We start from the raw sequence: 57,671 nt of genomic DNA on the forward strand, positions 1-57,671 counted from the left end.
AGAACTTGTAGGAAGTCATCACAGGGTTGCTTGGAATTCCATTGTTCAAAGTTTTCAGAATTCCTGCTTCTGTTGGACCATTTTTCCATTCGTTAGCAGGTGCTTTGTAATTTCTTGGTTTTGGATTTAAGCTAGCTGCAGCTGCTCCGTCTCCAGCGCCTGTATCTCCGTGGCATGCGTTACATCCGTTTTCAAGAAAAAGTTTTTTACCTTCTTCTACTTCAGGACTTAAAGTTGCTGCGCTTGCTACAGGTGCAGCTTCTTCTTTCGGCTTTTCTTTATCTCCGCAGTTCAATAGGAAGATGAGGGAGAGAATGGAAACAAAAAGGGAAATCAGGATTGCCCGAGTCTTCATGGATTACTCCTTTATATTGGTTCCAAGTTTCTTTTTCAGAAAGAGAAAGCAAAGAACTTTTTGTCACGGTATTGTCGGCGCGATATTCGCAAAGGATTTCGAGTAAAGAGTAGAAGGGCCCGAAAATTGACTTTTGTCAAAATATCCGGAGATGATTCTTAATATCGATTTCTAAGAATGGAAAAGAATCGGACTTATTGGTTTTTTGTAAAACAAAAGCGGGGTAAGTCCCACCCCGCTTTCTTTTTTAGATCAAGCGGGTTTAAAAATAAATCCCGTAGAAGTTTCTGTTCTATCGAAAAGAACAGGCATGTCGATCGCAACAGATTCAGTGACAGGTTTACCTTGGTATTCTCCTTCGATAATACTCATGGTTTTTGCGCCTTCTTCTAATTCGATGACTGCAAGAACGTAAGGCGCTCTTGGTGCCAAATGTCCGAAACCGACATGAACTACTGTGTAAGTATAAACCTTTCCTTTACCTGAAAAAGTTTTAGCTTCCACATCTTCAGATCCGCAGCTCGTGCAAGAAACAACAGGATCAGTAGCTTCGAATCCACAAGACTTACATTTTTTTCCGGTTAAAGAATGAGCTTCCATAACTTCAGCCATTATTCCCCCCTTTGCAGGATATGCACTATACTAACTGCGCCCGGGCCGCCTAAAACGTGAGTTAGAGCAGTGCGAGCATTTGCAACTTGTCGTTTTTCAGATTGATCTCTAAGTTGAAAAGTCATCTCTACAACTTGCCCAACACCAGTAGCACCAACTGGATGGCCTTTTGCTTTTAAACCACCTGAAGTGTTTACAGGAAGTTTTCCGCCTAATCGAGTATGGCCATCTTTAGTGAACTGACCACCTTTTCCTTTTTCAACAAAGCCAAGATCTTCTATATTAATGATCTCGGTGATGGTGAAACAGTCATGGCATTCCAGAACATCGATGTCCTTTCTTTCCACACCGGCCATTTTAAATGCCTCAGTAGCAGCTTGAACTGATGCGGGGAAGCTTACGGAATCTTTTTTAAGAGCCACATTGAAGTAATCCCCGCCGATCCCGGAGCCTTTTACTACAACATAGTCCTTACGAACCGACTTTGCTTTTTCTTTGGTAGTGATCACAACTGCAGCAGAAGCATCCGTAACCAGGGAAACATCATGAAAACCGAATGGAGTAGTTACCATTCTTGCTCTCATGATATTATTGAAAGAAATCTCTTTTTGTTTATGAGCAAATGGATTTAAGCTACCGTGGAAATAGTTTTTTTCCGCAACAGTTGCCAACATTTCCTTAGTGGTGCCGAACTCATGCATATGGCGGATAGCATTCAATGCAAAACCGGAAGGACCGGAAATACAATATCCACCTTCTACATCTTGGTCTTGTCCTCTTGCTACGATTTCCATCGTAGTTTCCGGATCTAGGCCGTTCATTTTTTCTACACCCAGAACTAAAACCGTATCGTATAGACCGGATGCAACTGCAAGAACGCCCTGTCTCATTGCGATCCCACCGGAAGCACAAGCTCCTTCGGTGCGGATTGCGGGACGATCACCTAATCCAAGTAAGTTGGCTGCATAAGAACCCATTGTGTTTTGAGCGTTAAATTCATTGCCAGCGTAGTTTCCAACATAAACAGCTTGGATTTCCTTTCTGTCTATGCCTGAATCTTTGATGGCTCCGTTACCTGCTTCTGTGACTAAATCGCGAAGAGTTCTGTCTTTATGATTACCGTGAACCGTTTCGTAGGCCCCGATGATTGCTACTTCTCTCATGATTAACTCCTTACATTCCGATACCGGCGCCGCCGTCTACACGAAGGAAAACACCAGTGATATAAGATGCTTTATCTGAAAGGAAAAATTCCACTGCGTTAGCAATCTCTTGTTGAGTTCCCGGTCTTTTCAAAGGAATGAACATAGGATCGGTAAGTTTTTTCTGAACTTCTTCAGGAAGAGAAGCAGTCATATCCGTTTGCACATAACCAGGGCAAACCGCATTTACTAAAACGTTTCTACCTGAAAATTCTCTTGCTGCAACTTTAGTAAGGGCTATCACAGCAGCTTTTGAAGAAGAGTAGTTTGCTTGGCCAGGTTGACCAGAAAGACCTGAAAGAGAAGAGATATTCACAATTCTACCGGAAGGAGCTTTTAAAAGAAGTTTAGAAGCGTATTTGGTCATCAAGAACACACCTTTCGCGTTCACATCCATCACGAAATCATACTCTTGCTCGCTCATTCTGATAAAAAGATTATCTTTTAGAACTCCAGCGTTGTTTACTAAGAAATCCAGTTTACCGAATTTCTCTTTAACAGCATTAATAGCAGCGTCACAATCTTCAGGTTTAGTAACATTTACTGGAATACCTAATGTTTTAACGCCGAATTCTTTAGCGATATCAGCGGCCGCCTGCTCGATATGCTCTTTATTTAAGTCTACTACGACTACATCCCCACCATCTCTTGCGATAGTATTGGCGATAGCGCGGCCTAAACCTCTGGGAGATGCAGCTCCAGTTACTAATGCAACTTTACCTTCGAATTGTTTTGCCATTTGGATCCCTCTTATGTCCTCGGATAACGAAATTTTGAACTTGCGGATCGTACAGATAGAATTCGATCCGTTTGAAGTAGAACGATTGTTCTGGTAAAAGATGGATTGTACCTGGATTCCCGACAAGAAAAATTCATCGGATTATCAGTCCCTAAAACAGTGTTCGTTTTTGTTGAACATTTGTTCGCAAGATGTAGGGGGAGTGGGGGTTTTAGAGTTTAGGTTGGATATGTCTCATTTTTTTTTGGGAGATTATTATGTTGGGAAGTTTTTAGGGGGAGTAAATATTATGAATATATAATATATACTTGTTGGAAGTTTTGAGTTAAGTTGGCGCATATTCGCCCATGCGCATTGAGGACCAGGAAAACTTATTTTGCTGCTTGTAAGCTCCAAAAAAAGTAATAGACCCGAACCTTTCTCCGCCCATTCTTTCCCTAAGTATTTTCCTTCGGATTATTGAATGTTCTCCTCCTTCCACTTCGTTTATCTCGCTTTATTCATCCTTCTCGCCTTCCTCGTTTATTATTTTATAGAAGTAGTAGAAAAACCTGTTCTCCAGTTCAGTGAAGGAGAGTTTGTAAGGAGGGTAATTGCAGATTCTCCCCGCTTAACTAGAAAATATTTTCCTACGATCTGGTGTTTTAATAATCATCTAATGCTGGCTCTCTTACTTTTTAGAGAACATCGTTCCAAATTTTTTCATTACGATAAGATCGAACAGCTTAAAATGAAGGACGGTGGTGTCACTGGACTTGCCTGGTCCAATATTAAAGGAAAGAAAAAGACGGATTCCGATCCAATTGCGATCGTCTTTCATACAATCAGTGGGGACGAACAAGATGTTAAATCTATTGTGAAAACGATTCGAGCTCAGCTGAATTGGGCTTCCGTGGTTTGTATTAGAAGAGGACATGGGAATCTTCCACTTTCTAAGCCGCAAATAAACACGATGGGGTCTAGTTCGGATTTAAAAGAGCAACTCTCTTACATTAAGAAAAAATTTCCGAATAGTCCTTTGTTTGGAGTGGGGATCTCTGCGGGTTCCGGATTGCTTGCTCGATACCTAGGTGAATCCGGTACTAAAAGTTTATTGGATGCTGCAGTTGCGATTTCACCCGCATATGATATCGAAAAAGCATTTCATAGGGTTCATCCGGTTTATAGTAAGATCATGGGCCAAAGACTGATTAATTATTTTTTGAAACGTCATTATGAAACCTTATCTTCCCTAGGAGGATTTCAAGAAGTGTTGGAATCAAAAACCTTAGGTGAATTCCAGGATCGTTTGCACAGCCTTTCTGGTTTTGACGATAAGGAAGAATATTACCGGCATTCGAACCCTGCATTGGTAATGAAAAATATCCGAACTCCAATCATGATCTTGAATGCAAAGGATGATCCTATCTGTGTAAACCAGAATGTTTTAGAGAATTTGCATTGGCTGGAAAATCTTCCTAATTCGATCCATGTTTATACAAAAAGAGGAAGCCATATTGCATATTTTGAAGGATGGAAAGCGATATCTTGGTCGGATCATCTTGTCTGCGAATATTTTAAAGCGGTTGAAGACCAATTGCCTAAAAATAAAAAGAAATTAAAAACTAAGACTGCGAAAAAGCGTTAACTGCTTTGCGCAACTTCGACCTTGCGCTCTTCTCTACCTTTCCAACGTCACGATTTCCACCTTCTCAAGTCTTTGCTTGGAAACTTCTTTCCAACCATTTTGTTTGAATTCCTGTTCTAATCGATAGTCTGAACCAGGTACGTAATCTTCTTCCTCAGGAGGGGCTCCATAGGATTCGAGTAAAGCAGTTGTAGATGGTTCATAACGAACTAGGTCGATAATGGAAACTTTTGGGGTTATAAATTGCACAAATTTTTTTGGATCTTCTCTTCTATCTGGAAATAAAACTTTTCTGTGCAAAATTTCTTGGCCGTATAAAATTTCAATGTTTGGCTGTTGAACAACGGTAATCTCGGTTTTTTGATTCTTGAGCCAAGTATTGTATTTTATGAATGCTTTTGAATACTGGATCTGAACAGTCATGTATATTAAGGAAACTGCTATACTTAAACAAAGTAGTGTTATTGCGCTGATTTTAATTTTTCGTCCAAACTCAAGTAAAAGTTTCTTAGAGTTTTCTGAAAAAGTAAGTAAGACGATCGGTACACTGATCCAAGAAAGATAACGTGTTCCCCAGTCAAGATTAGCATCATTTGGCGCGAACAATACAATTGCAACGAGAGAAAAAAAAGAGGCCATTAAAAGGAATTTGAACTTCTTTTCCATAGTCCGAAATTTTAAGACGAAAAGGAAGAAGGCGAGGATGATCCAAGGAGAGAATAATAGAAAACCGATTCTTCCATTGGCAAAAAGTAAGAGGGATAGAGTCTTATTTCTTTCTTGGGTCAAAAGTTTTTGCGAATTTCCAGCGATACGTGTACCTAATACAGAATCATATAAAGAATAATTGACGATCACGAATGTAATAACCGCTAGTCCGGAGCATATGAGTATAACGAGACGGCTTTTATCGAAATCTTCCTTATCATTGGAATTACGATTTAAAAAGAAATCTATCAGTTGAAAAGCACCTAAGAAAAAGGGTAAAAAAATGTTTTCAGGGCGGAAGAAGATAGCTAAACCGCATAAAAATCCGACCAAACCATTTACTAGAAAGGAAGAAGCTGGCTTGTCGTAAAAAGAAACTAATATAGTAGTTAGTAAAAAAGTGATCGCATAATCTGGAAATGCCATGGAATGGAAAAAGCAGGGCCCAAGCGTTAAAGCTAATATTCCAATCCAACTGACACCGGATCGAAATTTCAAGATCGATATACTTATCAGAAAAAGTATAAGAGACATGTAATACAAAAGGCTATAATTTCCAAGCAGCCCAAAGATCGAGGCAACCAAAGAAAAGGCGACGGGAAAGACCCCAACAACTCGGGTAGGTAAATCTCCTCTCCCTCTATGAAAATAAGAGCATTGGCCTAGATCTTTTAAGGCAGGACAAGTAGAGGATTCAGATTGGAAGTTCGAATCAATGAGGGCTTGCGCTTGTATCATTTTACGTTGGTTATCTGATACCAAAATTGACTCTGGATGGATTTTAAAAATAAATATTAGAATGAAAAGAATACTAGCACCGATAGCTAAAAGATTATAATCAAATTTTTTTAAGGAAAACGACATTTTATCCTCTATAATATAGCATTTTTTTTTATAAAGTGGATATGAATAGAAATATTTTAGGCATATAGATTTTGAAACGGTCGATTGTAACTTCTGCGTAATCGCTTCCAAACTTTGAATTATTATAAACTCGAAACTGGAAAAACCGCTCTATTATAAATCCTCACATCGTCGATACTTCCTTCAAAAAGTTGAGAAGATATGTTGGATAGACCCAATTGGAAAAAGTTGTTCGTAGCCCACGGACGATTTACTCCGAAAGTTCCGGAGTTCACTAAGACGTTATTCACATATAAAGAAGCGGTTAATCTTTGGATATCCCAAGTGAAGACCATATGATACCAAACATCTTCAGGATATTCTCCGCAATCAGTGCCGACATCCACATCTCCTGAACCTCCGTTATTCGTGAAAGCTCTAAGTCTTCCGCTACAAGAACCTGCGGTCAGCGCATATAATTGAAGACCTAATCCCGAACCTTGGCTTAAAAACATGAATTCGTTCCCGTTGTTTCCGGGAGGATATTTCCCCTTTACCCAAGCGCTGACCGTGAATGAGGAAACTGTCCCGTCGAAAAAGAGAGGCCCTTGCGCAGAGGATTGGTGATAGCCTCCTAAGCCATCATAATAATATGCTTTTCCAGGAAATCCGAATCGATCCGCAGTTAATGTAGGGGTTCCACTTACGGTTGTTAGGTCTAAACCGCCTACTATATCTCGAGTATCTCCGTCTAACGGCCAATAATGGACTAGTCCGATGGAAGAATCCAATAAAGTGAGTTGGACTAAATCTAAAAACGCATGTTTGTCTTTTTGTTCTTGGTTTGTTAAGAGAAGATAAGTTCCGCAGTTTATAAAGTAGAAGGGGAGTAGAATTGCAAAAATCAGGATTCGCATGGAATTTTCGTATTTATTATAACCAGCCAATCCTGGACCTTTTTCATTTTAACTCAATGAAGCATAATGAAATTATAGGGAAAACGTTTTTTGGTCCTTCTACATTATAAATTCGGAATCAAACTTTGAGGAAAAACTGCTTCCGAGTTAGGTTATGTCGAAATTATAACATTGCCAATTTCCTTGGGTTCTCTTACAAGGAAACCATGTATGATATCCCACTTGTCCAATTAGGTCCCGTTAAAGCAGCACGCATTCCTGGTGATCCGCAAGGTCCCTATGTCATCTTTATGCATGGTTACGGTGCAAACGCGTTCGACCTTCTTCCTTTGTATTCATATATGGACGTTCCTGAGGGCACGAATTTTATTTTTCCGGATGGGATCTTAGAAGTCCCGATCGCACCGGGTTATAATGGTAAGGCTTGGTTCCCTATCGATATGGAAGCATTACAAAGGGCAATGGTTGCGGGAGGTTCTAGGGAACTTTTCGAACGTTATCCGGCCGGTCTGGCAGAGGCCAAACAAAAGGTAGAAGAGATGATCCAGGCCTTGGATGTCCCAATGGATCGTATTATCTTGGGTGGTTTTTCGCAAGGATCCATGCTTGCGACTGAGATTACCCTTAAGGCAGAGAAAAAGCCCAAAGGTCTTGTCATTCTGTCGGGAACTTTATTGGATGAAACTCATTGGTCCCAATATGCAAAACAAACTCCGGGCTATAAATTTTTTCAAAGTCATGGTAGAATGGACCCTGTGCTTGGTTATCCCGCCGCAAAAAGATTAGAAACAGTGTTAAAAGATGCAGGCTGGGTAGGTGAGCTACTGGCATTTCCGGGTGGACATGAAATCCCGGAGATAGTATTACACGGTATGAACCGCTATTTGCGAGAACTGTTCGAATGACCCATCTGATAGAAAAATACGTAGCCCTCAAAAACAAATACCGCAACTACGATACCAAAGAAGCTTTGAGGAGAATGCAGGCTTGCCGCATCGCTTTAAAGGAATTAGAAGACAAAGGTTTTCGTACCGGTGTGGAAATTTTGGGTTCGATCAATTTTGGGATCGTAGAACCTTCTTCGGATATTGATTGTATTCTATTACATTATTGTGATTTACATAAGGACCAAGAATGTCCTGAATATTGTCCTAATTTTTTATATGAGTCCGAAGAGATCAAAGCCAGCCTCCGTAGAAGATTGAGAAATGAAAATCTTAAAATAGAATTTTTAGATTGTATCAATCTTAGAATGGTGGAGAGAGCACTTGACGCGGGTAATTGGAAAGATCACGAAGTTCTCCGAAGGCTTTTATTTTATAGAACTATTGGTCGTCCCGTAAATAGACCTCTCTTTATTCCTTACGCGGAGAAGTTAGAAGAGAATGAAGAATATATCAGAGATATTTTGGAATGGGGCTCGGAAGCTTTAAGTGTGTATCTTGGAACTTCAAGACATAGATTTTCTTTTAGTAAGTATAATGAAAGGATAGAAAGTTCAGGCCTTCAACTTCCTCACGGTCTAAAAGAAGAATTAGAAAGTTATTTGGAGCAGGGAGAAGGTTTCGAATCCAAAAACGGCGCAGAATCTTCCCATTTTAAGGATCCGGTTTAAGTTTATGCGTACCAAGCAGGTTTTTTTACTATTTACGATCTGCTTTTCGGCCTTTCTGGTTTCTTGTGCGATCAAATCCGAAAATTCCGGAGATCCAAACACACAAGCATATTATGAAAATGCGATTATTAATTGTTTTATCAGTGGATGCGATAAAGAGCTTATTATTACCGGAGGGAATTCTCTGCCAGAGGGAGGTTCTTTAGTTCTATCTATTTCTTTAGTTCATAAGCCTGATACTTCTGCGACATATAATTTTTCCAGTAGTAACCCTGCAATAGCTTCTGTTTCTCCATCAAGTCTGATATTCACTCCTTCCAATTATAATATTCCTCAAACCTTGACTATAACAGGAACTTCGGATGATTCGGATTCTACTGATAATTCCATTGTGATCTCTATCCTTACTCCAAACTCGGAGACAATTCCATATTCAATATTACAAAAGGATAATGATAAATTCTTATTTGCTACAAATGCGACCTATGCTGGAAATTTTGGATCCGGTGGTTTTGCGGATTTTGTTTGTCAAAATGAAGCGAACAATTTGTTCGGCAGCGGACTTCCTTCCGGAACTTACAAAACTTTTGCAGTCGCAGGGACTTGGAGAAGGGCGATGCCTTCCAAGATTGATTGGGTTTTACTTCCGAATAAAGATTATATAGATTTTGCCGGCGGTACTTTTGTGAAAGCATTTGCAACGGATGCAAATGCATTATTTTCATTCGGCACTGGAAGCGGGATAAGTGCCACTGCCGCAGGATATTGGACCGGTTTACAAACCGATTGGACTACTGCAAATACATGTCAAGGTTGGACTTCTAATAACTCTATTGACCAAGGAAATTTTGCCAGTTCTGGCGATCCAAACGTGGGTGGAATATCCGCTGGAACTCCGGACTTCTGTAATTTGGCGAAATCAGTAGTATGCGTTCAGCAATAATTCGTTTCTTAATATAGATTAAGAAACTTTCGTTTTTTCGGTGACCTGGACCGGATCGGAAAGATGACGAATGTCCATACCTGTATTCAATCGAACCAGCTCTTCTGCGATGTTTACCGCATAGTCTCCGGCTCTTTCTATCCCTAAGATCATCCTGTATAAGTCCGCGAATTGATTTTTATCCAATCTCGGATCCAATACGAATTTTAAGAATGCTGCATGACATAGATTATTCAGTTCTTCCTCTACGGTATGAACCGAACCATAAAATCTGTTTTTCTCTTCTACTAAGGATTCTACTGCCATTCCCACAAGTGTAACTACTCTGGAGAGCATCTTGTCTAAAATTTCTTCCTGTCTGAAAAACCCTTTAGGAAGAAGTCCTCTTCTATAGCAGGTGGCACAGTTTACGATCTGGTCCCCCATTCTTTCTAAACTTCTGTTGATACGAATGGAAGAAAGTGCAAATCTAAGCGGATCTTTTTTGAGTATAACTTCTCCATCGATTTGGTCCATCCCGAGTAAGTTACGGTTTGCGATCGCTTCTAAGATCGCATTTTGAGAGAGGTTATCGTTTTGTTTTTCCAAACTATCGATCAGATCGTCTCTTTCGATTACTTGTTTAGCAAGATCGGGATTTTCCTGTTCGATTGCGTCGTCCAAGATCAGGACTTGTTCCAAACATAGCTCCGCCATTGCGTATAGATTTTTACGGAGGTAGTCGAACTTGGAAGCCATGTATCTCCGAAGGTTAACCTCAAATATACACGGCGGTCAAGATGTTTTTAAAATTAAAGAATGGAACGTACTAATATCACTAACATTGCAGCGAAACAAAGATATTGGATTATAAATCCGGTAAATCTTACGTTCACATTCCAAACCCCGCCTCCGCTTAAATGAGCGCTTGTTTGTAGGATCCGTGCTCCGAATACGATCCACGCGAGAAGATCGAAAGTATCGTTTTGGTATCCTGAAAGTATAAAGGTTAAAACTAAAACTGCAAAAACCGGAAGACCTTCTACACAGTTTAAATGAGCTCGGTGGATCCTCCAGTACAGATCGGAACCGTGTTGTATCCAAGCAGGGAACTCATTTGATTTTTTGGTGCCTGCCAATACCTGTGCTGTTCTAAAAGATACTACTATGAGTACAAGTAGAATGGTCCAGGCAGTAAAAGCGATTAATGGAAATAGAGAACTAAACATAGTCCGATAGAGAAAAGTCTAACGGAACAATTGGCAAGACAAATTTGATGAGTTAGAATGGAATACTAATATATATCGTTTTTGTTTCAAACAACATATATTAGCATTTTATAAAAGGATTAGTCTCCGTCTGCTGCCGGAGGAAGACTTGGAACGCCTAATGCGGAAAACGCGTCCACGTTAAAAAGGACTTTTAGTGTGGTAGCTAGGTTGTATATCGGTTTTACATTCGTATTGATACTTGTCCCTACCGAAGCTCCGTCAGTATCTATTTGAGCGTACAAATCATTAGAAGTATTGATCGCCGATTTTAAAGCGGCAATTGCGGCTTTGATATCCGTATCCAATTGAGAATTTTGAGCTTGGATCATCGTAGAAAGAGTAACGGCATCCGTATCCGCCGGATTTCCCTGGTATCCTAGTTCTAAACCTAAAAGATTTTCGTATAGATCTTGATAGGCATTCCTTGAGAAGGTGGCCTCTGTGGATTTAGGATTCGGATTTGTAGAACATCCAGGTGTTAAACAAGCCGGCCCTCCTAATTTCCCGTCCCAGATTTGGTACACTATATTTCCCAAGGATTGAACGTACGTATCGAACGCGACTCCTTGGTTGGGAAAATAAGATCCGTTTCCTGCGATAAAATTTCCTAAGAAATTCTCCCCAGAAGGATCCCAAGAATTATACAAACTATTCGCATCCTGATTGATCAATTGAGCGAGTGATTTAAGATATTCTAATCTTCTAGAACCTGCAGTGTTGACTGAATTAATCGAAGTTGCATCGTCGATCGTGCTTGCAAGACCGTCGGAAGAGAAGATAAGCATTTCCAAGGATTCGAATCCCTTATATATCACGGAACATGAAGCTAAATCCGTACTAGTCATAGGATTTGTAGTCGCACAAGCTGCGGTATTCGTGATCATTTTATTTACGTAAGTCCATAAAGGTCTCGCGGAAATAGTCTCGAAAGCATCCATTTTAACGTAATAGTTCTTAGTAGAAGGATAGGTTCCCGGACCGAAATAGAAAACTTCTACTCTTTTCAAGGAAACATGAGCCGCTTTCCAGGCGTTTTGCAATTCCCCCAAGGTTGTGGGGTTCTGAGAGGTATAATAAGCTAAAGCCTTGGTTTCTAAGGTAGCGGTGTCATTCTTAAGAGCGAGCAAGCTCGGTAGAACCACATTCGTTCCGGAATATTTTAACACTTTAGTATAATCCGCACCTGAGGAGAATAAAAAGGCCAGCGCTCCCGTATTAGAGCCTGATCCTCCTTCGCAACCGACTAAGGAAAAACAGGAGATTAATGATAAGATAATTATACTTTTATAATGTTTTTTCGCAGATTTGAGATTCATATTTTCCTCTCTTATAGGGATTCTAAGAATGTGATTAGTTGTTGTCTCTGAGCCGCAGTCAGGCTTTGGAAATTCCCGCGAGCCGTGTCTGCTTCTCCTCCATGCCATAGGATTGCTTCTTCAATCCCGTTTGCTCTTCCATCATGTAGAAGTCTTAAATGTCCGTTTACAGTTTGGATCAGGCCCAACCCCCAAAGAGGAGGAGTTCTCCATTCCTGGCCACTAGCATCGAAATCTGGTCTCCCGTCGGCTAACCCAGGGCCCATATCGTGAAGTAATAGATCAGTATACGGTTTGATATGCTGGTAGGAAATTTCCGGAAATCCGGAAACAAATCCCGTTTGAACATAAGGCTTATGACAACCTGCACAACCCACACTTGTAAAAAGAGCTTTTCCTGCGACTACATCAGTATCCGTAATATTTCTTCTGGAAGGAACTCCAACTAACATGCTATAGAATACGACTGCATCCACAAGATTTGCGGAAATTTCGATGCCATCGGTTCCTGCAGAATTCGTAATGCATGCAGTTTGAGTAGAAGGACAATTATCCGTAGGGAATAAAGGACTAGTGATTCCCATATCACCTAAAAATGCTCCTTGATTCTGTTGGAACAAACTAGGTTCGTTTGCTTTCCAGCCGAATCTTCCCAGGACTTTGGAACTGGTGAAAGTATCCCAAACCATATTCACTTTTCCTGATATACCATCTCCATCCGAATCGCTTGGATCCGCCCAGCCTAATATAGTGCTTTCAGGGATCGCTTGTAAAAGACCTAAGCCTGGGATCATAGGAGCGGTTCTTGGAGAGAAGTTAAAGCCGTTTACGGAAGAAGTAGGATCTCCGAACAGAGGGTTCCAAGTAAAAGTGTAAGTGGGTTGACTTAGGGTTACGTTAGTTCCTTCCGGATAGGTCGTGCTTCCGCTCGGATAATTGGGAGCAGCGATGGAACCATAAGATACCGAGGCAGCTCCTTCCGGAGGAGTGAAATTAGAGCCTGTGATACTTCCACTTCCTGTATCACAATTGAAATTGGAATCATAAACCGCCGGATTACAGCCCAAACCTTTATGGTTCAATTGAAGACCATAATTGTCCAGACCTATGGGGCCGCCCGTAGTGGAATTGGAACCGTTTTGAGAAAGACGGACTAAAATTCCAGGGAAATTATTCAAAGAACCCGAAGAAGGAGGAGCTCCTCTACCGTCGCCTTGATGGCAATTTTGGCAAGAGTTGGTATTAAAAGTAGGCCCGAGTCCTGCAGGTGAGCTACTTCCTTCTGAAACCCAAGGGATATTGAAGAAGGAGTTTCCTTTATTGAACTTGGTAGCTCCTCCTGATCTTAAATTTGCGGCACGAATATCGAATGAAAACGCATTTGAAACGAAGTTCGTAGTATAACCGCCGGAATATTCTTCACCTGGATCCACTGAACCATTAGCAGAATTTAAAGCGGCTAACAAAGCCATCGTGTTATTTCCGTTAGAAGGATCACATCCAAGTGAGAGTAACGCGATTATAAGAAATAAGATCGATCCTTTTGGATCGATTTGGTGTTTTTTATGGTCCCCGTTTTTGCGGGGACCTTTGTTTTTATCACAGTTCATTTTTATATATATGCCGGAAAATAAGAGTCCGACTCCCATACGTTCTAATCGCTTAGAGTCCTAAAACATTCTTCGCTCTGACTACGTTTTGAGCCAATGTAGTATTGATCAGTAAGCCTACATTTTCTAAAACGCTATGCTGGCTATCTGCAGGATGCATAATCACTTGATCGTAACGGTGAGATAAACTTCCGCCTGGACAAGAAGTGGTATAGTTGGGATCAGTAGTCTCATTATCAAGATTGATGCAGAACGTATCTCTTGCACTTTCAATTTGGGAAGTGACCGAGCCTTGGTTTTTGCTGCTTAGAAGATTAACTAGTCCGGCACCTGTGCTGATATTTACACCTTTCTTGATGCTGTAATTTCCGGTCCAGATATTATAGACACCTTGTGCATCATAATAGAAGTCCGCTTTAGTTGTATCACTGAAACAGGAATGTTCATCTTCTTGAAGTTCGCTATCTACGCCTGATAAACGATCTCCTCCCCATTCCTGAACCATGAATGAAGTAAGACCAGTGAATACTAACCCTAAAGAAGTGTCAGTATTTCCGGAAGTTAAGAAAGTATCTGTTCTATAAGTGCCCGAAGTGACTGCAGGATCCCATTGGTCTCTAACTTGTTGTAAATGACCGATCAAACCTTGGGTAACCGCCAAAATATAAGCTCTTCTATAACTAGGGATTCCACTTCCTGAAAAATCGGTTGCTGGTCTTTGCCCTGGAACAGTGTTGTCTCCACTGCTTGTATTGTCTTGTCCCCAAAGAAGATATTCGATTGCATGATAACCTGTCATGACCACTTTCTCAGTGTCGCCTTCGCTACCGGAAGCTAAGGTAGAATCTCCGTTTTTGGCATAGATATTTGCAAAAGTAGGGGTGGAAGATAAGCTACTAATATAATTGTCTATAACTACCTCGTCCAATGGCCATGCGTTAATCGCACCTTCACAGTCGTCAGTTCCGGAATAATCGGAACCGCCGGGAGCTCCACAATGACCTGTAGTTCCGTCGATTGGACCATCGCTGAAACGGAAAGCTTCCGTAACTAAGTAACTGGATCTTGCTACGACCCATGCGTTTCTGGCTGCAGTCAGATTCGTTTCGTTGGGAGTAGTAGTAAAAGTTGTAAGAGCGGTAAGTAAGCTTGCTGCATCCGTTGCTGCTTGGTTATAAGATTCATAAGCAAGATCAGCATAACGTGTAAGTGCTTCTGTTTTAGTTGCGCTGGCTGGAATATCCAAACCTAAAAGCGCCGCGGCTGAATTATCACTGCCTGGACCCCCGCAAGAAATCAGGGAACCGAACAGAATAACACTGAACAGAATTGAAAAAATTTTTGTGTGGATGTTCCGCATGGAAATCTCCTTAAAATTTGGGAAAAATCCCCGGTCCGGATAAAATCCGGCCGGGGCCAGAGATGAACTGTGGGGATGACTCCCTCCGGCTCCTGGGACAGGGACCGGCTTGATTTTGCAAGTGAGAATAAGTCTCAAAAAAAGTCAATAAGGTTTTTTCCTCATTCTACATTCCATCTCAGGCCACTTCGGGGAATTTTTATCTAAAATCCCGATTCGTTTCGGTTTATCCAGAGAGATTAACCCTTTTGGATTAAAAGAAACTGAGGCTGACTCTCAAAATTTTCGAGAAAGGGAACCTGGTCAATCCGAAAAAGGTCGGGAGTTAAAGATTCTTAAACTTCAGTCAATAAACTGTGAGAAGTATCTTCAGTAAGTATTTCAAATGCTGCACTTCTGGCAGATCTTAAACGAAGTGGAGAAGTTTCTCCTTTTCTTTGGACCAAAACTTCTGCCCTTGCTATTTTACTGTTCAGACAAAACTTCCAACCGCCTGGAGGATTCGCATAACGTAGGCAGGCGAAATCTTTTTTATCTGCATGAATTCTTCCTTCTATCTTTATTTCAGGAGAAGAAGCCTGGAATTTCCAATCGAAATACCGATAGCTCGCTCTTCCGAAGGAGGAGAATAAACCGTTTAATGCGTATTCTTTTCCATGTAAACGTAAAACGATTGGAGTGATTGCAGGAGTCCAGAGCGGTCCTATCTTGATCTTTGCTGTTGCCAATTCAAGGAAGGACCCTTCTTCCCCATCAAAACCGGCTACTTGTCCCCATGCGTATTGATCGGTGTGTTTTGGACCCCAATTATGATTTTGGCTTCCTTTCCAATCTTTTAGATCTATTTTATCATTTTCTAATTTTATAAATCCATTAAGTAATAAGGAAGGTTTTCCGACTAAAACTTTTGCCTTCGGGAAACCTCCTGAATATAGATCTTTGGGAAAAAGAAAAAGTGGTTTATCTCCTCCTGAGAAGTTTAGGTCCCATTCTATATTTGTGGAACCTTGTTTATTCCCTGATTTACCTTTTAACCCGTTATGATCTTGAACGGAAGAGCCGATCCGGACTTTGAATGGGGCTCCGGAAAATTCGCATTCCGAGATAGGATATTCGGATTTGGAAACATAGTGTTTTCCATTCTCTCCGTCGAAATAGATGGCCCATAATTCTCCTATGGAATCTTGAGCGGAATGTTTAGGAGAAAAAATAGTATAGCGGATCCAAATTGCCAGAGGACGAGTCGGATGATTTCCTCTTACGAACCAACTCTCGTAATGACCTGCATTCGAATCGGAACGAAATCTGGGAAAATCATAATCTTCGTCAATGTTCATGCGGGAAATATTCGATCCTTCTCAGTTCGGAGCAACTAGAATACGCAAGGCAACTAAAGTTCCCGCTTAAATTTCTTCTTAAAAAATAATACGAAATGATTTATAGTGTCGACGAGTTTGGAGAGAGTGAGGAATATTTGAATATGGAGATTCCTTCCTATTCCCTTTCCACTTGGAGAGCCACAGTCGCCAAATATGCTGAGGAAATTCTTCGCATTGGCCACGAAAAATCCCCGTTTTGGATCACTGTTCGTACATTTGTTTCTGCAGCATGCGAGACTGATGATCCGGAACCTTTTTATGATGATCTGGACTCAGGTTTCAAAAGGGAATTAACAGAAGAGGATGAGGCTCGTTTGGACGAGGCATTGTCTTCCTTCTGGGACCAAGCCACTGCTGTTCTTATCGCAATTTCGGAAGCATACAGTGACGAAGATGAGGATAGAAGTGAGGAGATCACCGACGAAGCGATCTCAGGTTTACTTTCCGGATTAAACGAAGCCGGTGTAAAAACAATGTCGGATGCGGAACTTCTGGAAATAGCGGTTCTGGTTCTGAATAGCAGATTAAATTTCCATAATGTTCCCGTGGAAGCTAACTTTTCTATCAAAAGTTTGAATTCCATCCCGGATCTGGAAGAAAGAAGGATCTTAGAACCTTTCGTTACCTTCTTGATCGATGATTTCAAAACTGTAGAAGATAGAGAAGAAAGGTTCGCGCTGTTAATGCAGATCTTATTCGATACTTTATGGGCTCTGTTTTATCTGGGACTCGAAGAAGACGAAGAATAGATCATTCTCCTATCTTTTCTCCCACTCTTAACTTTTCCTTTCTAAAAGAAATGATTGCGATCACTAAACTCAGGATCGCAAGTAAAGAACTTACTATAAACGGTGCGCCCGGAAAATAAGGCTGCATACCTTCTCTCGTAAAATAAGAAAAAACAAAACTCATAAGTAATGGGCCTAAAATAGAACTTAGGCTCATCATACTTCCCATAATTCCTTGGAACTCTCCTTGTTGCGTAGGAGAGACGTGGTTGGAAATATAACCTTGGATTGCAGGAGTAGCGATAAAACAAAAAGAGAAGGGCACAAGTAGAGCATAAAGCATCCATTCCTCCCAGGCGAATGCAAATAATGCACTCATAACTACTCTTGCAAAAATTCCTATATAAGCGGAATTTTTTTGTCCCAGTTTAGGAATTATGATCCTAAGCAATCCGCCTTGCACTACTGCAAGAGACGCGCCTACCACTGCTAGAGAAAATCCGATCTTAGTTGCGGTCCACTGGAATTTGTTCATTGTAAAGTAGGACCAACTTGTTTCCATACAATGGTTCGCTACGAATATTAGAAATAAAGAAAGTACCAAACCGCTTAAAGGTCCAGGGTAACGGAAAAATGCCACAACTGAACCGAATGGATTTGCCATTACCCAGTTGAATTTTCTTCTGTTCTCTTCTACAAGAGTTTCGGGCAAAACAAAATATCCATACACCCAATTCAAAAGAGAAAGAGAAGAAGCCACCCAGAACGGAGCTCTTGGGCCGAACTCTGAAAATAAACCACCGATGATCGGGCCTATAATGAATCCCATCCCGAATGCCATTCCGACTAATCCTAAGTTTTGGGACCTTTTTTCAGGAGGGCTGATGTCTGCGATGATCGCACCTGCGACTCCATAACTTGCTCCTGTGATCCCAGCTATGATCCTTCCTATGAATAACCAGAATACATTCGGTGCCAATGCTAAGAATGCATAGTCGATACCTAATCCAAATAAAGAGGCGAGTAAAACAGGTCTTCTTCCGAATCTATCGCTTAAACCGCCGATGATAGGAGCGAAGAAAAATTGAGTGATCGCATAAGTGAAGGATAGAAGTCCTCCGTAAACCGCTGCGGTACTCAAATTCCCTTGCAACATATCTTTTAAAAGATTGGGAACCACAGGGATGATGATCCCGAAGCCGATAAAATCGATGAGTAATGTAAAAAGTAAAAATTGGAGTGCGGACTTTTTTTGAACTGTCATATTTCGTATTTTCAGGTTTTGTATATTGAACTAAAATGAATCCTAAAATACAAATCAAACTCCAAGACCCGGAAACAAATTCTGCAATCTTAATGATGAACGCTTTATGGGAAGAAATACAATCCAGATACGGTTTTCAAGCGCCTAATCCGATGAAGGGCGAATATTTTAAGGGTCCCAAATATGGATTTTGGATCGCAGAAATTGATAATCGGCCGATTGGAAGTATTGCGATCACACCTTGGAATGATTCGATTGCAGAGTTGGATGTAATGTATGTGGATCCTGAATTTAGAGGAACGGGGCTTGCTTCCGAACTTATTAACGGGTTGGAATTATTTGCGAAACAAAACGGATTTACTTCTATTCGATTAAGAGCAGGTGCACCTCAACCGGAAGCATTACGTTTTTATGAAAAACATGGATATTCTCGTATCGATTCTTTTGGGAAATGGGCTTCCGACGAAACCGCTTGGTGTTATGAAAAACTGATTTAGTCAGACTCTTTCGATAGCGATCAGACTTATATCATCTTGTGGTTGGGAATATTCTAACCAGAGATCCAAATCTTTCATCACAATATCCGGGATATTTTCGATAGGTTCTTTCGAAAGTTCAGAGATCCGATTTCTGAGTCTGGATTCCCCCCAGGCTTCTCTTTTAGAATTGAATTGTTCGAATACACCGTCCGAAAAAAGGAACATTCTATCCCCGTTTAAAAAATCCAATTCTTGGTTCTCATAACTTTTTTTGTTTTTCAAACCTATGATCGCACCTGTTCTTCTTAAATTCATAAGATTAGAAGAATGTACTAAAATCTGATCCGGATGTCCTGCGGATGCATAAACTAATCTGTTTTCTCTGGCGTAAATATCCACGATGATAGAAGAAAATATGGTTCCTAAAGAGGAGAATTTTCTTTGGAACTTATCATCCAAAAGATCCAAACAAAATCCCGGATCTTTCGCTCCGAATTTGATACCTTCGTATTCTGCTTTTATTGCCATCGTAACTAACGCGGCTTGGACCCCGTGACCGGTAGCATCCGCAAGAAAGATCCTATATACTCCCGGAGAAATTTCAAAAATATCGTAAAAGTCTCCGCCCACTTCGTCTCTTGGAAGATATTTAACTGCGTATTTTAATTCTTTGTATGATTCTACATTTTCCGGAAAAAGTTTTTTCTGGATCCTTTGAGCAACGAGTAAATCTTTTCGTATCCTTTCCAGGGAGTGATTTAACTCGGAGGTTTTTTCTCGAACCAAAACTTCTAAGTTATCTTTTAGAATGTTAAGCGCGCTGTTCGTTATCCTTAAGTTTTCACCGAGTATTTCAGATTTTCTGAATGCTCTTGCGATCCTTCTGGAAAGTACTAATGATTGGGAAAGAGTGAATACTAAAAGGCCATAAGGAGAAAGATTGATCCCTCGTAGATTTAATTTATCCCAGAGTAGATCGATCCCGACCGTGATCCCGAATGCAAAAAATCCTGTGAGGAATAAGAGAGAGTCTTCTCTTTTTTTCCAAACTCCCAAACATACAGTAAATAGAACATAGAGTAAACCGATTCCAGTTACGATCTGGAACGGACCTACTATCTTAGTAAAAAATCCGATTGGGAATAATAGAGTGATATCGTAAGCGATCGCTAATACCCAGGCGGCAGCAGGTACCCATGAGAATGTATCTTCCGGGAACAAAGAACGATGGAACATTAAAAAGATAGGAACTGCGGTATAGAAGGAGAAAAATTCTAATCTAAAAACGGACTCCCAAGGAAAGTCTGGAAAAATTTCTAGAACAAGTCTGTTGCCGATTAAAGCTACTCTCAAAGTTAATAAAAACGTAAATAATGCAAAATAGAATGCTGACTTCTCCTTTCTTCTAAAAAGAAAAAGCCCCGTATGATAAAGCCCTATAAGAAGAAGTCCACCAAACAAAAAAGATTCTCTGGATTGAGTGATTAACTTTTCTCTATAAATCGCTTCTAAGGTTCCTAACTTTGGAACCTGCCAGAAACCTCCGAAATTATTGATCCAGTTAGAGCCTTGTACTAAAATTTCAGTATTTGTTTTTTCTACTCTTAGGGGTAGATAAACGGATTTGATCTTAGGAATTTCAGCGGAAGGATCTACGCTAGGAGTACCTGAAGAATATACTAATCTTCCGTTATAATATAATTTATAGGCAGATGCAAAGTCCGGCATCAAAAGCCCGATCTCTTTTTTTAGATCTTCTTCCGGGAAGATGATGGATAAACGAAAACTTGCTGCTCCTTCTCTCGGGAGTACTTGATCTCCTTTTTTGGTATCCTGCCAAGAATGAGGAACGGTTAATATATCCCATTTAGCCGTGGAGCTTTTTTCAGGAGAAACAAATTCTCCGTATAAAAACTGCCAGTTCCCATTTAATGGAATAAGTTCGGAGTGTTCTATAAGATCCTGAGAGGAAATTTGTAACACTCCGTCTTGGATCGGCGCTGCTTCTAAAGAGAAACAAAACCAAAAAGTGGAAAGAAGTAAAAGAGACCGCTTCACTTCCCGTTAGGATAAGCAGAACCCAAAGCGTGTCTAATGTTTTTTGAGAACGGAATTCAGTCGATCCGGATAATCTGTAATAATTCCGTCTACGCCTGCTTCGATCAATCTTTCCATTTCTTTTGTATCATTTACTGTCCAAGGGATCACTTTAATTCCTAAAGAATGAGCCTTGGAAACGAATTCATCCGTTACATATAAAAAATAAGGAGAAATAATATCCGCTTTTAACTCCTTAGTTTGATTTAAAACAAGTTCTCTTCTGGAATTACCGAACCCGAATTTCATTGCGGCTCCCTGGGGATAGGTGAGAGAAAATAGCGCGGAAGTTTTGATCTTAGGATTTTTCTTTTTCACCAAAGAAATTGCGGGAAGATAGAAAGATTGGATCGTTGCACGGTCTATTACCTTAGCGGTTTCGATCGCTTTGATCAAAAGATTTACATGCGCTTCTAATATTTCATTCGAAACTTGTGAATCAGAGTCATTCGGAAATTTGGTCTCTATATTAAATTTAGGGATAACTTTTCTTTTTCCTGTTCTTTCCCAGGTTTGAACTTTTTCAAAAAATTCTTGGATAGTTAAAAGTTCAGTTCCAGGAACGGAGATCTGCTCAGGGAATTTAGGATTTTTCTTAGTTCCACAATCAAGCTCTTTTAATTCTGCAAGAGTTAGTTCGTAGATGGATTTAGAAATAATATCAGATCCATCTTTCTTAGTACATAATGCCGGGTTAGATTCGGAATCATGATGTATTATGATTTTCTGATCCTTAGTGAGAACTGTATCCAATTCGATCGTGGTCATTCCTTGAGAAAGTGCTTCTTCGAATGCTGGCCAAGTGTTTTCAGGCTTTAGCCCTCTGGCTCCTCTATGACCTTGTAGATCTAAGTTTCCTTCGATAGGTTTGTTTCGGATCTGTTCTCCCGAACAAGACAGATAGATTAAAAAGAATATTAAGAATATTTGTTTGATAGAAAATGATTTCATGTTGGCGATTGGACCCTGCTAAGCCTTTAAAATTATAATATGGATTTTAAAAATATTCCTGCGAATGCTCCACCTGCTAAAGGTGCAAGAATGGGAAGCCATGCATATTTCCACCCGGAGTTACCTTTGTTTGCGATGGGTAGAAGATAGTGTGCTAACCTGGGTCCTAAATCTCTTGCCGGGTTGATTGCGTAACCTGTGGTTCCCCCCATAGAAAGTCCGATCACCCAAACTAAAATACCTACGAAAAAGGCTCCCATAGGTGTGGTCACATCTGCAATTTGAGCGGAGAAGATAGAATGTATCCCTAAGATCAAAATGAATGTTCCCAAAAACTCGCTAAAAAAATTAGAAGGTGGATTGGATATCGCAGGATCCGTAGAGAATACTGCTAAAATTTTTCCCGAGTCCTTTGTCTCCTTCCAATGAGGAAGATAATGTAAGTATACTGCTATGGCTCCTAAGAACGCCCCCAAAAATTGTGCAGGAAGGTATATTGGAATTTTAGAATATTCTCCTGATTGTACTGCAAATGCCAATGTAACTGCAGGATTCAAATGAGCATCCGCACTTCCAAATGCTTTAGCAGTGAAAACTCCTAAAATAACCGCAAACGCCCAAGCTGCAGTGATCACGATCCAGCCGGAATCTTTTGCTTTAGATTTTTCTAATAAAACTCCGGCTACTACTCCGTCTCCTAAAAGTATGAGCACAAACGTGCCTAAAAATTCTCCAAAAAAAGGGGACGTCATCTATATATTACCTCATTTTTCCCATCAATTTAACTGTTGCCTTTCTTCCGATCAGCTTGGAAACTTTTACCAAAACTTTATTCGGAAGTCCTGAAACTACCGTAGGAGAACTTCTTTTTTTCAATGCTGCCAAAGCATATTCCACCAAAGTTTCCGCAGACTGAGCGATTGCTTTCGGAAAATCTTTTGGATCTCCTCCTGCTCTTTCGAAAAAGTTAGAAACTGTCACTCCAGGACAAAGCCCCATAACATAAACTCCTCTTTTTCTTTGCTCATACCATAAGGACTCGCTGAAAGAAGTTACGAAAGCCTTAGTTGCTGAATACACTCCGGAGGAAGGCATCGGAACAAGACCCAAAGTGGAGGAGATATTCATCAAAGAATCTCCTGATTGGGAATTTTTTAAGAAAGAATAAGACAGAGAAACAAGAGAATCTATATTCAAACGGGTCATTGCTTGTAATCTAGAAAGGTCCGCTTTATTAAACGGTCCGTAGACTCCGAACCCTGCATTATTTATTAATAAATCATAATGATTGTCTTCTAATTCTTTTTGGATCTTTGCGGTTGATTTTGGATCCGATAGGTCTGCGATGATGAATGTATGCCCTTTTCCTAATTCATCTATCAATTGTTTAAGTCTTGCTTCGTTTCTTGCAACTGCAGTGATCTTATAACCTTTTGCAGCTAGTTGTTTAGCGAATTCTCTACCGATCCCTTCGCTTGCTCCTGTGACTAAAGCTTTCATTCCTTTCCTCCCCTAAAAATTCCAGAAAAGCCTAGAATTCATTTAGTTCTAAAAGTTTTCGCAGAATTGTTCCGCAAGATCGGCTAGTTGAGCAAGCTTAAAAATACGGACCGAATAGTAGAATCTTTCTAAAGCAGAAGTTTTTCTCTTTCTTCTTCCATGATCCGTATCGATTTGCGGGTAAAATCCAAAATGATCTTTAGTTCTTCGGCGGTATAGGCGGAGAGTTGCTCCCAAACCGATTTTGCTAGACCTTCGAATAAACTTCCTATCTTTTGCATAGCGGCCATATCCTGGGTCAGAAAAATTCTCACCTTTCTTCTATCATTCGGGTCATTCTTACGTTCTACGAGTCCCTTCTTCTCCAAACGATCAATGAGAGAAGTTACCGCACCGGTGCTAAGCCCCATGTTCTTAGAGATTTCCCCGGCAGTTTGGGGTCCGAGCGTAAATAGAAAGTCCACACATTTATGATCCGTGATATGTAGCCCAAGCCGATCCGCAATGGTTTGGTGAAACAAAATGGATACAGTGCTCAGGTTTTTGGAATCGGTCATAATGGATTCCATCAATTCGGGCTTAGTTTTTGGGATTTTTTTGTCTTGCAATTATCTTGACCGTCAAATATCTCGATAATCAAGATAATTAATCATCGAGTTAATTCGATTTAAGGAGAACAAACATGGCAGAAAATAGCAAGAACGAAATTCCTGATTACCCTTGGTATTCCTGGGGATCTCCCATCGGTCTAGGAGTGGCTATGATCTCGCTTTCCGTTTCCTTTGCAATAACTGCTTATTCCTTGGTCTCTGCCTTTACAGTGATCAAGGCCGCATTCGGAGGATAATATGAAACGGGAGAAGCCCAATTTTATAATCGTAGGCTCCGGAATTTCTGGGCCTTCTCTTGCATTATTTTTAAAAAGGGCAGGATACGGAGTTCGTTTGATGGAATCCTATTCTCGCCCGGCGGAAGATATAGGAGGCGCTCTTCAAATTTCACCTAACGGAATGAAGGTGATGAGAGAATTAGGCCTTACTTCGGAAATTCTTCAGATAGGAACACTTTCCGACGAGATGATTTTCAGGAATCATACCGGAAAGGTTCTTTCAATGATCCCGAATGGTTCTGTCTCTCGGTTCGGAGAATCAGCGATCGTGGTCTCACGTGCAAGATTTCATCTTTTATTATTGGAAGCGGCGGAGAAGGAAGGAATTCCTACGGAATATGGAAAAAAATTCTCGGATGCGGAATTTCCTTTAGATGGGGGAGTGATCGCAAAATTCGATGATGGAAGTTCTGTAGAAGCGGATTTTTTAATCGGAGCCGATGGAAATCATTCCAAAGTCCGTAATTTTCTTTTTCCTAATTTTCCAAAACCTGAATATACAGGAATTCTAAATGCAGGAGGATTTATTCCTTCCGAAGTGATTCCGGAAAAATATTACAAAAGAGGACCGATCCATTTTACTTTCGGGCCGGAAGGTTTTTTCGGTTTCGCAGCATGTGGAAACACTAAGGATACTTCTTGGATGTGGTGGAGCAATATCCCTTCTGAAAAAGAGCTTACGAGGGACGAGATGGACTCCATTGATGACGAATCCTGGAGAAATAAAATATTAGAAATACATAAAGGATGGCATGCTCCTATAGAAAGAATCATCCAAACTTCTCCTACAATCCTGAAAGGAAATGTTCACGACCTGAGAAGTCTGCCTAAATGGGGAAATGATAAGGTGTTGTTAATCGGAGATGCGGCTCATGTAATGAGCCCTCATACCGGACAAGGAGCTTCCATGGCTTTGGAAGATTCTCACACTTTATTTTTACTTTTAGAAAGATCCAATTCGGTTCCGGAAGCCTTTCGGGATTTTGAAACGATCAGAAGACCTAGAGTGGAAAGGATTATCGAGGAATCTAGAAGGAATGGAAACAGAAAGAAAAAACTTAGCCCGATAGGTTGTTGGATCAGGGATGTATTCCTTACTCTGGCCTTGCCTAGTTTTGCTAAGAAAGGCCAGGATTGGATGTATCGTTACGAGGGAATCAAATAAGATTCCCCGGTTTCGAACTTAATATGATTTTTTCCAGAGTTGGTTATTCGTATTTTTGAATTCCCATTGGCTTACTAAAGATCCGTTGGAAGTTCCGTTTGCGTCGACTGCATATAATGAGTTGATTCTGTTGCGGATACTATCTCCTACAAAATCGAATCTCATATTATTCATGTCTTTACAATCCCAGAGAGCAATCTTTCCGCCGTTACGAGCTTCTCCACCGTTATCCATACATTTATTTGGATCCAGCTTACTTCTTAGAAAACCATTGCCTGCATCATAATACCATTTTTGAGCGTTTGTCCCGTTACAGTTGTAAACTTGGATCCTTGCTCCATTTGCAGTACTGCTGTTGCTTATATCTAAACATCTGCCAGAGTCTTGGTTAACCAGAGCAAAGTAAGGAGTTTCATAATTTTTCTCCCAACGTTGGTTGTTTCCACCATGCCAAGTCCATTGGCTTACTAAAGAACCGCTTGTGGAACCGTTGGCGTCCACTGCGATAGATTCGTTTTGTCTAACTCGCATAGAATCATCGTAGAAATCGAATCTCATATTATCTATATTGTCTCTACAATCCCAGAGGACTATCTTTCCTCCGTTCCAATTCTCCCCGCCGTTATCCAAACATTTATCATTATTCAATTTGCTTCGAAGATGACTTGTAGAATGTTCGTAGAACCATTTCTGAGCATTAGTGTTATTGCAATTCCAAACTTGGACACGAGTGCCGTTGTCTGTTCCGCTGTTGCTCACATCTAAACATAGATTAGATTGTTTACTTTTTAAAGTGAAGTATCTTGGCTCCAGATCATTCACATCCATACATGCTTCGAACGCGTATTGAGAGAATTGAGGGCCCGCAAAATCCACCATCGCAATGTTGATACGTTGTCCGGATTTTTTTGCTTCTCTATCTAAGTCGTAAACAAAACTTGCATGATCCAATTTATCATTGGTAAGATCTTGAATACTTCCCCAATAAGGAGGGAAGATGATCTGAGTCGCATTCGGAGTTAGGATCATTTGAGCTACGTAAAATTTACCTTCTCTATTGTCCTTGATACGAGTTCTAAGTGCACTGATTAGATCGGATTCATTTCCGGTATTTTGCCAGTCGCTCTTCATAGTCTGGCCTTGATTCCAATACAATTGTGATAGATCTGCGAAATTTCCGCCGCCCCAGATCAAGATTACGTTTTTATCTAGATCCCAAAGTTGACCAAAGTTGACTGAATTTCCTAAATTCCGAGGCGCCATTCTGGAACCTAAATAGGGAAGAACCAGTTGGTCCTTCAGTTCGTAATGTTCTGCGTCGCTCATGCTGTCCACGTTTTGGATATGAACAAATACGATCTCTTTTTTGCGATTATTCACGAAGCTGGAGATATGTTGGAACACTTCCTGAGCGGAAACGGAAACGCTGGATCCGTGGTGGATCTTAAATTGTCCGCTTATCTTTTTGATCCTTAAATCAAAGTAACGATATCCGAGAGCTAATTGTTCTCCCACATTGTATTCTTGCGTTTGGGAAATATTCTCGTCAATTCCCTGGATCCCGTAAGTTCCGGAGTCATGTGTTCCTGGGATACAAATATTTCTGAGCTGGGTATTGGATCTGGATTGGTATCCGCTGCTCATCCAACCTTGTGGATCTATCTGTAATTTTGGAGCATATACTGGTCTTGGACTTCTTCCATCCTTTCCCTTGGTTCCGCCCCCCTCGAAAGGAATCCCGCTTGGTTGGTCCAAAGGAGCGGGAGTCTGGTATTCTGCTTTATAATTTATGTCTGCTGGGAGAGTTCCTGCGGATTTACCGTTGGATTGGACTAAAAATAACAAAGAATCGTAGTTTGAGGAGGAATCTTTACATCCGGCTCCGATCAAGGACAGAGCGCAAATAAATGCGACTGCGACAATTCGAGAGGAAAACACCGTGGAACTTTTCATTTTTTCACCATTCAAATGATCTATTTTTATGCATTATAAAAGTTTAATGCTTCTTTCCGATATACGGAGTAAAAAAAGAAATAACTGGAACTTTTTCCCTGTCAACGTCCTTTCAAATATTTTTAAAAAGTTAACATAACGATTGTTTTTTAAAGAATCCAACGGTTCTAGATTTGTTATCTTAATATAATCAAAATATAAGAGAGCCGCCGGAAGGGAAATCGCCTTGCGTAGAAGAGTGGGACTTCCAGTCTGACAGCAAAGAATCCATTATGAAATTATATACTAGCGATAAAAAAGAATCTATCTCCTCTTGGTGGTTACGTTTTCGTTTGAACCATTGGCCTTGTCTGTGGTGTACAGGAGGAAAAATACAATTCATCTCTTCCGATTTGAGAGAACTTCATGTAAGTTTGAAAAAAAATCTTCGCACATTAAATCGAGTCGGAACAATTTACGGAGGAAGTATCTATAGTTCCGTGGACCCATACTATATGTTGATGATGATGTGGATACTCGGTCCCGACTATGTTGTTTGGGACAAGGCTGCAAAAGTAAAATTTGTCAGGCCGATCTTAGATAAAGTAAAGATCCGATTTTTGATCACGGAAGAATTGATCGAAAAAACAAAACAAGATATATTAGAAAAAGGTGAAATCGTTTTTGATCTTCCCGCAAAATATGAGGATGAAGAAGGGGCGGTCTATGCCACTTTCGAAAAAACGATCTACGCCGCTTCCAAGGAGTTTTACGAGAAGAAATTAGCTTCTAAAAATATGATATCTGCATTTAAGCCTAACAAAAGAAGTTAATTTTAAATTATTTAGTAGCGATCCATCCGCCTACATGTAAGGATCTGAATTTTTGAGAACTTATCGAAAATCCGGCTTCTTGTAAAAGTTCAGTGTATCTGGTACCTGAAATACGATGCAGTTCGAATACTCTTTTAAGATAGATTTGGACTGCTTCTTCTTCCCAGCCTTGGAAATTGATTAGATAAGATTTTATATTTTGGAATAAGATCTCTGACCCATTCGGTTCGGAATCGAATAGATCGAATAAGATTAGGCTTCCTCCTTTTTTTAATCTAGAATAAATCTCTTTTAAGATGGAGAGTTTATCTCCGGTATCCGGAAGAAAATGTAAAACAAATAGTAAAGTGGCGGAATCGTATTCTTCTGCAAGTGGGAGTTCTTCCACTGTTCCGCAGATAAATTTAAGTTGAGGGAATTTTTTCTGAGCCTGTTCGATCATTTCAGGAGAAGGGTCTATACCGGTAATCGAAAACCGATCCGGAGCAATTTTTAATAATTTGGCAAAGTCTGCCCCAGTTCCGCAGCCTACGGATAAGATCTTTCCATTTTCTGGAGTATTTTCTAAAAGATAGGTCGCAACTAATTCCATGATCCCTGAATAGAATGGGATCATTTTGCCGATCCTTCTCTCGTAAACCTGTGCTCTTTCACCTTCGAACTTTTCTACGTGGGTCATCTAATTTCCTGTTTGGACTTTTTGTAGAAGAACATCATATGTGGAACCGTCTTCCGGATACATTGCAACTCCTAAAGATAAAGTGACTTTCACTTCTCCCCAAGGGCCGTTGGAGCTGGATTCCGAAAATAATCTTTTGATCTTCTCCGCTCTTTCCAACACTATATTCTTATGTGCTCCTGGAAGAAGAAGTAAGAATTTTTCGCCTCCGATCCTAGAAGAAATATCGCTCCTCCTGGAATTTTCCAAAAGTATCCTTCCCATTTCTTTAAGTAGAAGGTCTCCTCCGCTATTCCCGAATATTTCGTTGATCTCTTTTAATCCGTCTATGTCCAAATAAACCACGCCGATCGAGGTTCCGCTTCTTTCTGCCCTATAAAGTTCCGCTTGGAAGGATTCGATTGTGTATTCTCTATTAAATAGACCTGTGAGTTTATCTCGAATTTCTAATTCTTTAATTTTGTTTTCCCTTCTTCTGAAAAGGGTTTCGTATCTTTTTGCCTTTGCTTCGGTAAAAGATCTTTCCGTGATATCTTTGAAGTAGAAAGCATTTGCAGGTTCTTTTTCATCCACTAAGATCGGAATTGTTCTGCATATGAATCTTTTTTTGCCGGAAGAAAGATGTAATGTTAGATGAGAATGCTCTTTCGAATCGGCTTTGGAGAGTTTCGGATACCAAGAAGAATGTTTTAGATCATTTTTTTCAGGAATAAGCCCAAACTCTTTTGCCTGAGAATTCGAATCCAAAAGTTTTCCTTTATGATCGGAGATAAGAATAGCATCTTCCTGGTTTTCCAGAAAGTTCGGGTTTCGGATCCAATAGTTTTTGGGAGAAGAAGACATACAGTTCTATTTGAAAAATTATCTTGGATCTGACGGGAAAATCAATCTTCTTCCGACTTCCTATAAAATTAGATCTATAAGAAGTTTTTATTCGTAAATTTTTAGGATTTCTCTGGCCTTATGTCGAATTGCTTCCTGCAATTCTAAAGGTTCTAAAACAAAAACGGAATCGCAGTGTTGGAGCATACTTCCTAACGCCCATTCTTTGGTTTCCATATCGATCACCATTTCGGCAAAACCTTTTGTCAGAGGTTTATGGCTTAGGCATTTCATATAAGGAATACTTTTGATATGCTCCGCAGTGGCATCCGTGACTTTAATTTTGATCAGATATTTAGGGACTCTTGATTTGAATTCCTTGATCCATTCTTCCCAATATTTGCTTAGATCAAATTTTTTAGGTCTTTCAAATCTTTCGGTAGTGACAGAAGCTTCTTTGATACGAGATATTCGATAGACTCTCATTTCTTTTCCACGTTTTGCAACTACATACCAGATCGTGTCCTTAGCTACAAGCCCGTAAGGTTCGATCGTTCTTGGTTCAGGTTTTCCGCCTTCTTTTTCATAGATGATCTTTACTTTTTTCTCTTCCCAAACAGCGTCTTGTAGTATCGGAAGAAGTGGAAGTTCTCTGATCGCTCTTCCCCAGCCCAGGCCGTCTATATGAATTCTTTGTCTGGCAGTTTCCGCATCCTTTCTATATGCAGGAGGAAGAGATGCCATGAGTTTGACGAATGCAGAATCGAAGTCCTTCTTCTTTCCTAAATCCTCCAAAACCCTAGAAGAATGGACTAGTAATAAGGAGATCACTTCTTCTTTTTTAAAACCAGTAAGGTTTGTTCTGTAACCTTCGCTTAAACTCCAACCTCCGCCGATCCCTCGTTCTGCATAGATTGGAATTCCAGCGGAAGAAAGAGCTTCCATATCCCTATGAACAGTTCGTTCTGAAATTTCTAATTTTTTGGAAAGTTCCTTGGCGGTGGTCCTTCCTTTTGCCTGCAGATGCAATAAAATATTTAGAAGCCTATCAGCTCTCATAATTTTAGTATAAATCTCTAAATATGACAGAACTTGTCATGTATATTCTGCTATGCTTGTTTTTATGATTACTTTAGCAACTTCCGTTTTTGGTATTGTTCTTTGTAAAGGTGAAATTATCAAAACCTCCGTCCATGGCCCAACAGGAAAAATTTCCTATAAAGACGAAGGTTTTGGCGGAATGCCGGTAGTGTTTATCCATTCTTTCGGTGGTAATGTTTCTCATTGGGATGAGATCAAGGATGCCCTCGTTCCGAACAGAAGAGTGGTCCGAATAGAACTTCGAGGACATGGGGATTCGGAATTTCCTAAAGATGGAGATTATAGGATCTCTTCTATGGCGCAGGATCTGGCCACAGTTGTAAATCTTCTGGGCTTACAAAGATTCGTGCTCGTGGGCCATAGTATGGGGGGAAGTGTCGCATTACAATATGCAGGAGAAAATCCAAGTAGAGTAGCTGGACTCGTTCTTGTGGATTCCAATGGTGATCCCAAAAAATTACCGGAAGCGGTTCGTAACCAAATCAAAAATGCATTATATTCGGATACGTATGTGCAGACTACCGAGGCTTATTGGGAACAATTATTAGCGAATTCTAAACCTGAAATAAAAGAAAGATTAATGAGAGAATTAACCAGAACTCCAAAAGATACCGTGATCAAGATCACTTCGGAACTATTGGATTATGATCCGAACCATTCTTTAAAAAGGTATGTAGGTCCAAAACTTGCGATAGTCACTCCGGAAAACGATGACCAATTTGCATTACATAGACTTCATTTAGGATTTCCTCATACTGTAGTTACAAATGCGGGACATTGGCTGCAATTGGACCAACCGAAAGAATTCCAAAATATTTTGGAGACATTCTTACAAAAATTCTAAGATAAAAACTCCCGGATGTTTCTCTGGGAGACTTCAAATGGTTTTCATCGAACGAGAGTTATAGATTCTCACTGGAAAAATTTTTCAAAAATCCGGCGGAATTTCTAAATTTCTGATTTAATTGAATTCGGAATTTTATTAGTATAGCTCCCGCTTTCCGTAGAAGGGCCGGGAAATTCATATTCCGATCCGAGGAAAACAGGGGCATTCTTCGTCCAATTTCAAATCGATACCATATGAAATCTCTCAAAGTAATTCCACTCATACTATTTTTCGTCCTAACGTTATTCTCCTGTCGAAGCAAAAATTCCTCTAAAATTTCCCCTCTTGCAGAAAACGGGGTTTTAGATCTGAGAGAATGGAACTTTGCAGAAGACGGTATCGTTAAATTGGATGGAGAGTGGAAATTCCAATGGATGAAACTTGCCGTCTCTCGTCCGGATCTCGGATCCAAAGATGCCGCAACTCATATAGTTAATATTCCTGGAAACTGGAACCAAATTCCTAAGTTAGAGGGGATGAATCCTCTGATGGCTTTCGGATATGGAACTTATACTTTAAAAATTATTCCCGGCCAAAATCAGGGAAGGCTAATGATGCACTTCCAAGGCGCCGGAACTGCTGCTTCTATCTATTTGGATGGGAAGAAGATCATGGGAAATGGAGTGGTGGGTCCGGATGCAAACTCATCTCGTCCCCAATATCTTCCACTTTATGTTTCGATCGGACAACCGAACAAGGAGATGTTATTACAAGTAGAGATCTCTAACTTCGATCATTATAAGGGAGGACTTTGGGAATCTCTTAGGATGGGAACAGAGGTGGACCTTCTGAACTTCAGAGACAATAGCTCTTTTAGCGAGATGTTCTTGTTCGGAAGTATCATCATCATGGCTTTATACCATTTTGGTCTCTATTCTTTAAGAAGAAGGGACATGACCGGGTTGTTTTTCGGAGCATTCTGCGCGAGTATCTGCCTTAGGATTTTCGTAACTGGAGAAAGATTCCTGATCCTAAAATTTCCTCATCTGCCTTGGGAATTTTTTAATAAGCTGGAATATATCTCCTTCTACTTAGCGGTTCCATTTTTCATTTATTATTTAGACGCGTTATACCCGCACTCACTCTCTGCAAAGTTAAAAAGGATCTTTATAGGATTTAATCTGGTCGTATCTGCGATTGTAGTATTTACTCCTGCTAGTATATATACACATACTTTGATTCCGTTCCAAGTATGTTTGATTTTTGTAATATTATGGATCTTCTTCGTATTAGTTCGTTTGGTTAGATCAGGCGCAGAAGGTTCTTTGATGGCACTCGGTGGCGTGATTGCATTAACTGCGGCTGCAATCAATGATAGTTTATATTCACAAGCGGTGATCAATACCGGGTATTATCTTCCATTAGGATTATTCGTTTTCATATTCGTGCAGTCTTATCTGCTTTCTTTCCGGTTTTCTCAAGCATTCTTATATATAGAACGTTTATCAGACAACCTACTGGAAGTGAACAAGGCCTATAGTAGATTCGTTCCTTTAGCCTTCTTGAAATTTTTAAATAAGAATGATATTACAGAGATTGGCTTGGGAGATCAGGTCCAAAGAGAAATGACCATCCTATTTTCGGATATCAGATCCTTTACCCAACTCTCCGAGAAGATGACTCCTAAAGACAATTTCGACTTCTTGAATTCTTATATGAGAAAGATGGGGCCTATTATCCGAAAACACGGAGGTTTCATCGATAAGTATCTGGGCGATGGGATTATGGCTCTCTTTCCGAGCCTGCCTGACCAAGCTCTGGATGCTGCGATGGAAATGCTCCGAGAGTTAGAAAGTCTAAACCAATCCAGAGCGGATCGACATTATGAGCCGATCCAAATCGGTATCGGACTTCATACAGGAACATTGATGCTCGGAACCATCGGAGAAGAAGAAAGAATGGATGGGACAGTGATCTCGGACGCTGTCAATCTTGCTTCTCGTATCGAGGGACTTACGAAGGAGTTTCATGCGAACCTTCTACTTAGCGAAAGTACATACCGCAAGTTGAAGAATCGCAGAAAGTATTCCTTTAAAAAATTAGGCAAAGTAAAAGTAAAAGGAAAATCCAAGTCCAGCGAAGTATACGAGGTCCTGGGCTAATTCACTTTTTAGGGAACTTCTGTTTATAAAAATCTAATGCTCTGAGGATTAGCTCTTTTGCTACCTCGGGGCCTTCCGGCTCTTCTACCCTAACTTCTTTTTTTTCTAATTGTTTATATACTGAGAAAAAATGAGTCAGCTCTGCTCTGAATGAATTCGGAAGTTGAGATACATGTTCTATCCCGTCAAAACTTCTATCTCCCGAAGCGACAGCCAGGATCTTTTCGTCTCCTTCTCCTCTATCTATCATTCTCATAACCCCGACCACTCTGGCAGGCACCAAACAAAGCGGGGGAACTTCTTCCGAACAAAGAACTAGGATATCCAAAGGATCCTTATCATCTCCCAAAGTTTGGGGGATAAAGCCGTAGTGAGCAGGATAATGCGCGGAAGCAAAAAGTACCCGATCCAATTTGATAAGCCCTGATTCCTTATCCACTTCGAACTTGGCCTTACTTCCGGAAGGAATTTCCACAAGTGCATGGACTTCATGAGGAGGATTTGGGCCGGGACTGGCCTCGTGCCAAGGATGTTGTATCATGGGCCATATTTTGGGCCAAAGCTAGGTCTGAGCAAGGAGTTTCGAGGAAGAAAGATTTAGAAGATAAAACCGAGGCCTTAGTAGACGGGGCTGGTTTTCATATAAAAAATATGTTGACCGGTCTATTTTTATTTGGTCTAAAGGTTTTATGGGTCAGAAGGGAGAAATCGCAAAGGAAAAGATGGTCCGTGCCATGGCGGAACGTCTGGAAATCGGGGGATATGCGGGAACCGGGTTAAACGATATCGTAGAAGATGCAAAAGCACCCAAAGGATCTATCTATTTCCATTTTCCTGGTGGAAAGGAAGAATTGGCCTCCTTAGCTCTTCTGGTATCCGGCAACGAATTGGCCAAGGAACTAAAGGCCGTTTTGGATTCTGCCAAATCTGTTTCGGCAGGGATCCAAAGGGTATTTTCCGCCTTGGAATATAGGCTTGTATCTTCCGGTTTTTCCAAAGGTTGCCCGATCATGACCACTGCTTCCGAGACCGCCTCGGAACCTTCTTTAGTGAACTCAACTTGCGCTGCAGTTTTCCAAGATTGGATCTCCATATTGGATTCGTTTTTCCGGAAAAACGGATTTGAGGAGAGCAGATCCGGAGAACTATCAATCGGTATTCTTTCCTTATTAGAAGGAGCCATACTGATTTCCAGGACAAGCCGAAATACGAATGCGATACGATCCGCTTCTAAAACGGCAAAACTTCTCGTTTCGGAGAAATAATTATGAAACTTAAAATCACATTTTCGGCGATATTCGCCTTTTTACTTTTAGTATTTTGTACTGCATTAGGAATTCCTAAACTAGCAATTTCAGATATTCCTGAGTTGGAAAAATTATCCAAGGATCCCAGATTGGAAAATCCTTCCGGGTTGGCCAAACTCAAATTTACGATCTTTAAAACAGGGGAGAAGAAGGCGTCTTCCGCATTCATATTCGAAGGTGGACCTTTATTTCACAGAAAACAGATCTATCACAGTGTTGTTTTTGTAGAACACCCCAAAGGGACTTTTTTGTTCGATTCGGGCCTTGGGACCCAGATCCAGGAACAATACAAAGACCATAGATTTTATGTAAAACCTATGGTGACTTATCAGAATCCGAATCCTTTAGTTTCTCAATTAAAGGCGAACGGGATTGATTCAGATAAGATCGGGGACATCGTTCTATCTCATTTACATTGGGATCATGCGGGCGGGGTGGAAGATTTTCCAAAGGCAAGGATCTGGTCCACGCAAGAAGGCAGAAAACATCTGCAAGAATTCGGAGTGGAGAAGGGCTATTTGCCAAAACAATTAGATTCGGAAAACATAATATGGAAGGATCTGGGTTTTTCTTCTAAACCTTACGAAAATTATTCCAAAAGCCTGGATTGGTTTGGAGATGGGTCTGTGGTATTCGTTCCAATGGAAGGTCATACTGCAGGAGATATCGGAATGTTCCTGAACTTACCTTCTGGAAAAAGATTCTTTTTTACGGGAGATATTACCTGGGCAAGAGAAGGTTTTGAAATTCCTTCTCATAGAACCAGGTTGCTTAGATCTATCGTGGACAGAGATCAGGAACTTGTAGGAAAGGAAATATACAGAGTACATTCTCTTTTAAAGGTTTATCCGAATCTTGAAGTTGTCCCTGCTCACGACGGAGAAGTGATAGACCGTTTGGGATTATATCCTCATTGGACTGAATAAGTCCCTAAACAAAATCGAATCTATTCTTTAAGAATGTATTTTTCGATGTTTTAGTGCAGGTATTTTTTTACGGACTACCTGCACTTCTTCCAGATCTATCTCTGTTAAAAGTAATTTTTCGCCTTCTCCTGCATCGGCTAAGATGTTTCCCCAAGGATCTACTACTAAAGAATGTCCGTAGGTTTCCCTTCCTTTTAAGTGAATTCCGGTTTGTGCGGGAGCGAATATAAAACATTGGTTTTCGATCGCTCTTGCTCTTAGTAAAACTTCCCAATGAGCTTGTCCTGTGATTTTGGTGAAGGCAGAAGGAACAAAGATCATTTCCGCATCCTTCTTCATAATTTCTCGGAATAATTCTGGAAAACGTAGATCATAACAGATCACAGAAGAAATATTTCCAAGCTCGGGACTTTTGTAAGTTTCCGGAACAACTTGGCCGGATTCCACGGTTCTGGATTCTCTATATTCTATTCCGTCTCCAGGATCGGTATCGAATAAATGGATTTTATGATATTCGAATTTTTCCTTTCCATCCGGCCCGAAAATGATAGAAGTATTAAAAACTTTTCCGTTTGGAGCCGGATTAGGGAATCCTCCCGCGAGAATCGTTATATTCAGTTTTTTTGATATATCTGAAAGAAGGGTTAGTGTTTTAGTTTTGATCTCTTCCGATCTTTCTAACTTCTCCTTTTCAGATCCTAAAAAAGGAAAATTTTCCGGAAGACCGACAAGTTTAGCACCTTCGGAAGCGGCCTCTCGGATGAAGTTCTCACATTTTTGCAGATTCATATCCACATCAGTTCCGCTGTTTAACTGGATCAGTCCTAAAAGAAAACGGTGCATAGACTCAGTATTCCAGATCCTTAGTCAAAATGCAAAATGATATTCTATACATTCTGCTTGTCTAAGCTAGTTCCTGGAAAAATTTAGGAGAAGTATGGCATTCGCCCTGAAAGAATTCAAATCCATCCAAAACTTCTACTCCGGAAAAAAGCATAAGGAGAATGTTTGGGCCCTCGTTTATCTTTTGCTCAGATATTTAAGCAGCGGAGAAGGGGCTATCCAAGCAGTCCAAACTTCCTGGTTACAAGGACTCCCGGAGAATTTGTCGGAAGAAGACAAAAAAGAAGCTTCCGAAAAAGTTTTGGAACTTGCGGACCTTCTTCTGGAAGCATTACGTTCTTGGAGAGATTTAGCGGAGGAAGAAGATTCCGAAGCAGTCATGGAAGATGTGTTGGAGCTCGGACAATCCGTTTTGATGGAAACCAAAGAAATGGGAGAATTTTCAGAACTAGTCCGAGAAGAATCCTTGGATATTATTTCGGACTTATGTTTGGTATGCGGAGTAGAGATCCCAAAAGCAGGTTATAAAAAAATAGATCTTTCCGCTTTCGATGATTCTGATATCGCAGAAGAAGTGGAAGAATGGATGATCGCACTTTCTTCTTTCGAAAAAGCGGAAGAAGCTTCCGACTTGGAAGATGGGTTTCTTGTACTTTTTGTGAAGGTGTTTTTGTTTTATATTTTCTTTAAGTAGAAGGTTCTAGAGGGAGCTGAAATTTTCCTTCTAGTATTCCTTGCACGGTCAGGTCTTCGTCCAAACTTTCCCAACGGAGAGCATGTCCTTTTAATTCTAATTGAACTTCTTGGAGTTGTGAATCCGAAGCGGTTTTAAGTAATTTGAATCTGTCTGCTGGAAATCCTAAAACTCTGCCATCGCTTAGTTCTAGATAGACCATACGATTTTCTACCCAAACTTTGATCGCAGGCACATTCGTAATTAGATTATTGCCAGCCGTGGAACTCATTATACGCCTCTAAAAATCGCTCTCTATATTAAAATACAAGCTTTTCGATTTCTCGAACTTCATGATTTCGAAATCCTTTGTTCTCGGCTAATAATACAGTATCTAACCATAATTTGCATTCCGAATTTTCTTTTCGACAATGAATATGTGGGGGTTCATTTCCTTCATTCGAATAGAAATGAAAACGATATCCGAATATTTTTAAAACCGTAGGCATTGGGTTTTGCCACTAGTTTTTGAAACTTGAGCAAAACCAATTAAATAGCAGAGTTAACCTCGGAATATTGATTCTGACGGTTCTAATGTAAATTCTACACTTACAGATCTGTAAAAATATCTTTTACTGCAGTGACAACATCTTCTATGTCACCATCTGTCATTCCCGCGAATAGAGGAAGTGAAAGAGTTCTTTTATACATTGCATCTGCGTTCGGATAATTTTTTCTTTCGAATCCGAATCTTTGGTAGAAAGGGTGCTCGTACAGAGGAATAAAATGTAGGCTTGAACCTATATTCCGTTTTTGTAATTCAGAACAAAGAATATCTCTGTTGATCTTTCCTGGAACAGTGTCTACTTCTACTCTGAATAAATGCCAAGAATGTTCCCCGTTGATTGCAGGCAAAGGAAGATGTAAAAAAGGTAAATCTGCAAATTCGGAGCGGTAGATCTCGGCGATTTGGATCCTTCTTCTCCAAAGGTCCTCCGCCTCTGCAAGCTGGACAAGTCCGAGTGCTGCAGCGATATCGCTCATATTATATTTATAACCCGGAGAAACCACTTCGTAATACCAGCCCGGACGTCCGTAAGTTTCTCTATTGATCCCATGAAGTCTCATCAATTTCATTCTTTCTGCAAAGTGAGCGTGACGAGTGGTGACCATTCCACCTTCTCCGGTTGTGATCCCTTTGGTGGCATAAAAACTAAATACGGTAAAATCACCGTGAGTCCCGATCCTTTCTCCCTTATGAACTGCGGGGAAGGCGTGAGCGGAATCTTCAATTACATAAAGATGATATTCTTTCGCGAGTGAATTGATGGAATCCATATCACAAACTGCACCTGCAAGATGTACAGGCATAACTGCACGCACTGTCTTTCCGGTTTTTTTATGAACCAGGTTCCCTTTGGAAAACACACATTCTTTTTCAATGGTTTCCTTTAAAGTAACCTCGGTCATCAGGTTGAAAATCGGGTCAACATCTGTAAGGATCGGCTCTGCGCCGAAATAACAAACCGTTTCTGCGGTGGCGGTAAATGTTACTGCAGGGACAAGCACTGCATCCTCGGAACAAAGTCCTATGGATTCTAAAGCAAGATGAAGTCCTGCCGTCGCCGAATTCATTGCCAGGGCAAATTCTGCTCCAGTGTATTTTGCAAATTCTTCTTCGAATTCTTTTACTTTCGGTCCCGAGGTGATCCAGCCGGAGCGCAGTACCGCCGCCACTTCTTCGATCGCTTTTTCGGAAATCGAGGGGAGTGCGAAAGGTAAAAACGTTTTTCTTGCTGTGATCATGAGACAAAATCCTCCGGCGCTTCTTTTAGGATCGGAAGATTTCCGGAAAAGATAAGGGGAAAACCTTCAGAATCTTTTTCCGAATTGAAATCCGACGGGGTTTTACTTACCCTGCTCCCGTGGGCGTGACCTTCTCAGAAATTTTGGAAAGAATCCGGATCTTAGACCGGGATGTCTCCGAATTGAACCGTCTGAAGAGCAGACTCCCTGCAGATCGGCCCTATTCTTCTTCTCTTCAAATTTCTTTCGATAAACAGATCAATAATCTACTCAACGAAAGGATCCGACTTTTGGATCTGGAAATTTCAGATCCGCCTCGTTGGCTTTTAGGCGACTCCGACGCTTATGATTCAGGGCAAAGAACTGCTTCGGCATTTTTAGAACCTGCGGATCTTTCTTCTAAAAAGTTACAAGACCAAGATGTCATTAACCTGATCAGAGAATTGCCTAAGACGGAGATCCATCTTCACTTAGAAGCCTGCGTTAATAAGGACACCATGAAAAAGCTCATGGTTAAAAACGGCATCCAACTCAGCGACGAAGAGTTTGAAGCTAAGTTTAATTTTAAGGATCTAAACGGTTTTATCCAAGTATTCTTCTTCATCCAAAGTTTGGTGAAAGAGCCTGCCGACCTTTACTATTTTGTGGGAAGTCTCGCAGAATATATGAGAGCGAATAGGATCTTATATACCGAAGTATTCTTCGCTCCTTCTAAGTTTATCCAAAACGGTTTGGACTTCGACGAGATGGTAAGCCAACTCGTTGAAGGTATTCGAGAGGAGAAGGAGAAGGACGGCATTGAAATCCGACTTCTCGTGGACGTTTCCAGATCTTTTGGTCCTGAAAATGCGATGAACAACTTAAATAGAGTTCTGAAACTCAAACATAAGGAAGTTATCGGGATCGGATTAGGCGGAGCGGAGCTTATGGGGCCTGCTCGGGATTACGCAGAAGTATTCAAAAAAGCTAAAGAAGCAGGACTCAGAACGGTTGCACACTCAGGAGAAGACGATGGTCCTTGGGCGATTTGGGAAGCTGTAGAACTTTGTAAGGCGGAACGTATCGGTCACGGAACTTCTGCCATCCAAGATCCAGAACTGGTAAATTATCTAAGGGAGAATAAGATCCCGATAGAGATTTGTGTTACGTCTAACGTGTTTACCGGAAAATATGTTCGTAAGGAACAGAATCACCCGGTTCGTTATTATTACGACCAAGGTCTTCCTCTTTGTATCAATACGGATGATCCTGAAATATTTAACGTCAACTTGACTTACGAATATTTTAAACTTTGGAGATTTTTGGACTTCTCCTTGGATGAGATCGTGGATCTGATCAGACAAGGTGTATATGCTACTTTCCATCCTCAAAAAGAAACACTTTGGAAGGATATGGAAGTCCAGATCAAAAAAATAAAAGAGAAATACGGTCTCTTAGAACCTAGCGTTCGGTAAATTTCTTTCTTGCAATCGTTACCATTCTTCGTTTAGAATTCCCTTCCGGAGTTTAAGATGAAGTTGAAAATTTTCTTAGGTGTTATTCTTGCCCTAATCGTTTCAGGTGTCGGTTATTCTTATTATTTGGGCGCATTTGATACCGTTCAAGTAAAGGAAGAAACATTAGGACCATTCTACGTTCTATCACATGATAGAGTGGGAAATTATAGAAACGTAGGGGAAACTTTCGAGGCCATCCAAAAAGAATTTCCGGAGAAAGGATTCAAAAATTACAAACTGTTCGGGATCTATAAAGATAATCCGAATACTGTTCCGGAAGAAAAATTAAGATGTGAAGTAGGGGCTTTATTTTCAGAACCTATCACTGAAATTCCTTCCGGATTCTCTTTACCATTAAAATACAAAGTTATCGAAAAGAAAAGATATCTATCTGCTGACTTTCCGCTCAAAAGTTTTGTTTCTATCTTCCTTGGAATTTTTAAAGTTTATCCGGAACTTATGAAGGCCTGTATAGAAAAAGGTTGTGATATGAATGGAAAAGCTTCAATGGAAATCTACGAACCAATCACTGAGAAAAATACGAAATATCTGTTCCCTTTAGATTCATCCGGGATCGATTGAGGCAGGAATGTTTTCCCAGCTGAAAGAATATCTGAATGTTTCCATTCCTATCGATCGCAAAAAATTTTTCATTACGGGAGTAATTCTATTCTTCGTTAAATATAGTATAGATAGAATTATAGCTTACATATTTTTCGATCGTTTATGGTGGATCTCCGAATATTTTAAAGATCCAGGAAAGATCGTCCTACAAAAATTCGAGCCGGAAGAATCCAGATTTTATTTTACCTTACTCTTGGTCTCTTTGCCTTTTATTTACTTAGGCACAATATTCTGTATCAAGAGGTTGAGAAGTATAGGTTTAAGTTCTTTTTGGGTACTTTTGTTTTTTGTTCCATTTTTGAACTTTCTAATGTTCTTTTTGTTATCCGTACTTCCGGAAAATTTATATAATAATAAAGAAGTCGGATCTTCTCCCGAATTCTTTCCGAAGTCCAAACTGATCGTCTCTATTTGGTCGATCATTTTTGCTACGAGTATTTCGCTTCTGTTCAGTATTTTTTCTACAGATATATTAAAAGCATACGGAGCAAGTTTGTTTGTAGGCGGGCCGTTTATTATAGGATTTACTTCCGTAATATTGTATTCCAGAGCGGAGCCCGTCGACTTTAAACAAGCAATGCTCATCTCATTTACAGCGATTTCAATAGCAGGCATTCTTACATTAATAGTCGCCTTGGAAGGAATTATCTGCCTTATGATGGCTGCTCCATTGGCCTACTTTCTTGGGTTTCTGGGTGGAGGAATTGCGTATCTTCTTCAGACGAAGTCGAAACTTGTATCTTCCATTTTGCCGTTTTTATTTTTGATCTTACCTTCGATCGCTTATCTGGAAGCGAATTTGGATAAGAAATCCGATTGGTATATGGTCGAAACCAGTCTGAGAATTTCCGCGTCCAAAGAAAAGGTTTGGAAAGGTTTATTCGAATTTTCTGATATACCCGAACCTAAGGAACTTATCTTTAATGCTGGAGTTTCTTATCCGGTTCGTGCAAGAGTAGAAGGAAAAGGAATCGGTGCAATTCGATACTGTGAGTTTAATAACGGAGTATTCGTAGAAGAGATCACCAATTGGGATGAGAACAATTCATTGGAATTTGATGTTGTCCGTCAACCGGATGCAATGAAAGAGCTGAGTCCTTATAAGAATATCAGGCCTACACATCTAGACGGATACTTTGCTTCTAAAAAGGGGAGTTTCCAACTTGTTTCATTAGGAAAGAATGAGACACTTCTGATTGGAAGAACCTGGTTCTTAAATAAATTTGGTCCCACCACTTACTGGAATGTTTGGATCCATTGGATTTTGCATAAGATCCATTATAGAGTTTTGGACCATATACGTAACTCTGTCGAAGTTTCCTCGTAAGACGATGAGCAGTCGACGGTTTCGAATTTTGCAATATCGGATAAATAAGTATTTCCAACATCTTAAAATTCCAACTAAATAGTCGGCTATGAGCGTTTTCAAAACCTTATTCGAATATTGCCGGATCCCAGAAAGGATCTGGAAAAAATTATTATCGATCGGAGTAGAAGACGCGCCTGGGGCTAGATACATAGTCGCGACCAATGCCGTAGTATTAATTACGGCAATATTTACATTAGTTTATTATATCGTATTCACCGGCTTTGGATTAGTATTTCCGATCTGGCTCTACCTACTTTGGACAGCGAATGTATTCGGATACGCTTTCGTACTATTTTTGAACTTTATTCGTTCTCATAAGGCAGCGAGACTTTTACTTGCAGCTGTAGGAACAATGCAACTTTTGATGATCTCCAGGATCTTACCTCAAGAGGCCGGATTAGATCTATATATTATCGCAAGTTTTGCATTTCCTTTTTATATTTTCCCTCCCGAAGAAAAGAAATACATCTATATGATGGAAGCGGCGCTTGCACTTTTATTCGTTGCTGTTCATATCATACCTTATTTTTTCGAACCAATCCTTAGTTTAGATCCGAAATACAGAAGTTATTTTTATTTTATTAGTTTGATCCTCGTAGTTGCATGGTTTTCATTCATAGGTAAAGAATTAGCACAAGCTGCTTGGGAGGCGGATCGTTCTCTCAAAGAAGAAAAAGCGAAAACAGAATTATTATTACTGAATATACTCCCGAGAGAAACCGCAGAAGAGCTCAAAAAGACAGGAAGTTCAGAGCCGAGGCTAATTACCCAGGCGACAGTTTTATTCACGGACTTTTACGGATTCACTTCCATCGCTGAAAAACTTACACCGAACGATCTGGTAAAAGAATTGGATTTTTGTTTTAGACATTTCGATTCGGTTACAGAAACGCATAGATTAGAAAAATTGAAAACGATCGGGGACGCGTATATGTGTGTGGCCGGGGTCCCTTCTTATAGATCATCGCATGCGGTAGACAGTTTACTCGCCGCATTAGAAATGCTGGAACGTTTAGAAGAATTATCCAAATTAAAAAAAGGTCCCAACTGGAAGGCAAGGATAGGGATCCACTCAGGTCCGTTGGTTGCAGGAGTTATCGGCGCAAGAAAGTTTTCCTACGATGTATGGGGAGACACGGTTAATCTTGCAAGTCGAATGGAATCAAACAGTGAACCAGGCAAAGTGAACGTAACCCAATCTATCGTGGATTTAACGGATGAATATTTCCAATTTAAATCTCGCGGAAAACTTCCGGTGAAGAACAAACAAAAAACCTCCATGTATTTTCTATTAGGATTAAAACCGGAATTCAGAGACCGAAAAAATCCTCGAAACCCAAACGGGAAATTCTGGGAAGAATACGGCAAACAATTCGGAAGAAGAGAACCAATCGTTTCTTTTTAAAAAGTTTTGGCCGCGTCCTCGCGAGCGACCCATAGGAAGTGAGCGAGCCCGAGATAGCCGGAGGCGTTTATCGAGGGCACACCAAACAGTCTACTTTGCTCGGACCGGGCTCTCACCTCCGGTCAAAAAATCGCCTTCGCGATTTTTGTAACCACGGCTCGATCCCTCGCAGATAGAAAGCAAAGGAAATTATTGTGCAAGTAAAAATACATTGTTGGAGCTCCAACAAAAGAGTGGCAAAATTTAATTGAAAGGATTAGGAATTTGTGATATGGGAGTGGGAGCTCTCCCACGAGCCACTCCCCCCAATCCCAATGCAGGGCGGGGGCGAGCTCCGGCACATGTAGGAACTCCTACAAAAAGATCGTTACTTAAGCTTTATCAGCTTCTAACTTTCTCCAAGTAGTATACGAAACAGCAACTAAAACTAAGAAAATAAATGGAGTCGCGAAATTTGGATCTTTCGCCAAAAGATGAGAAAGTCCAGCACCTAACACGTTAAAGGTGACTCCCGCATAAGCCCATTCTTTCAGTCTTGGAAATTTAGGATAAAGAAGCGCAAGTGCGCTTAAGCCCTTCGCAGGTCCTAAAATTAGAGCTAAGTATCCAGGATAGCCTAGATGAGCGAGGCCTTCCAATACTTGCGGGCTTTGGCTTGTGTATGCATAAGCTCCAAATAAATTTCCAACAGCGATAAGGCCTGTGGTTCCCCAATATAAAACTTTAATAACTGTTTTGTTCATATAAATCCTCTCTGGTTTTGAGATTCGATATAGTTATTAATTCTTCTTCCGTTGTAAATATAAATCGAAGTAGATTGTCGAACTGTTATCGGATTGTAGGAACTCCTACACTGCGGTTCAATGATGGGTTCGATGAATGCTTGGATTTTTAAGTATAGCAAAAGTGCCAATTTGACATATTTATATGTAAACTAATATGCAATAAAATAGTTTACTTTTTCTGATTCTATCCGTCCTAGTGGTATTAGGACAAGGCCATGAAAATTTCTCTTCCGTTCGATCGTTGGATTCTTCAGTTTAAGGAAAGACCTAAACTTCTGCTTTGGGGCATTCTTCCGGCAATCTTACTTCTGATTCTTTTTGTTTGGAGAGCTAGGAATTCCAACACAGATACCTCAGAAATTATCCAGGGCTCTATCATTGAATCCGTGTATGGATTAGCAACTGTCAGCTCTTCGGAAGTGTATCATCTCAGGGTCGCGATACCTTCTGCCATTCGAAAAATTTACGTAGAAGAGGGGGATCAGGTCCAGGAAGGGTCTCCTCTCGTAGAGTTTGATAGTTTTGGGACTATGAGATCTCCTTTCGCAGGAGTGGTGACTAACGTTGCATACGAGACCAAAGAAACTGTGGTTCCTCAGACTCCGGTTGTAACAGTGATGGATCTGAAAAAAAGATACCTGACTGTGTCTTTAGAAGAAAAGGGAGCTGTAAAGGTCAAAAAAGGGCAGAAGGTCCGGATTCGCTTTGAAGCATTGGGTGATAAAAATTTCGAAGGAGAAGTGAAGTCTGTATATCCCGCAGATGGGCAATTCCAAGTTCATATTACTCCGATTGGAATTCCTGCCGAGATACTTCCCGGAATGACCGCCGATGTCGCGATAGAGACTTCTAGTAAAGAGAATATAATATTGGTCCCGGTTAAAGGGATCCAGTCCGGAAAAGTTAAAATATTAGAAAACGGTAAAGTTCGTATTAAGGAAATAGAGACCGGACTTACGAATGGAGAATATGCCGAGCTTGTTTCCGGAGATGTACGTTTAGGAGATAAGGTGCTTGTTCAGGAGGATAAATAAATGTTATTTATTGCTCTTAGGCAAATGTCCGCCCGCAAAAAACAAACTTTCCTTACCCTGCTCGGGATTATATTAGGAGCGACTGCTTATATAGTGATTTCCGGGATCATGTTGGGTTTAAGAGAATATTTGATAGACCAACTTGTAAATAACGATGCCCATATACGGATCTCTTCTCAGGTAAAAATTATAGGGGAGAAGGATTTAGACCAGGTACTTTTTCATTCTAAAGAAATCCCTTTTTGGTCCGTTCCTCCTTCGGGAAGAAGGGATACTGAACAGATCGAAAACCAAGCAGGATGGCAGAAAAAAGTCGCTTCCGATCCGGAAGTAGAAGCAAGTTCTCCGCAACTTCAGATAAAAGTAATATATAGAAGAGGAAAGATCGCAGAAGCAGGAAGGATCATCGGAGTGAAGCCTGAATTCCAAGCTAAAGTTGCCAGGATTAACGAGAATATTATCCGAGGTGATTTTTTAGAAATTAAAGAAAGTGGAAACAAACTTGTAATCGGAGAAGGCTTAAGACTTTTACTCGGGGCCAGGATCTCTGATACGGTTTATATCAGCACCGGAAAGTCCGAACCTATTCCTTTTAAAATAGCCGCTTCTTTTCAAATGGGAAATAAGGCAATCGATGATGGCACTGCATTTGCAAATTTGGCGGATGTCCAAAGTTTAAACCAAACTCCGAATCGTATTAGCGATATTGCAATTCGTTTGAAGGACGTTTCTAAGGCGACTTCCAAGGCGAGAGAATGGGCGGAAACAGGAGATGTGAAAGTGCAAAGCTGGGAGGATGTGAATGCCACATTTATATCCCTATTTAAAATGCAGGATGCGATCCGCTATGCTTTGGTCGGAACTATCCTGCTCGTAGCAGGATTCGGAATTTATAATATTCTAAATATTGTGATCGGACAGAAGAGAAGGGAGATTGCGATCCTTAGGTCCATAGGTTATGAGGCGAATGATATCCTTAAAATATTCCTGATCCAAGGACTGATCTTGGGAGTGGCAGGCGGAGTTTTAGGAATGTTTCTCGGAAATCTAATCTGCAGAAGACTGGAGCATGTATCCTTTTCAAATCCTCTCATGCAAACAAAATCCGGAATGATGATGGTTTCATTTGCACCTTCTATCTATTTTCAAGCGTTCTTACTCGCATTTATTGCTACATTGATCGCGAGCATTTTTCCTGCAAGATCCGCAAGTAAACTTTCTCCAATAGAGATTATTCGAGGCGAATAATGGGAATCATCTTAGAAAACGTTATAAAAAGTTTCGGAAAGCCTCCTACAGATATCATCAAGGGCATTAGTCTTGAGATCAAAGAGAATGAATTCGTTTCATTAACCGGAAAATCAGGTTCCGGTAAAAGTACACTTTTGTATTTGATCAGCAGTTTGGATGATCCTTCTCAAGGAAAGATCAGTATAGACGGAAGAACGATCAGTTCCTTGTCTCAAGCGGATCTGCATTCCTTTAGAAACCTTCATATGGGATTCGTATTCCAATTTCATTATCTTCTTCCCGAGTTCACCGCTTTGGAGAATGTTTTGATGCCTGCTTTAAAAGCGGGGAAACTAAAAGAAAAAAGAGAAGATGCGATCCGTCTTTTAAAACGATTCGATTTGGGAGATAAGTTGGATCATATTCCTTCTAAACTTTCCGGAGGGCAGATGCAAAGGGTTTCCATTGCAAGAGCATTAGTAATGAAACCCAGATATCTTTTTGCAGATGAACCTACAGGTGCTCTGGATTCAGCCAACGCAAAGATTGTAATGGATATCTTTAAGGATATCAATAAGACAGAAGATACTACGGTAATCATGGTCACTCATGATCCTGATTTCGCTAAATCTGCTAAGAGACAGATCAAACTTGTGGATGGTATGATCTCTAACGGTAAGGGGGAAAAATGATAGAAAGAATTTTAGAAAGAACCTTTCTACTTTTTTTGTCCTCCGGTTTTGCTAAAACGAATACGGATCAGATCGCAAAACATATAGGCATTAGTAAAAGAACATTATATAAATATTATGATACCAAGGATAAACTCATCGATTCCGTTTTCGAGCTGATGAGGTCCAAGGTCCAAACAAAGTTCGATAAGGTTTTGCAGGATAAGGCAAAGGATCCGATCGATCGTTTAAAGGAGATTTTATTCTTTATTTCGGATCTGGGATCTAAGATGTCCAAAACATTTGCCAAGGACATAGAGATGGTTCGTCCGGATCTATTTATTACTATGAGAGAGTTCCGAAAGCAAAGGATATTGAGTTTAGCGGACCTTCTTCGGGAAGGACAGAAAGCAGGACAGATACGAAAGGATGTCACACCGGAGCTGACGATCGATATTCTATTGGCTGCAGTGGATGGGATCTTAAATCCGACTTATTTATTCCAAAGTCCTTATTCAAATACGATGGCATTCGACGCGATCGTTACCATCTTTTTGGAAGGAGTTCAGGAGAAATATTAAAGAGTTTTTAAATAGGCCATGATGAACGGTTCTATATCTCCGTCCATGACAGCTTGTACGTTCCCAGTTTCCTGATCCGTGCGATGATCTTTCACCATATTATAAGGATGGAATACATAAGAGCGGATCTGACTTCCCCAGGAGATGTCTTTTTTCTCTCCGGATTTTTTTTCCAGATCGTCTTTTAATCTTTCTTGTTCCAGTTCATAAAGTCTTGCTTTTAACATTTTAAAAGCGGTGTCCCTGTTTTTGATCTGGGACCTTTCGTTCTGGCAAGCAACTACGATTCCGCTTGGAATATGAGTGATACGAACTGCGGAGTCGGTCGTGTTAACGTGCTGTCCACCGGCACCGGAAGAACGATACACATCCACTCTGATATCTTTATCTTCTATTTTGATATCTATATCATCATCTAACTCAGGACTCACGTGAACGGATACGAAGGAAGTATGTCTACGTTTGTTTGCGTCGAAAGGAGAGATCCTAACCAAACGATGAACTCCATTCTCACATTTCATAAATCCGTAAGCAAAATCGCCTATCACGTGTATGGTGGCATTTTTGATCCCAGCACCGTCTCCCTCTTGGAAGTCCACAACGCTATACTGGTATCCTTTTTTATCGAAATATTTCAGATACATTCTGAAAAGCATCTCTGCCCAGTCCTGGCTTTCTGTTCCACCTGCACCCGGATGGATATTTAAGAAGGCAGGTTTCATATCTTCCGGTTCGTTTAACGCGCCTAAAAGTTCTAGTCTTTCGAATTCGGACTTTAATCTTTGGTATTCGGAGCTGAGTTCGTCTACTCCATCTTCTCCCTTTTCATCGAATATGAGCTCAACTAAATCAGGAAAATCTAATATATCTCTTCTGATATTGACCCAAGGTTCCAGTTTTCTTTCTAATTCTGTTTTTCTTTGGCTGATCGATTTTGCTTGGTCAGGATTATCCCAAAAAGTGGGCTCTGCGATACGATCATTATATGATTTTAGCTGGTCCTGGTCTTTATCCAGGTTCAAAAGTTTCCAGCGATTTAAAAAGTTCTCTTGAAGTTCTTTAGAAAGGCGCTTCAGTTCCTTGGCGTTCTTAACTTCCATTTCGGTCCAATAAAATATATAATATTAATCTAATTTGCAAATTTACGGATGTGCAGTCCGAGATTGTCCTGTAAAGGAGAGTTATCGAAAGAGGAAATCTTCGCTTTCTTCTCTGGCTTCTTCCCAACTAAATACTGTGTCTCTGAGTTGAGGAGTGTTTCCTTCTACCGTGGAGACAAGCTGGTATTCTTCCTTTCTGCCAAATTCTTCCGGGAGTCGTTTTAGGACAAGTTTTCCGGAGCGGATCAGATCCAAAACATGCAGTAGGAACGGGTCTCTTTCGGAACGTTGAAGTTCCTTCATGGAAGAATAAAAAGGCATGATCCCTTTATAAAACCAATCTACTGTTTCGTTTTTGCCCGGAGCCCAAAGTTGGTCCAATCGAATGGATTCCTCTTGGACTAAACTTTTACCTTGGAAAGGTTTTTGCAGATGTCTGCATTGGAAATATAGTTCGTGATTTATCTCGCGAGGAAAGGTTCTGCCGTATCCTGCGCCGATCCATTCTAACCATGCCTTCTTTTCTTTGCTCGGAAGCGCAGGTATCAATGCGAATAAGTAGTTTTGGTTTCGGAACACTCTTGATTGAGCTAAAAAATCCAAAACTTCGTATGGGATCATATAATGACCGGCCTGCCATTCGATTACGACCGGAACATTTTCCACATCCAAGTATTCGTCAGGAGTTTCCTTTTGGACCACATCACCGAATTGAGTGAGTATATAAATAAAAGATAATAGTTCTCTTCGTGTCATGGAACGGATCAGAGTATCCGAATCCAGTTTTTGTTTTAAGGAAGCACGAATTAGATTATATTGTTCTAAAGGATATTGATGAGGGGATAGAATGATCCCTAAATGTTTTTCTAATTTGCGAAGGTTCGACCTTTCGACTAAATCGATATTTCCAGAAACTAGAAAAGGCATAAACTTAAAGAGCTTTACTCGCGATATCTTTACGGAAGAAGGTTTTGGAAATTTTAAAACCGCTTAGATAAGAATAAACCTTATCCACAGATTCTTTTAAGTCCTTACCGTATGAAGAGATTCCTAGAATTCTTCCACCTGTTGATATTAAGTTTCCATCCTTTTTTGAAGTGCCAGCATGAAAAACTACCAGATCTTTACTATTTGTTTCAGGTAAATTTAAAGGAATATTCTTTTCATAGGAATCGGGGTAACCTTCCGCGGCCAAAACGACTACGGTAGATGCTCCGGGTTTCAAACCTATTTTTACGTCTCCAAGTGCCCCTTTGGCAGATGCTTGGAAAATTTCGAGTAAGTCACCTTCTAACATTGGTAACACGCATTGTGTCTCAGGGTCACCGAATCTACAATTGAACTCTACAACTCTAGGATTTCCTTTTGTATCTATCATTAATCCGGCATATAGAAGACCTTTGTAAGGATTTCCTTTCTTGCGGAAAATCTCGAATACGGGTTGGAAAACCAGAGTATTCACTTTTTCTAATGTTTCTTTAGTGACGATCGGGGCGGGACAGTATGCGCCCATGCCGCCTGTATTCGGTCCTTGGTCTCCGTCATACGCTCTTTTATGATCCTGGGCAGCAGGAAGAGTGAAATAAGTATTTCCGTCGCTGATCGCAAAGATAGAAGCTTCTTGTCCTTCCATGAACTCTTCTATAACAACTCTGGATCCACTTTTTCCGAATTTATTATCTAAAAAGATCTCTTTTAGCGCATGTGTCGCCTGGGAAAGTTCGGTGCAAACGGTTACACCTTTGCCCGCAGCAAGACCATCTGCCTTGATTACGATCGGCGCTCCTTCTTTTTGAACATAAGAATATGCTGATTCATAATTTTCGAACGAAGCATACTTTGCGGTAGGGACTCCGGCTTCTATCATTAAGGATTTTGCAAATTCTTTTGAACCTTCTATCTGGGCGCAATAGGCAGAAGGTCCGAAAACCGGAACTCCTATCTCTGCCAACCAGTCTCCGATCCCGTCTACTAACGGATCTTCCGGACCGACTACCACTAAATCATATTCATTTTTTTGAATGAAACTTTGAACGGATGATTTGCTCTTTAAATCGAAAGAATTCGGAGCTAAAACCTCGGAATCAGGAAAACCTCCGTTACCTGGAAAAACATGTAATTGACTGAGTTTAGGGGACTGGCGAAGTTTATAAGCAATAGCGCTTTCACGACCACCAGAGCCGATTAAAAGGATCTTAGACATAATATTTCACCGCGGTTTAGTCCGAAAAATTAACCTAGTTTTTCCAAACCTTTTTGGAGAACTTCTTTTTTATCACGGACAGTTTTGAGTTTTTCTTTTTCTTTTTCGATCACATCCGGATTCGCTTTTGCGATGAAGTTCTCGTTTCCTAATTTGGAAGCGAGTTTCTCTTCTTCTTGGATCAATTTCTGCAATTCTTTGTCTATACGTGCTCTTTCTTTTTCGAAGTCTATCATTCCTGCTAATGGAAGAATTACTTCTCCGAAACGGAATGCTCCAACCGAGTCCGTTTTTTCTCCGGTATAGTTTGCATTCACTTCTATACTTTCTAAACGAGCTAACTGTAAGATAGAGAACTCAAAGTCTTTTACTGCAGAAGTAACTAAAGATTCTGAAGATTTCAAGATCACTTTACATTTTTTATCTAATGGAACACCATTCTCCGCTCTTTGAACACGGATTTGGGTTACTACATCTTGCAGAATAATCGTTTTTTGAACGCCTTCATCGCCGGCGGAAACATTATAAGATATTGGAAAAGGAGTTTGGATCAAAAAATCTCCTTCGCTAAATACTTCGTAAATTTCTTCGGTTAAGAAAGGCATAAAAGGATGAAGAAGTCCTAATGCTTTAATTAGAATACTTGCAAGTACTTGTTTTGCGATCTCTTGAGATTCTTCGCCGAGTTTGCCGTAAATTCGCGGTTTAACTAACTCGATATACCAGTCGCAGAAATCTCCCCAAACAAAATCATATATTTGAGAAGCCATTTCAAAAAACAGAAATTTGGAATATGCTTTTTCGTAATTCGCAAGAGTTTCGTTGAATCTATGAAGGACCCATTTGTCCATCGGTTCTAATTTAGAACCATACTTAGATTCCAGATCTTCTAATTTCCAATCTGCATCCATATTCATAAGAATAAAACGACTGGAGTTCCAGATCTTATTACAGAAAGAACGATAACCGTCTAATCTGCTTTCATCAAAAAGAACATCTTTTGCTTCCGGTAAAGTAGCAGCTAAGAAGAAACGGAAAGAATCGGTTCCGTACTTATTCATCATGTCCAAAGGATCGATAACGTTTCCTATGGATTTAGAAAACTTCTTACCTTCTTTATCTCTTACTAATCCGTGGATAATAACTTTTTGGAAAGGAGCCTTACCTAGAAACTTCTTTCCCATCATGATCATTCTGGCTACCCAGAAGAATATAATATCGAATCCGGTTACAAGAACGGAAGTAGGATAGAATTTTTTAAGATCTTCCGTATTCTCTGGCCAACCTAAGGTGGAGAATGGCCAAAGTTGAGAAGAGAACCAAGTATCTAAAACATCAGTTTCTTGTTCCACTTCTGTGGAATTACATTTAGGACAGTTGTGAATATTAGTCTCAGAAACTTCTATATGCTTACAGTTTTTGCAATGATATGCAGGGATACGATGTCCCCACCATAACTGGCGAGAAATACACCAATCTCTAATATTGTTCATCCACTCGTAGAAAGTTTTTTCCCAAAGTTTAGGAACAAACTCGGTTTCTCCGGATTGAACTGCTTGGATCGCAAGTTCAGCCAAAGGTTTCATTTTACAGAACCACTGAGTAGATAAATAAGGTTCTATAATTTCTCCACCTCTGGAGTTATGACCGATAGAATGAGTATGCTCTTCTATCTTTTCTACCAGACCAAGAGCTTGCAGATCATCGATTACTTTTTTACGAGCTACGAATCTTTCTAATCCTGCATATTTTCTTGCGTTCTCATTCAGGGTCGCATTAGGATTCATTACTAATAATGGTTTAAGCCCTAATCTTTGTCCAGCTTCGAAGTCGTTCGGATCATGAGCCGGAGTGATCTTAACCAAACCGGATCCGAATTCTTTATCTACGAAAGAATCGAATAGGAGAGGGATCTTTCTATCTGTCAGTGGGAGTTCCAACTCCGCACCTTTTAAAGATTTATATCTTTCGTCATCCGGATGAGCCGCAACTGCAACGTCTCCGAACATAGTTTCAGGTCTTGTAGTAGCAACGATCAGATATTTGCCTGGTTGGCCGACAATAGGATAACGAAGATGATAAAGTTTCCCTTTCACTTCTCTATGCTCTACTTCCAGATCGGAAATAGCAGTCAGAGTTTTAGGACACCAGTTGATGATCCTTTCTCCTCTGTATATTAAACCTTCATCATATAATGTTTTGAAAACTTTGAAAACAGCTTTGGACAACCCTTCGTCCATGGTGAATCTGGAACGAGACCAATCTACGGATTCTCCCAAAAGCTTTTGTTGGTTTTGGATCATTCCACCTGAATGTTCCTTCCATTCCCAAACTTTCTTTTCGAATTCTTCTCTTGTGAAGTCCGTTCTCTTTTTGCCTTCTTTCGCAAGTTCCCTTTCTACAACTACTTGAGTAGCAATCCCCGCATGGTCAGTGCCCGGAACCCAAAGAGCGGATTTACCTTTTTTACGTTCAATACGGGTCAGAATATCTTGGATAGTATGATTGAGTGCGTGACCAATATGAAGGCTTCCGGTCACGTTAGGAGGAGGAAGGACGATGGTAAAAGATTCCCCTGCTTTGAGGTTTGGCTCAAAACTTTTTTCCTTCTCCCAGAGAGAGATCCATTTCGGTTCTACGCTGGTAGGTTCGTAGCGATCGCTGATTTGTTTCTTCATAGCCTTCGTTCGGATAGAATTTTCCGTCGGAGGGTGAGGTCAAGTCGTACTGATCCCGTAATTAAAAGAGAATACTAATAAAAAAGGCCATAGAGTCTATTCTATGGCCTTAAAACATAAAGATCTGTTTTATAACGAGGTATTTAGAGAGAGGTTTCTTTCCTTATTGTAAGGTCTTTTTGAGCAGTGTTTTCAAATAAGAAGAAGGGAACTTCTCTTTATCCTTGATCAACACACAGTTCTTGCCATTTTCCGATTTCGGATACTTGGCACGAAATGCTCTTACAAAAGATTCTTCACAGAAATAGATAGAAAGATGACTTTTATGGTTCGAGAATGCGACCCATCGCCCATTCCTTTCAAAAGTAGGCATACCATATTTCAAACTTTCTCTAAGATCCGAAAATTCTTCTCGGATCGAATCCACCAAATCCTGTAATTTTTCACTCCTTACGGAAGGAGTTCTTTCTAAATAGTCCTCCACATCTGGATTTGAATTTGAATCCAATCTAGGAAGTGTGGGAACTAAAGCATAAAGTAGCATATATTTGTCCTAGGGGCAGGACCCTTTTTTCACTTAACCTGCGTTCGCAACCAATGGTAAAGGTTCCAAGCTTGGGGCCGAAACCGCACCACCTTTGAAAAGTTGAGCGAGTTCGCTCCAATCTTCTCTGCTAAAATAATCTAATCCGCCATCCGGGCAACCGAGCAGATCTTCTATCGTTTTGTGATAAGAAAGCATCAAGTCGTATAGATCGGCCTCGGATTCTTTACTTCTTCCTAAAAGATAGAAAGCAACTTTTTCACCTAAAGCATCGCTTAGGTCAAAAATAATGGAAGTCAAGTGATCTGCTCTCAATTCACTTCTGAGTGATCCGTCCTGCTGGCCTTCTACTATCAAAGAAGCAAATAATGGAAAACTTAAATCCACGGATTTGCGTCGTATCTTATCTCTCAATTGAAGATTGCTTGCGGAGAAAAGGGATTCCAGAAGGAAGCGAACTTCTTCCGATTTGCCTTTTTTCCAGTTTCTTGCAACAATGAGTGCTCTGCGGAGTTTATCCAGGCCGCTGCCTTCTGATCCTAAATCTCCAATCTCTGCTTGCATAGCCGCATGTGCTTCTTTTGCAAATTGCACGGCGATCTCTTCCAGAAGTTCTTCTTTGGATTGAAAATGGTGATAAAAGGTGCCTTTAGCTATATCTAAAGCGGATAGAATATCCTGAATGGATGTGGTTTCGTACCCTTTTTCGAAGAATAGCCTTCTGGATTCGTTTAGAATTCTTTCTTTTGTGGAGATTTTCGCTGGGATCATGGGGGTTCCTCCTGCTAAACCGACGGTCGGTATAGACCGTTAGTCGGTTTTGACAATACATCCGACTATGCGTCGGTCAAACATATTTCAAAACATCGGCCAAAAAAATCAACAAAGGAAACAAATAAAATGAAAAATGTTTCCTGACTTTCTGGCGGAAAAACCGACAGTCGGTCGGTCCCCTATAACTTCGAGGGATCTGCGCCGGAATCTAAATTCCGCGTCGCCTCCAAAAAACACGCCGCCTTGGGCTGGGAACGTTAGACGAAATTTAGTTCCGGATATATATTCCGTAATTATAATATTTGTTTTTAAATCCGGGTTTCTCTCCTGATTTGTGTAAAGACATAGTTCCCCATTTGGGGTATGGTTTTTAGAAAATTTTCGAAATGTTTCGTCTACCGTATGTTTTTGGCCTTCATTTTTTCGAAAACGGTCTTTTCTTCCATGAATTTGTCTCAAATATAGTGAATATACATATACTTAGAAAGCCCTATTGGGATCGAAAGGCTTACGAATATCGAGGTGGGTATGAATCGGAAAATTATCGGAATAACAATCCTTGTCTCTGCGTTGTTATCTATTTCCTGTAATAAGTCGACATCTTCCGAGAATTGGCTGAATTCTCTTTTAACATTCAGCCTGTCCGTGGGGCAACAGGGTTCACAACTTCCGACCACTTCTCCGGAGATTGTGGAAATGTATGCAGACAAATTTCGATCCGGAGAATACCAGACTAACTCTGCTTCCTCCCCGATTTTCAAGGTTTCGGCCAGTCTTTCCGTAAGTTCCGAGCCTGTGGATTTTTTACCGGACCAATTAAAGATCTCTTTGAAAGAAATAGAATTGGTTTCCTCTGAGGGAACGAGCACGATACAGGCCACGTTCGTTGACGAATTGGATCTTTTAAAGGCAAAACAGAGTCCTGCTTTGATTCTAAAACGGATGGGATTGGAATCCGGCTTTTATAAACAAATCAAATTGAGACTTACTAGTGCGAACGGTACCGCGATCCGATCCGGACAACAATATCCGGTGGTTTTATCCAGTGACGAAATTATCATCAAACAGTCTTCTCCTTTCGAAATTGTAAACGGCTTGGATGCGAATCTGATTTTGGAGACCGATTTTAGTTCTTTAGTATTTTCTCCGGATACTGGTTACACCTTCGCTCCCCAAATCACATTAAAAGAATCTAATTTAGCTCTTCCTTTCATACAAGGAGTTGCAATTGTAAAATTCAAAACCAAGATCACTAAGATCCTCAAACCAGAAGGATATATGGGAGCCGGATTGGAATCCACGGATCTGATCCTGAAAAAATACGGCTGCGGTGAAATTTATCCTCTTTCCGATAATTTAGGCGATTTGGATCCCGAAGCGAGTTCTGCGGTAGGATTCGATAGAACCTATCTTTTGGTGTTCGGAGCTACGATGGATATTCTGGAAGTTCTGTTTCAACTGTCCGCGGATCCGAATGTGGAACAAGTTAGTTTGAATAATTATGTGGATTCCAGTGTTACTTCTCCGAATGATCCCCAAGCTTCTCTTTACTATGGCGGCCAGCAGATACGTTATCTAAATCGAATCGGAGCTTATGATGCCTGGGATATTAGCCAAGGCGATCCTGATATGACCATTGCCGTAATCGATACCGGAGTGGACGACGGGCATCCGGACCTTCAAGGACGAGTTGTTCAAGGTCCTTCGGTAATTTTTAA

At 40.5% G+C, this 57,671-nt stretch carries 57 protein-coding genes (2 of these 57 only partly in view); 23 read left to right on the top strand and 34 right to left on the bottom strand.

Annotation, left to right across the window (positions count from 1 at the left end; translation table 11 throughout):
- The 4 genes from EHO58_RS04580 to EHO58_RS04595 form a co-directional block, all read right to left on the bottom strand.
- Positions 1-355, bottom strand: the 5' portion of a protein-coding gene (locus EHO58_RS04580; protein WP_135678853.1) for a c-type cytochrome. Its footprint begins 59 nt before the window's first position; 355 of the gene's 414 nt are visible here — the first part of the coding sequence; it begins with the start codon at positions 353-355; its stop codon lies off the left edge, out of view.
- Between the two features lie 252 nt (positions 356-607).
- Entirely contained in the window at positions 608-967 is a 360-nt protein-coding gene (locus tag EHO58_RS04585; RefSeq protein WP_135627536.1) for a Zn-ribbon domain-containing OB-fold protein, read from the bottom strand.
- Positions 967-2,130, bottom strand: coding sequence for a thiolase domain-containing protein (locus EHO58_RS04590; protein WP_135666970.1), 1,164 nt, complete (start codon positions 2,128-2,130; stop codon positions 967-969). Before EHO58_RS04590 ends, EHO58_RS04585 begins: the two co-directional genes overlap by 1 nt.
- Positions 2,131-2,140: 10 nt before the next feature.
- On the bottom strand, positions 2,141-2,908 hold the full coding sequence (locus tag EHO58_RS04595) for a glucose 1-dehydrogenase (RefSeq protein ID WP_086448525.1): 768 nt from the start codon (positions 2,906-2,908) through the stop codon (positions 2,141-2,143).
- Positions 2,909-3,371: 463 nt separating this feature from the next.
- On the opposite strand from EHO58_RS04595, the gene EHO58_RS04600 reads away from it, so the two are divergent.
- On the top strand, positions 3,372-4,535 hold the full coding sequence (locus tag EHO58_RS04600) for a YheT family hydrolase (protein ID WP_135678855.1): 1,164 nt from the start codon (positions 3,372-3,374) through the stop codon (positions 4,533-4,535).
- A gap of 33 nt (positions 4,536-4,568) precedes the next feature.
- Here the strand turns inward: EHO58_RS04600 and EHO58_RS19860 are convergent, their stop codons facing one another.
- Entirely contained in the window at positions 4,569-6,107 is a 1,539-nt protein-coding gene (locus EHO58_RS19860) for an LA_3751/LA_3752 family putative glycosyltransferase (protein WP_425269426.1), read from the bottom strand.
- A 122-nt stretch (positions 6,108-6,229) separates the two neighbouring features.
- A complete protein-coding gene (locus EHO58_RS04610; protein WP_135678859.1) occupies positions 6,230-7,003 on the bottom strand; it encodes a LamG domain-containing protein in 774 nt (257 codons plus the stop codon).
- A 206-nt stretch (positions 7,004-7,209) separates the two neighbouring features.
- On the opposite strand from EHO58_RS04610, the gene EHO58_RS04615 reads away from it, so the two are divergent.
- Genes EHO58_RS04615 through EHO58_RS04625 form a run of 3 tightly spaced genes read left to right on the top strand, consistent with a single transcriptional unit; the run spans position 7,210 to position 9,561 of the window.
- Positions 7,210-7,908, top strand: a complete 699-nt coding sequence (locus EHO58_RS04615; RefSeq protein ID WP_167483182.1) for an alpha/beta hydrolase — start codon at positions 7,210-7,212, stop codon at positions 7,906-7,908.
- Positions 7,905-8,618 carry a hypothetical protein gene (locus tag EHO58_RS04620; RefSeq protein WP_135678861.1) on the top strand — a complete coding sequence of 238 codons (714 nt, stop codon included), beginning with the start codon at positions 7,905-7,907 and terminating at the stop codon, positions 8,616-8,618. Before EHO58_RS04615 ends, EHO58_RS04620 begins: the two co-directional genes overlap by 4 nt.
- 4 nt (positions 8,619-8,622) lie before the next feature.
- Positions 8,623-9,561 (top strand): DUF1554 domain-containing protein, encoded by a 939-nt coding sequence (locus tag EHO58_RS04625; protein WP_135678863.1) that lies wholly within the window; start codon positions 8,623-8,625, stop codon positions 9,559-9,561.
- 18 nt (positions 9,562-9,579) lie between these two features.
- Here the strand turns inward: EHO58_RS04625 and EHO58_RS04630 are convergent, their stop codons facing one another.
- From EHO58_RS04630 to EHO58_RS04655, 6 genes are all read right to left on the bottom strand, one after another.
- On the bottom strand, positions 9,580-10,299 hold the full coding sequence (locus EHO58_RS04630; RefSeq protein WP_100724850.1) for a phosphate signaling complex PhoU family protein: 720 nt from the start codon (positions 10,297-10,299) through the stop codon (positions 9,580-9,582).
- Positions 10,300-10,352: 53 nt separating this feature from the next.
- Complete coding sequence (locus EHO58_RS04635) at positions 10,353-10,769, bottom strand: MAPEG family protein (RefSeq protein ID WP_135625809.1); 417 nt, start codon at positions 10,767-10,769, stop codon at positions 10,353-10,355.
- Between the two features lie 119 nt (positions 10,770-10,888).
- Positions 10,889-12,127 (bottom strand): imelysin family protein, encoded by a 1,239-nt coding sequence (locus EHO58_RS04640; RefSeq protein WP_208728687.1) that lies wholly within the window; start codon positions 12,125-12,127, stop codon positions 10,889-10,891.
- Between the two features lie 11 nt (positions 12,128-12,138).
- Entirely contained in the window at positions 12,139-13,737 is a 1,599-nt protein-coding gene (locus EHO58_RS04645) for a di-heme oxidoreductase family protein (RefSeq protein ID WP_135678865.1), read from the bottom strand.
- Between the two features lie 52 nt (positions 13,738-13,789).
- Positions 13,790-15,097 carry an imelysin family protein gene (locus tag EHO58_RS04650; protein ID WP_135678867.1) on the bottom strand — a complete coding sequence of 436 codons (1,308 nt, stop codon included), beginning with the start codon at positions 15,095-15,097 and terminating at the stop codon, positions 13,790-13,792.
- A gap of 335 nt (positions 15,098-15,432) precedes the next feature.
- Positions 15,433-16,434, bottom strand: a complete 1,002-nt coding sequence (locus tag EHO58_RS04655; RefSeq protein ID WP_135678869.1) for a hypothetical protein — start codon at positions 16,432-16,434, stop codon at positions 15,433-15,435.
- 143 nt (positions 16,435-16,577) lie between these two features.
- Here EHO58_RS04655 and EHO58_RS04660 point away from each other — a divergent pair, with 143 nt between their 5' ends.
- A complete protein-coding gene (locus tag EHO58_RS04660; protein WP_135678871.1) occupies positions 16,578-17,225 on the top strand; it encodes a hypothetical protein in 648 nt (215 codons plus the stop codon).
- A gap of 1 nt (position 17,226) precedes the next feature.
- On the opposite strand, the gene EHO58_RS04665 is transcribed toward EHO58_RS04660, so the two are convergent.
- Positions 17,227-18,468 carry a TCR/Tet family MFS transporter gene (locus EHO58_RS04665; RefSeq protein WP_135678873.1) on the bottom strand — a complete coding sequence of 414 codons (1,242 nt, stop codon included), beginning with the start codon at positions 18,466-18,468 and terminating at the stop codon, positions 17,227-17,229.
- Between the two features lie 35 nt (positions 18,469-18,503).
- On the opposite strand from EHO58_RS04665, the gene EHO58_RS04670 reads away from it, so the two are divergent.
- Entirely contained in the window at positions 18,504-18,965 is a 462-nt protein-coding gene (locus tag EHO58_RS04670) for a GNAT family N-acetyltransferase (protein ID WP_135678875.1), read from the top strand.
- Here EHO58_RS04670 and EHO58_RS04675 read toward each other — a convergent pair whose 3' ends face one another.
- The 5 genes from EHO58_RS04675 to EHO58_RS04695 all read right to left on the bottom strand — a co-directional run bounded on the left by EHO58_RS04675 (position 18,966) and on the right by EHO58_RS04695 (position 24,052).
- Positions 18,966-21,005, bottom strand: coding sequence for a PP2C family protein-serine/threonine phosphatase (locus EHO58_RS04675; protein ID WP_135678877.1), 2,040 nt, complete (start codon positions 21,003-21,005; stop codon positions 18,966-18,968).
- 33 nt (positions 21,006-21,038) lie between these two features.
- On the bottom strand, positions 21,039-21,995 hold the full coding sequence (locus EHO58_RS04680; protein WP_135678879.1) for a glycerophosphodiester phosphodiesterase: 957 nt from the start codon (positions 21,993-21,995) through the stop codon (positions 21,039-21,041).
- A 32-nt stretch (positions 21,996-22,027) separates the two neighbouring features.
- A complete protein-coding gene (locus EHO58_RS04685; protein WP_135678881.1) occupies positions 22,028-22,747 on the bottom strand; it encodes an MIP/aquaporin family protein in 720 nt (239 codons plus the stop codon).
- Between the two features lie 7 nt (positions 22,748-22,754).
- A complete protein-coding gene (locus EHO58_RS04690; protein WP_135625800.1) occupies positions 22,755-23,495 on the bottom strand; it encodes an SDR family NAD(P)-dependent oxidoreductase in 741 nt (246 codons plus the stop codon).
- A gap of 128 nt (positions 23,496-23,623) precedes the next feature.
- Entirely contained in the window at positions 23,624-24,052 is a 429-nt protein-coding gene (locus tag EHO58_RS04695; protein WP_244241061.1) for a MarR family winged helix-turn-helix transcriptional regulator, read from the bottom strand.
- 125 nt (positions 24,053-24,177) lie between these two features.
- Between EHO58_RS04695 and EHO58_RS19510 the strand changes: the two genes are divergently transcribed.
- Positions 24,178-24,342, top strand: a complete 165-nt coding sequence (locus tag EHO58_RS19510; protein WP_167483183.1) for a hypothetical protein — start codon at positions 24,178-24,180, stop codon at positions 24,340-24,342.
- 1 nt (position 24,343) lies between these two features.
- Positions 24,344-25,549: an FAD-dependent oxidoreductase gene (locus EHO58_RS04700; RefSeq protein ID WP_135678883.1), complete on the top strand. Its 1,206-nt coding sequence runs from the start codon at positions 24,344-24,346 to the stop codon at positions 25,547-25,549.
- An 18-nt stretch (positions 25,550-25,567) separates the two neighbouring features.
- On the opposite strand, the gene EHO58_RS04705 is transcribed toward EHO58_RS04700, so the two are convergent.
- Complete coding sequence (locus tag EHO58_RS04705; RefSeq protein WP_208728689.1) at positions 25,568-27,502, bottom strand: ricin-type beta-trefoil lectin domain protein; 1,935 nt, start codon at positions 27,500-27,502, stop codon at positions 25,568-25,570.
- A 272-nt stretch (positions 27,503-27,774) separates the two neighbouring features.
- Between EHO58_RS04705 and EHO58_RS04710 the strand changes: the two genes are divergently transcribed.
- Positions 27,775-28,314 (top strand): DUF4442 domain-containing protein, encoded by a 540-nt coding sequence (locus EHO58_RS04710; RefSeq protein WP_135678887.1) that lies wholly within the window; start codon positions 27,775-27,777, stop codon positions 28,312-28,314.
- 7 nt (positions 28,315-28,321) lie between these two features.
- On the opposite strand, the gene EHO58_RS04715 is transcribed toward EHO58_RS04710, so the two are convergent.
- From EHO58_RS04715 to EHO58_RS04725, 3 genes are all read right to left on the bottom strand, one after another.
- Positions 28,322-28,993: a class I SAM-dependent methyltransferase gene (locus tag EHO58_RS04715; RefSeq protein WP_135678889.1), complete on the bottom strand. Its 672-nt coding sequence runs from the start codon at positions 28,991-28,993 to the stop codon at positions 28,322-28,324.
- The gene (locus tag EHO58_RS04720) at positions 28,994-29,836 is read right to left on the bottom strand and encodes a GGDEF domain-containing protein (protein ID WP_135678891.1); all 843 of its coding nucleotides are present in this window, start codon (positions 29,834-29,836) and stop codon (positions 28,994-28,996) included.
- Between the two features lie 87 nt (positions 29,837-29,923).
- The gene (locus EHO58_RS04725) at positions 29,924-30,874 is read right to left on the bottom strand and encodes a helix-turn-helix transcriptional regulator (RefSeq protein ID WP_135678893.1); all 951 of its coding nucleotides are present in this window, start codon (positions 30,872-30,874) and stop codon (positions 29,924-29,926) included.
- 64 nt (positions 30,875-30,938) lie between these two features.
- On the opposite strand from EHO58_RS04725, the gene EHO58_RS04730 reads away from it, so the two are divergent.
- Together EHO58_RS04730 and EHO58_RS04735 are read left to right on the top strand one after the other, a co-directional pair.
- Positions 30,939-31,760: an alpha/beta fold hydrolase gene (locus tag EHO58_RS04730; RefSeq protein WP_135678895.1), complete on the top strand. Its 822-nt coding sequence runs from the start codon at positions 30,939-30,941 to the stop codon at positions 31,758-31,760.
- A gap of 236 nt (positions 31,761-31,996) precedes the next feature.
- On the top strand, positions 31,997-33,904 hold the full coding sequence (locus EHO58_RS04735; protein WP_135678897.1) for an adenylate/guanylate cyclase domain-containing protein: 1,908 nt from the start codon (positions 31,997-31,999) through the stop codon (positions 33,902-33,904).
- A 1-nt stretch (position 33,905) separates the two neighbouring features.
- Here the strand turns inward: EHO58_RS04735 and EHO58_RS04740 are convergent, their stop codons facing one another.
- On the bottom strand, positions 33,906-34,442 hold the full coding sequence (locus EHO58_RS04740) for an inorganic diphosphatase (protein WP_036089002.1): 537 nt from the start codon (positions 34,440-34,442) through the stop codon (positions 33,906-33,908).
- A 151-nt stretch (positions 34,443-34,593) separates the two neighbouring features.
- Here EHO58_RS04740 and EHO58_RS04745 point away from each other — a divergent pair, with 151 nt between their 5' ends.
- Positions 34,594-35,169, top strand: coding sequence for a TetR/AcrR family transcriptional regulator (locus tag EHO58_RS04745; RefSeq protein WP_135678900.1), 576 nt, complete (start codon positions 34,594-34,596; stop codon positions 35,167-35,169).
- A 2-nt stretch (positions 35,170-35,171) separates the two neighbouring features.
- Positions 35,172-36,137 carry an MBL fold metallo-hydrolase gene (locus EHO58_RS04750; protein ID WP_135678902.1) on the top strand — a complete coding sequence of 322 codons (966 nt, stop codon included), beginning with the start codon at positions 35,172-35,174 and terminating at the stop codon, positions 36,135-36,137.
- A 27-nt stretch (positions 36,138-36,164) separates the two neighbouring features.
- On the opposite strand, the gene EHO58_RS04755 is transcribed toward EHO58_RS04750, so the two are convergent.
- Positions 36,165-36,980, bottom strand: coding sequence for a carbon-nitrogen hydrolase family protein (locus EHO58_RS04755; protein WP_135678903.1), 816 nt, complete (start codon positions 36,978-36,980; stop codon positions 36,165-36,167).
- 94 nt (positions 36,981-37,074) lie between these two features.
- On the opposite strand from EHO58_RS04755, the gene EHO58_RS04760 reads away from it, so the two are divergent.
- Positions 37,075-37,674, top strand: coding sequence for a hypothetical protein (locus EHO58_RS04760; protein ID WP_135678905.1), 600 nt, complete (start codon positions 37,075-37,077; stop codon positions 37,672-37,674).
- Here the strand turns inward: EHO58_RS04760 and EHO58_RS04765 are convergent.
- From EHO58_RS04765 to EHO58_RS04775, 3 genes are all read right to left on the bottom strand, one after another.
- Positions 37,667-37,945: a DUF2442 domain-containing protein gene (locus EHO58_RS04765; RefSeq protein WP_135678907.1), complete on the bottom strand. Its 279-nt coding sequence runs from the start codon at positions 37,943-37,945 to the stop codon at positions 37,667-37,669. The two genes, EHO58_RS04760 and EHO58_RS04765, sit on opposite strands and share 8 nt — an antisense overlap.
- A gap of 28 nt (positions 37,946-37,973) precedes the next feature.
- Positions 37,974-38,162 carry a DUF4160 domain-containing protein gene (locus tag EHO58_RS04770; RefSeq protein ID WP_135678909.1) on the bottom strand — a complete coding sequence of 63 codons (189 nt, stop codon included), beginning with the start codon at positions 38,160-38,162 and terminating at the stop codon, positions 37,974-37,976.
- 100 nt (positions 38,163-38,262) lie between these two features.
- The gene (locus EHO58_RS04775) at positions 38,263-39,459 is read right to left on the bottom strand and encodes a DegT/DnrJ/EryC1/StrS family aminotransferase (protein WP_135678912.1); all 1,197 of its coding nucleotides are present in this window, start codon (positions 39,457-39,459) and stop codon (positions 38,263-38,265) included.
- Positions 39,460-39,578: 119 nt separating this feature from the next.
- Between EHO58_RS04775 and add the strand changes: the two genes are divergently transcribed.
- From add to EHO58_RS04795, 4 genes are all read left to right on the top strand, one after another.
- Complete coding sequence (gene add / locus EHO58_RS04780) at positions 39,579-40,913, top strand: adenosine deaminase (protein ID WP_135678915.1); 1,335 nt, start codon at positions 39,579-39,581, stop codon at positions 40,911-40,913.
- A gap of 63 nt (positions 40,914-40,976) precedes the next feature.
- Positions 40,977-41,537 carry a GyrI-like domain-containing protein gene (locus EHO58_RS04785; protein ID WP_167483189.1) on the top strand — a complete coding sequence of 187 codons (561 nt, stop codon included), beginning with the start codon at positions 40,977-40,979 and terminating at the stop codon, positions 41,535-41,537.
- Positions 41,538-41,544: 7 nt separating this feature from the next.
- A complete protein-coding gene (locus EHO58_RS04790) occupies positions 41,545-42,906 on the top strand; it encodes a DUF805 domain-containing protein (protein ID WP_135678920.1) in 1,362 nt (453 codons plus the stop codon).
- 88 nt (positions 42,907-42,994) lie between these two features.
- A complete protein-coding gene (locus tag EHO58_RS04795; protein ID WP_135625780.1) occupies positions 42,995-44,353 on the top strand; it encodes an adenylate/guanylate cyclase domain-containing protein in 1,359 nt (452 codons plus the stop codon).
- A gap of 371 nt (positions 44,354-44,724) precedes the next feature.
- Here EHO58_RS04795 and EHO58_RS04800 read toward each other — a convergent pair whose 3' ends face one another.
- Entirely contained in the window at positions 44,725-45,096 is a 372-nt protein-coding gene (locus EHO58_RS04800; RefSeq protein ID WP_135625779.1) for a DoxX family protein, read from the bottom strand.
- Positions 45,097-45,353: 257 nt separating this feature from the next.
- Here EHO58_RS04800 and EHO58_RS04805 point away from each other — a divergent pair, with 257 nt between their 5' ends.
- The 4 genes from EHO58_RS04805 to EHO58_RS04820 are packed head-to-tail and all read left to right on the top strand — an operon-like array spanning position 45,354 to position 48,654.
- Positions 45,354-46,172, top strand: coding sequence for an efflux RND transporter periplasmic adaptor subunit (locus EHO58_RS04805; RefSeq protein ID WP_135678922.1), 819 nt, complete (start codon positions 45,354-45,356; stop codon positions 46,170-46,172).
- A complete protein-coding gene (locus tag EHO58_RS04810) occupies positions 46,173-47,420 on the top strand; it encodes an ABC transporter permease (protein WP_135678925.1) in 1,248 nt (415 codons plus the stop codon).
- Positions 47,420-48,094 carry an ABC transporter ATP-binding protein gene (locus EHO58_RS04815; protein WP_135678927.1) on the top strand — a complete coding sequence of 225 codons (675 nt, stop codon included), beginning with the start codon at positions 47,420-47,422 and terminating at the stop codon, positions 48,092-48,094. The genes EHO58_RS04810 and EHO58_RS04815 overlap by 1 nt, the downstream gene beginning before the upstream one ends.
- Positions 48,091-48,654: a TetR/AcrR family transcriptional regulator gene (locus tag EHO58_RS04820; protein ID WP_135625775.1), complete on the top strand. Its 564-nt coding sequence runs from the start codon at positions 48,091-48,093 to the stop codon at positions 48,652-48,654. The genes EHO58_RS04815 and EHO58_RS04820 overlap by 4 nt, the downstream gene beginning before the upstream one ends.
- Here the strand turns inward: EHO58_RS04820 and prfB are convergent.
- The 6 genes from prfB to EHO58_RS04850 form a co-directional block, all read right to left on the bottom strand.
- Complete coding sequence (gene prfB, locus EHO58_RS04825; protein WP_135678929.1) at positions 48,651-49,754, bottom strand: peptide chain release factor 2; 1,104 nt, start codon at positions 49,752-49,754, stop codon at positions 48,651-48,653. The two genes, EHO58_RS04820 and prfB, sit on opposite strands and share 4 nt — an antisense overlap.
- 81 nt (positions 49,755-49,835) lie before the next feature.
- Entirely contained in the window at positions 49,836-50,681 is an 846-nt protein-coding gene (locus EHO58_RS04830; protein WP_135678931.1) for a hypothetical protein, read from the bottom strand.
- Positions 50,682-50,685: 4 nt separating this feature from the next.
- On the bottom strand, positions 50,686-51,957 hold the full coding sequence (purD, locus tag EHO58_RS04835) for a phosphoribosylamine--glycine ligase (RefSeq protein WP_135678933.1): 1,272 nt from the start codon (positions 51,955-51,957) through the stop codon (positions 50,686-50,688).
- Between the two features lie 29 nt (positions 51,958-51,986).
- Positions 51,987-54,635 (bottom strand): valine--tRNA ligase, encoded by a 2,649-nt coding sequence (locus EHO58_RS04840; protein WP_135678934.1) that lies wholly within the window; start codon positions 54,633-54,635, stop codon positions 51,987-51,989.
- 163 nt (positions 54,636-54,798) lie between these two features.
- Positions 54,799-55,179 carry an iron chaperone gene (locus tag EHO58_RS04845; RefSeq protein WP_135625771.1) on the bottom strand — a complete coding sequence of 127 codons (381 nt, stop codon included), beginning with the start codon at positions 55,177-55,179 and terminating at the stop codon, positions 54,799-54,801.
- Positions 55,180-55,212: 33 nt separating this feature from the next.
- On the bottom strand, positions 55,213-55,950 hold the full coding sequence (locus EHO58_RS04850) for a TetR/AcrR family transcriptional regulator (RefSeq protein WP_135625770.1): 738 nt from the start codon (positions 55,948-55,950) through the stop codon (positions 55,213-55,215).
- A 531-nt stretch (positions 55,951-56,481) separates the two neighbouring features.
- On the opposite strand from EHO58_RS04850, the gene EHO58_RS04855 reads away from it, so the two are divergent.
- Positions 56,482-57,671, top strand: the 5' portion of a protein-coding gene (locus tag EHO58_RS04855) for a S8 family serine peptidase (protein ID WP_135678936.1). The gene runs 1,153 nt beyond the window's last position; the window shows 1,190 of its 2,343 coding nt (coding positions 1-1,190); the start codon lies at positions 56,482-56,484; its stop codon lies beyond the right edge, outside the window.

It is taken from the genome of Leptospira selangorensis, assembly GCF_004769405.1.
GTDB lineage: Bacteria > Spirochaetota > Leptospiria > Leptospirales > Leptospiraceae > Leptospira_B > Leptospira_B selangorensis.

Coding starts and splice junctions, on each gene's coding strand:
- EHO58_RS04665 (WP_135678873.1), bottom strand. CDS start 18,468: ATGACAGTTCAAAAAAAGTCCGCACTCCAATTTTTACTTTTTACATTA.
- EHO58_RS04830 (WP_135678931.1), bottom strand. CDS start 50,681: ATGCCTTTTCTAGTTTCTGGAAATATCGATTTAGTCGAAAGGTCGAAC.
- EHO58_RS04790 (WP_135678920.1), top strand. CDS start 41,545: ATGTTTTCCCAGCTGAAAGAATATCTGAATGTTTCCATTCCTATCGAT.
- EHO58_RS04755 (WP_135678903.1), bottom strand. CDS start 36,980: ATGCACCGTTTTCTTTTAGGACTGATCCAGTTAAACAGCGGAACTGAT.
- EHO58_RS04670 (WP_135678875.1), top strand. CDS start 18,504: ATGAATCCTAAAATACAAATCAAACTCCAAGACCCGGAAACAAATTCT.
- EHO58_RS04645 (WP_135678865.1), bottom strand. CDS start 13,737: ATGAACTGTGATAAAAACAAAGGTCCCCGCAAAAACGGGGACCATAAA.
- EHO58_RS04725 (WP_135678893.1), bottom strand. CDS start 30,874: ATGAGAGCTGATAGGCTTCTAAATATTTTATTGCATCTGCAGGCAAAA.
- EHO58_RS04720 (WP_135678891.1), bottom strand. CDS start 29,836: ATGTCTTCTTCTCCCAAAAACTATTGGATCCGAAACCCGAACTTTCTG.
- EHO58_RS04610 (WP_135678859.1), bottom strand. CDS start 7,003: ATGCGAATCCTGATTTTTGCAATTCTACTCCCCTTCTACTTTATAAAC.
- EHO58_RS04640 (WP_208728687.1), bottom strand. CDS start 12,127: ATGAATCTCAAATCTGCGAAAAAACATTATAAAAGTATAATTATCTTA.
- EHO58_RS04600 (WP_135678855.1), top strand. CDS start 3,372: ATGTTCTCCTCCTTCCACTTCGTTTATCTCGCTTTATTCATCCTTCTC.
- EHO58_RS04760 (WP_135678905.1), top strand. CDS start 37,075: ATGGCATTCGCCCTGAAAGAATTCAAATCCATCCAAAACTTCTACTCC.
- purD (WP_135678933.1), bottom strand. CDS start 51,957: ATGTCTAAGATCCTTTTAATCGGCTCTGGTGGTCGTGAAAGCGCTATT.
- EHO58_RS04625 (WP_135678863.1), top strand. CDS start 8,623: ATGCGTACCAAGCAGGTTTTTTTACTATTTACGATCTGCTTTTCGGCC.
- EHO58_RS04845 (WP_135625771.1), bottom strand. CDS start 55,179: ATGCTACTTTATGCTTTAGTTCCCACACTTCCTAGATTGGATTCAAAT.
- EHO58_RS04840 (WP_135678934.1), bottom strand. CDS start 54,635: ATGAAGAAACAAATCAGCGATCGCTACGAACCTACCAGCGTAGAACCG.
- EHO58_RS04655 (WP_135678869.1), bottom strand. CDS start 16,434: ATGAACATTGACGAAGATTATGATTTTCCCAGATTTCGTTCCGATTCG.
- EHO58_RS19860 (WP_425269426.1), bottom strand. CDS start 6,107: ATGTCGTTTTCCTTAAAAAAATTTGATTATAATCTTTTAGCTATCGGT.
- EHO58_RS04810 (WP_135678925.1), top strand. CDS start 46,173: ATGTTATTTATTGCTCTTAGGCAAATGTCCGCCCGCAAAAAACAAACT.
- EHO58_RS04700 (WP_135678883.1), top strand. CDS start 24,344: ATGAAACGGGAGAAGCCCAATTTTATAATCGTAGGCTCCGGAATTTCT.
- EHO58_RS04585 (WP_135627536.1), bottom strand. CDS start 967: ATGGCTGAAGTTATGGAAGCTCATTCTTTAACCGGAAAAAAATGTAAG.
- EHO58_RS04795 (WP_135625780.1), top strand. CDS start 42,995: ATGAGCGTTTTCAAAACCTTATTCGAATATTGCCGGATCCCAGAAAGG.
- EHO58_RS04685 (WP_135678881.1), bottom strand. CDS start 22,747: ATGACGTCCCCTTTTTTTGGAGAATTTTTAGGCACGTTTGTGCTCATA.
- EHO58_RS04705 (WP_208728689.1), bottom strand. CDS start 27,502: ATGAAAAGTTCCACGGTGTTTTCCTCTCGAATTGTCGCAGTCGCATTT.
- EHO58_RS04650 (WP_135678867.1), bottom strand. CDS start 15,097: ATGCGGAACATCCACACAAAAATTTTTTCAATTCTGTTCAGTGTTATT.
- EHO58_RS04745 (WP_135678900.1), top strand. CDS start 34,594: ATGGGTCAGAAGGGAGAAATCGCAAAGGAAAAGATGGTCCGTGCCATG.
- EHO58_RS04770 (WP_135678909.1), bottom strand. CDS start 38,162: ATGCCTACGGTTTTAAAAATATTCGGATATCGTTTTCATTTCTATTCG.
- EHO58_RS04750 (WP_135678902.1), top strand. CDS start 35,172: ATGAAACTTAAAATCACATTTTCGGCGATATTCGCCTTTTTACTTTTA.
- EHO58_RS04710 (WP_135678887.1), top strand. CDS start 27,775: ATGAAATTATATACTAGCGATAAAAAAGAATCTATCTCCTCTTGGTGG.
- EHO58_RS04635 (WP_135625809.1), bottom strand. CDS start 10,769: ATGTTTAGTTCTCTATTTCCATTAATCGCTTTTACTGCCTGGACCATT.
- EHO58_RS04620 (WP_135678861.1), top strand. CDS start 7,905: ATGACCCATCTGATAGAAAAATACGTAGCCCTCAAAAACAAATACCGC.
- EHO58_RS04775 (WP_135678912.1), bottom strand. CDS start 39,459: ATGATCACAGCAAGAAAAACGTTTTTACCTTTCGCACTCCCCTCGATT.
- EHO58_RS19510 (WP_167483183.1), top strand. CDS start 24,178: ATGGCAGAAAATAGCAAGAACGAAATTCCTGATTACCCTTGGTATTCC.
- prfB (WP_135678929.1), bottom strand. CDS start 49,754: ATGGAAGTTAAGAACGCCAAGGAACTGAAGCGCCTTTCTAAAGAACTT.
- EHO58_RS04630 (WP_100724850.1), bottom strand. CDS start 10,299: ATGGCTTCCAAGTTCGACTACCTCCGTAAAAATCTATACGCAATGGCG.
- EHO58_RS04590 (WP_135666970.1), bottom strand. CDS start 2,130: ATGAGAGAAGTAGCAATCATCGGGGCCTACGAAACGGTTCACGGTAAT.
- EHO58_RS04660 (WP_135678871.1), top strand. CDS start 16,578: ATGGAGATTCCTTCCTATTCCCTTTCCACTTGGAGAGCCACAGTCGCC.
- EHO58_RS04800 (WP_135625779.1), bottom strand. CDS start 45,096: ATGAACAAAACAGTTATTAAAGTTTTATATTGGGGAACCACAGGCCTT.
- EHO58_RS04765 (WP_135678907.1), bottom strand. CDS start 37,945: ATGAGTTCCACGGCTGGCAATAATCTAATTACGAATGTGCCTGCGATC.
- EHO58_RS04615 (WP_167483182.1), top strand. CDS start 7,210: ATGTATGATATCCCACTTGTCCAATTAGGTCCCGTTAAAGCAGCACGC.
- EHO58_RS04730 (WP_135678895.1), top strand. CDS start 30,939: ATGATTACTTTAGCAACTTCCGTTTTTGGTATTGTTCTTTGTAAAGGT.
- EHO58_RS04850 (WP_135625770.1), bottom strand. CDS start 55,950: ATGATCCCAGCGAAAATCTCCACAAAAGAAAGAATTCTAAACGAATCC.
- EHO58_RS04805 (WP_135678922.1), top strand. CDS start 45,354: ATGAAAATTTCTCTTCCGTTCGATCGTTGGATTCTTCAGTTTAAGGAA.
- EHO58_RS04735 (WP_135678897.1), top strand. CDS start 31,997: ATGAAATCTCTCAAAGTAATTCCACTCATACTATTTTTCGTCCTAACG.
- EHO58_RS04715 (WP_135678889.1), bottom strand. CDS start 28,993: ATGACCCACGTAGAAAAGTTCGAAGGTGAAAGAGCACAGGTTTACGAG.
- EHO58_RS04690 (WP_135625800.1), bottom strand. CDS start 23,495: ATGAAAGCTTTAGTCACAGGAGCAAGCGAAGGGATCGGTAGAGAATTC.
- EHO58_RS04695 (WP_244241061.1), bottom strand. CDS start 24,052: ATGACCGATTCCAAAAACCTGAGCACTGTATCCATTTTGTTTCACCAA.
- EHO58_RS04595 (WP_086448525.1), bottom strand. CDS start 2,908: ATGGCAAAACAATTCGAAGGTAAAGTTGCATTAGTAACTGGAGCTGCA.
- EHO58_RS04680 (WP_135678879.1), bottom strand. CDS start 21,995: ATGAAATCATTTTCTATCAAACAAATATTCTTAATATTCTTTTTAATC.
- EHO58_RS04815 (WP_135678927.1), top strand. CDS start 47,420: ATGGGAATCATCTTAGAAAACGTTATAAAAAGTTTCGGAAAGCCTCCT.
- EHO58_RS04820 (WP_135625775.1), top strand. CDS start 48,091: ATGATAGAAAGAATTTTAGAAAGAACCTTTCTACTTTTTTTGTCCTCC.